This window comes from Peptoniphilus koenoeneniae, assembly GCF_030812875.1.
Classification (GTDB): domain Bacteria; phylum Bacillota; class Clostridia; order Tissierellales; family Peptoniphilaceae; genus Peptoniphilus_B; species Peptoniphilus_B koenoeneniae.
In genome coordinates, this window is record NZ_JAUSTN010000001.1 from 57,672 (window position 1) to 115,342 (window position 57,671).

Sequence of the window (57,671 nt, forward strand, 5' to 3'; positions counted from 1 at the left end):
TACCTTTAATTGAAAAAGAAATTTTAAAATCAGATCTTGGATTAAATCCTTCAAATGATGGTAAAATCATAAGACTTGTTATACCCCAACTTACGGAAGAAAGAAGAAAAGACCTTGTTAGGGTTGTTAAAAAGAATGGCGAAGATTCTAAAATAGCTGTAAGAAATATTAGAAGATTGGCTGTAGACGAAGTTAAAAAACTTGAAAAAAATAAAGAAATTTCAGAAGATGATTTGAGAGATTACGAAAAGCAAATTCAAGATTTAACAGACAAATATATTGAAGAAATTGATGAAATAGCTAAGCTTAAAGAAAATGAACTTATGGAGATATAATTAAAGGCCGAAAGGCCTTTTTTTAGGAGGTTTTATGACTTCAAATTTAGAAAAAATCGACCTTTTAAAAGTTCCTAAACATATAGGCATAATAATGGATGGAAACGGAAGATGGGCAAAAAAAAGATTTATGCCAAGACCTATGGGCCATAGGGAAGGGGCAAAAAGAGTTATAGATATTGTTGAAGCGGCTTACAATATAAATGTCAAAAGTTTAAGTTTATATGCTTTTTCAACTGAAAATTGGAAAAGACCTGAAGATGAGATAAATGCTTTAGAAGATTTACTTATAAAATATATAAAAAGCCAATTAGACAGGATTGTTAAAAATGGAGTTAGAATTAATCTTTGTGGAGATTATAAAGCTTTTCCAATTCCTGTTCAAAAAGAAATAGAACGTGCATTGAAGGAAACTGAGCAAAATGATAAAATGATATTAAATATTGCCTTGAATTATGGATCTCATATGGAAATAATAAATGCCTGTAAAAACATTTCTCAAGATGTTTTAAGGGACAAAATTTCTGTTTCAAGTATTGAAGAAAGATTATTTGAAAAATATTTATACACCAATGATCAGGCACCTATCGACCTACTAATAAGGCCAGGTGGAGAAAAAAGAATTTCTAATTTTATGTTATATCAACTTGCTTATGCTGAATTTTATTTTACAGATATTTTGTGGCCGGACTTTACAAAAGAAAAATTTTATGAAGCTATAGTTGAATATCAAAACAGAAATCGCAGATATGGAGGACTTTAGTTGTCGCAACTTTCTAAAAGGACATTAACAGCAGTATTTGGGATTATAGCCTTATATTTTGTCTTAACAAGAGGAGGAATAATCTTAAGAAGTGCTATTTTTATTTTATCAATAATAGGTGTTTTTGAACTTAAAAACGCCTTTAAAAATATTGGCATAAATTTAATAATGCCAAGCATAATTTTACCTACAATTTTATTGTTTTTACTTAGAATTTCAGATATGTATTTTAAAGAAATAAACTTGAATTATTCAGCATCTATATTTTTATCCCTTATAATTGCATTTATATTTGTTTTTAGGGAAAAAAATACAAGTCAAGATGCCATATATTCAATTTTTTCTTTTTTTTACCTTCCATTTATTTTTAATTTAATAAATGATTTGGAAGGAACTTATTATATTTATTTAGTCTTTGTAATTGCCTTTGCAACGGACACTTTTGCCTATATTGTAGGTGTTACTATGGGCAGACATAAATTAATTGAAAGAGTAAGTCCAAATAAGAGTGTGGAAGGGGCTATAGGAGGACTCTTGGGAAGCCTTTTATCTTCATTAGCCCTACTTACCTTTTTGGGAATAAGTTTTAATGTTTACATGATTTTATTTTTAATACTTGCTTCAATAGTATCTCAAATTGGTGATTTAATTGCCTCTAAAATAAAAAGAGACTGCAAAATAAAGGACTATGGAAAAATATTTCCAGGTCACGGAGGAGTATTGGACAGATTTGACAGCATATTAGTTGTTATTTTTATGGTTCATATTCTTTTTTCAATTGTAAAATAAAGGAGGAAACATGGCAACGATATTAGGTTCAATAATAGTTTTTCTTTTGGTTGTATTACTGCATGAAGGAGGACATTTTATGGCGGCAAAAGCTTCCGACATAAAAGTTAACGAGTTTGCAGTGGGCATGGGTCCCAAAATATTTCAAAAGAAAAAAGGAGAAACTTTATACACTTTAAGAGCGATTCCTATGGGAGGATATTGTGCAATGGAAGGCGAAGATTCCCATAGCCAAGATTCCAGATCTTTTGGAAGTGCCCCTGTTTATAAGAGAATGATAGTTGTAGTTGCAGGTGCTTTTATGAATTTTGTCTTAGCTATTGTAATTTTTACAATAACAAGTTTATTTTTAGGAGTTCAAACCACGCAAGTTGCAAGTCTTATGGATAATATGCCTGCAAAATCTGCAGGAATTATGCCGGGAGATAGGATTGTAAGCATAGACAACAAAGAAACGAAAACTTTTGCGGAGATAATCGACGCTATAAATGATTCAAAAAATGATCAGGTGGAAGTTAAAGTCCTTAGTGATGGTATAGATAAAGAATTTAAAGTTAATACTTTTAAAGACAAAGAAGGAAGAAAGTTAATAGGTTTTACGCCAATTATTAAAAGAAGTTTATTAACTTCTATTTCTGCAGGTTTTAAAACTACTTTTCAAGTGGTTGAGGGTGTTTTCAAGGCACTTGCTATGTTAATTACAGGAAAAGCTGGACTTAATAATTTATCAGGACCCATTGGAGTTATAAAAACTATAGGAAAAAGCACTAAACAAGGTATTATATCCCTTTTATTTATAACGGGACTTATAAGTGCAAACTTAGGAGTTATAAATTTGCTTCCAATACCGGCTCTTGACGGAGGAAAGTTTGTTTTATTACTTGTAGAAGCCATAAGAAAAAAACCGGTAAATGAAAAATTTGAAACTTTTATAAATTTAGCAGGTTTTGTATTTTTAATCGGTCTTATGATTTTTATTACAGTATTTGTAGATTTAAGAAGGTAAAAAATGTTTGAAAGAAAAAAGACGAGATTGATTCACGTAGGCAATGTTCCGATTGGAAATAAAAGCCCTATATCAATTCAATCAATGACAAATACAGATACTAAAAATGTAGAAGAAACTGTAAAACAAATACTTGAACTTGAAGAGGCAGGTTGTGACATAATAAGATTTGCAATTAATGACCTTGAAGATGCTCAAGCAATACCTAAAATAAAAGAAAAAATACACATTCCAACAATAGCGGATATTCAATATGACTATAAACTTGCTCTTTTAGCGGCGAAATTTGGAATTGACGGAATGAGAATAAATCCAGGTAATATAGGAGAAAAGTGGAAGGTAAAAGAAGTTGTTGAATCCTGTAAGGATAAAGGAATTTCTATAAGAGTAGGAGTAAATTCAGGTTCTATAAAACAAAAATTTTTAGACGACTTTAAAGGAGTTAATGAAAATTCAATTTGTTACAGTGCCCTTGAAGAAGTTAATGAATTGGAAAGTTTGGGTTTTAAAGATATAAAAGTTTCTTTAAAAGCATCAAATGTAAAACTTATGATTGATTCTTACAGAAAATTTTCAAAACTTATTGATACTCCGCTACATTTAGGAGTAACAGAGGCGGGACCACCCAAGACAGGGTCGATAAAATCTGCAATTGGCATAGGAACTTTACTTGCAGAAGGAATAGGGGACACAATTCGTGTTTCGTTAACCTCAGATCCTATAGAAGAAGTTTATCTTGCAAAAGAAATTTTAAAATCTTTAGATCTTAGAAGAGACGGAATAGAAATAATTTCTTGCCCAACTTGTGGAAGAACTAAAATAGATTTAATTTCTCTTGTAAATGAAGCTGAAAAAAATTTTGGCAAAATAAATAAAAATATAAAAGTTGCCTTAATGGGTTGCAGAGTAAATGGACCGGGAGAGGCAAGAGAAGCAGATTTAGGAATTGCCGGAGGAAATGGAAAGGGAGTAATTTTTAAAAAAGGTCAAATTGTAAGAACAGTTGATGAAAATAAATTATTAGAAGCCCTTTTAGAAGAAATAGAAAAATTAAATTGAAATAAAATATATGCAGTGTCTTTTGATATAATATAGATAAAGACGCTGTATTTTTTTATGAAAATTTAGAATAAGGAGAAACTGTGGTTAATTTAAAAAATATTTTAAATAAATTAAATTTAAAATTAAATATAGATGCTGAAGAAATAAAGTTAGGATCAATTAAATTTAATGAAGAAAAAATGGATTTAAACCTTGTTTTTTTTACAGGCTATGAATTGGATGAGAAAATAAAAAATGAAATAAGGGAAGCCTTAAAAGATTACTTAAAAGAAATACTAGTAAATGTTTATTTTGAAGTAAAAGAAATAAAAGAAATTGAAGATAAGGTATTTTCATTTTTAATTAAGAATTGCCCATCAATTCAAAGTTGGTTAAAAAAAGAAGATTTGAAAATTGATGAAGATTTAAAAACAATAAATTTAGAGGCTCCGGATAAAATTACTTATAAAGCTATCTTAAATAATGATGCTTTAAAAAGGCTTAATGATGAAGTTTTAAAAGATAATTATAAATTTCAATTAACTTTTAATGAAGAATTTAAAGAAGCTGAAGACTTATTAAATGATTATTATAAAGAATTGGAAAATATGGAAAAAGAGGCTTGCAAAAGTGTACAAGCAGCAAACCAAAATCTATCATTTAAAAAAACTGATAAGGAAATAATAAATACTTACGGCAAAAAAACATCTGGTGAAGAAGTTTCAATTAATGATTTGTCATCTGAATTTACAAATGTAAAAATAAAAGGTTATATTTTCAAATTAGACAGTAAGGAAACAAAAAGTGGAAAAATTTTAGCAATGATTTATCTTACGGATTATTCCAATTCCATTGAATGTAAAGTATTTATTTCAAATAAAAAAGCTCAATCATTTTTTAATAGTTTTAAAGTAAATGATTATGTGGAAGTTTGTGGTAAATTTACTTTTGATAGCTTTTCAAAAACTGATGTAATAATGGTAAATTATATAAAAAAGCTTGAAAAGATTGAAAAGGAAGATAAATATAATAAAAAACGTGTTGAACTAAGACTTCATTCAAAAATGACCACTATGAGCGGAGTAACGGAATTTTCAAAATTTGCAAAAAAAGCTCAAGAATGGGGTCATCCTGCCATTGCCATAACAGATTTAACAGACGTTCAGGCCTTTCCAGAAGCAAGCGAGTTTGCAGAAAAAAACAATATAAAAATTTTATATGGATTAGATGGAAGAATGATAGAAGATGAAGGAAATATAGTTGATTATTACGAAAATCATGATTTTAACAATTCTTATGTTGTCTTTGACATTGAAACTACAGGTCTTTCGCCTTATAGGGATAAGATAACTGAAATAGGAGCTGTAAAAGTTGTAGATGGAGAAATTGTTGACAGATTTTCTCAGCTAATAAACCCTGAAAGAGAGATTCCTTTGACGGTTCAAAATTTAACAGGCCTTAGTAATGCTATGCTTGCTGATGAGCCCACAATAGATAAGGTAATTTATGATTTTAAAAATTTTATTGAAGGATCAACTTTAGTAGCTCATAATGCTCAATTTGATATTTCTTTTATAAGAAGAGAGATGAATGATAAAAATTTAAATTTTGATTATCCTGTTTTAGATACCTTATTTCTTTCAAGAGCGCTTTTAAAAGGCCAAAAAAGATTTAATCTATCTGCGATATCAAAAGTCCTCGGAGTTAGCCTTATAGGGGCGCACAGGGCCGTAAATGATGCTGAAGCAACAGCTCATGTGTTTATAAAATTATTAAGTCTTGCAGGAAATCCTAAAAGTTTTGAGGAAATAAATCTATTATTTAAAGATATAAAAAAAGGAGTTTTATTTCCTACATCAATGACAATTCTTATTAAAGATAAAGTAGGACTTAAAAATTTATATAAACTTGTAAGTCAATCTCATTTAAACTACTTTTCCAAAGAAGCGAAAATTCCAAAATCTCTTCTTAAATCTATGAGGCAAGGACTTTTATACGGTAGCGGAAATTCAGAATCTGATTTATGGCAGGCAATTTATTTTAAAAAGCCGCAAGAAGAAATTTTAAAAATAGCAGAATTTTATGATTACTTGGAAATTCAACCTATAGATAACAATATTAACTACATTGTTCAGGATAAACTTACAAAGGATGATTTAATAAATATAAATAAAGAAATTGTCCGAATAGGTAAAAAATTAAATAAAATTGTGGTTGCAGACAGCGATTCTTATTATTTAGATCAACATGAAGACTTAATCAGAAGAATTGTTTTAAATGGCAAACAAGGTCCAACCAGGGAAGAAGAAAAAATTCCTCAAAAGCTATATTTTAGAACAAGCGATGAGATGATGGAGGAATTTAATTACTTGGGTGAGGAAAAAGAAAAAATAGTTATAGATAACACCATAGAAATAGCAAACATGTGCCAAGAAATAAAACCTCTTCCTGATGGAAAATTTCCACCATATATAGAGGGCTCTGAACATGATTTAAGAGAAATGACTTATAAAAAAGCTCACGAAATCTATGGAGATAATTTACCAAAAATTGTTGAAGAAAGATTGGAAAAGGAACTTAGTTCAATAATCGGGAACGGATATGCAGTTTTATATATCATTGCTCAAAAACTTGTAACAAAGTCAAATAAAGATGGTTACCTTGTAGGATCAAGGGGATCGGTTGGTTCGTCCTTTGCAGCTACAATGGCAGGGATTACAGAAGTAAATCCTCTTCCGCCTCATTATGTGTGTCCTAAGTGTAAACATTCAGAATTTGTAGATGAAAAATCAGTTGGGTCCGGGATAGATTTACCGGTGAAAAATTGCCCTCTTTGTGGAGAAGAAATGAGAAGAGATGGCCATAATATTCCCTTTGAAGTTTTTTTAGGTTTTGAAGGAGATAAGGAGCCTGATATAGACCTTAACTTTGCCGGTGAGTATCAACCAGTAGCTCATAAATACACAGAAGAATTATTTGGAGAGGGGTATGTTTTTAGGGCAGGAACAATAGGAACAATTGCAGAAAAAACAGCCTACGGTTATATAAATGATTTTTATGAAAATAAGATGATAAGACAAGCGGAAAAAGATAGGCTTGCTGGTTCAATTGTAGGAATAAAAAGAACCACAGGTCAGCATCCCGGCGGAGTTATGATTGTTCCAAAGACAAGTGATATTTTTGATTTTTCACCAATTCAGCATCCTGCAGACAAGGCTAGCACAAATGTTATAACAACACATTTTGACTATAATTTTCTCCATGGAAAAATTTTAAAACTTGATATATTAGGTCATGATGGCCCAACTATTATTAAAATGCTTGAAGATTTAACAAAAGTTAACTCTTCAACTATTGAGCTTAATGATGAAAGGACAATGAAGTTGTTTTCTTCAACTGAAGGCTTGGGAATAGATGAAAAAATTTGTTCAACTCCTACGGGAACCTTAGGCATACCTGAATTTGGAACGGATTTTGTAAAGCGCATGCTCATAAAAACAAAACCAAAAACTTTTTCAGAGCTTGTAAGAATTTCTGGACTGTCCCATGGAACTGACGTGTGGACAAATAATGCAGAAATATTAGTGGACGAAAAAAGAGCAGAGCTAAGTCAAGTTATTTCAACTCGTGAGGATATTATGATTTATTTAATTCAAGCGGGAGCAGAAAATAAAATGGCATTTTTTACTATGGAAAAAGTTCGTAAGGGAAAGGGACTGACAGAAGAGCAAATGGAAATAATGAAAAAACTTCCTCTTCCTGATTGGTATATCGATGCTTGTTTAAAAATTAAGTATATGTTTCCTAAGGCCCATGCGGTTGCTTATGTTATGTTATCTTTTAGAGTTGCCTGGTATAAATTAAATTACCCCTTGGCTTTTTATACAACTTATTTTACTAATAAATTATCGGATTTTTCTTTAGAATACATTTTAGCAGGGCAAAAATCTATAAAGGAAAGAATTCAAGAAATATCCAACGATCCTAAGCCTACACAAAAGGACAAGGACCAAAAAACGGTTTTGGAACTTGCTCTTGAAATGATTTCAAGAGGTTATAATTTCTTGGGAGTTGATATTTATAAATCAGATGCCAAAAAATTTAAAATTGAAGGAAATAATATAAGGGTCCCTTTAATGTCTTTGCCAGGGCTTGGAGAAAACATTGCAAATGAAATTGTTAAATCTAGTGAAAATTATAAATATATTTCAGTAGAGGACTTTATTGAAAAGACTAAGGCCACAAAATCAATTGTTGAAATGCTAAAAAATCAAGGCTGCTTTGATAATATGGATACTACAAATCAAATTTCAATATTTAATTTTTTATAATCACCATTTCATAAGCCTAAGAGGCAAAAACTTGTTAAATTTCATATTTATGTTATAATTTATTATGAACGATAATAAACATCCTAAGAGTGGGCCATCCCACTCTTTGTTTTTTGATAGGAGGGCATATGGACAAAAAAATCTTAAAAGAAAAAATATGGCCTATGGCAGAAAATGCTGCAAGAGAACTTGGTTATGAAATAGTTGATATTGAATACAAGGTCGGCTCTAAACATGATTTACTTTCAATTTATATTTATAAAAAAGAAGGGATTGATTTAGAAGACTGCAGTAACATGACAAGAAAGATAGACAAAGAAATAGAAGATCTGGACTTAATAAATAAGCCCTACTATCTTGAGATTTCTTCTCCCGGTCTTGATAGACCAATTAAAACCAGGGATGATTATAGAAGAAATTTAGATAATTTAGTTGAAGCAAAATTGTACGCTCCTTTAGATGGTAAAAAAATTTATGAAGGAAGTCTAAAGGATTATGATGGGGAATTCGTATATTTAGAAAACGATGGAAACATTATAAAATTACCCATTAAATCAATTTCACACATGGAACAGAAAATAGTTTTTTAGAGAGGAATTATGAACGAAGAATTTATATTGGCATTAAATCAACTTGAAAATGAAAAAGGAGTTAAAAAAGACATCATATTTGATGCACTTGAATCTGCTTTGCTTACAAGTTACAAAAAAAATTTCGGAACAAACCAAAATGTAGAAGTAAAGATAAATAGAGAAGATGGTCATATAGATGTATTTGCAAACAGAGAAGTTGTTGAAGAAGTAGAAGACGAACTTCTTCAAATTTCAATAGATGATGCAAAAAAAATAAATCACAGATATGAACTTGGGGATATTTATAAGGAAACGATAAACCCTAAAGATTTTGGAAGAATCGCAGCTCAAACAGCAAAGCAAGTTGTAATTCAAAAAATTAAGGATGCAGAAAGAGATATTATCTATGATGAATTTTTAGATAGGGAAAATGAATTAATAACAGGTCTTATCCAAAGATCATCTAAGGGATATGTTTATGTTGAACTTGGAAACACTGAGGGAATATTGCCTCCAGGAGAACAGATAAAGGGAGAAGATTACTCTCACGGAAACAGGTATAAAATGCTTTTGCTTGAAGTTAAAAAAACAAGCAAAGGACCTCAAATAATACTTTCCAGATCTCATCCAAATTTAATAAAAAGGCTTTTTGAAATAGAAGTTCCAGAAATTCATGACGGTATTGTTGAAATTTATTCAATAGCAAGAGAAGCAGGCTCAAGAACAAAAATTGCAGTTTTTTCTAAAAATGAAGAAGTTGATGCTTTAGGTGCTTGTGTTGGATATAAAGGTCAAAGGGTAAAGGCTATTGTTGATGACTTACATGATGAAAAAATAGACATAGTAATATGGGAAAAAGAAATTGATCATTTTATTGCAAATTCATTAAGCCCTTCAAGTGTAGAGAAAGTATTTGTTGACGATAAAGAAAAATCAGCTTTAGTAGTTGTGCCGGATTATCAACTTTCTCTTGCTATAGGAAAAGAAGGACAAAATGCAAGACTTGCTGCAAAACTTACAAATTGGAAAATTGATATTAAAAGTGAATCACAGTTTGAAGAATATCTTGAAGAAAATAATATGACAGAAGATGACTTATATGAAAAACTGGGATATGAAAGCGAAGAAGATTATGAAATGAGAAAGGGCAATGAAGTTGAAGAAAATGAAGAATCAAATGATGAATTGTCAGACTTTCAAGGAGAATAGTCTTATATGAAAAAAGAAAGAAAGATTCCTATGCGTAAGTGCATAGGATGCGGACAGCAAAAACCTAAAAAAGATTTAATAAGAGTAGTGAAGACTAAAGAAAATGAGGTTTTTGTAGATAGAACGGGAAAAGCAAATGGTAGAGGTGCTTATATTTGTGATAATTTGGAATGTCTTAATGGGGCTATAAAAACAAGAGCACTTAATAGAGCTTTTGAGATGGAAATAAAAAATGAGCAATATGAAGACTTGAAGAATTCCATAAGTAAGTAAAAGCACCAGGGAGGTGTTGTATGGCAAACATTAGAGTACATGCTCTTGCTAAAGAAATTGGGGTTAGCAGTAAAGAACTTTTAGAAAAACTTAACAATTTAAATATAGAAGTCAAAAATCATTTTTCAACCTTAACTGATGCAGAAGAAAAAAAAATTAGAGATTCTTATAATAAAAAAAATCAAAAAAACTCACCTACAAATAATAAGGTTAAGGAAAATAAAACTAACAAAAAGCAAAATTTTAATAAAAAGACAGAGGGTAATACTATAGAAGCTAAAGATCAGAAGAGTTCAAGAGAACCTAAAAAAAGATTTGATCCCAACAAGAATAGATTTAATAATAGGGACACTAAAGATAGAAAAGACAATATAGATAGCGGCAGAAACAATAAAAATACAAGTCAAAAAAACTTTAAAAAAGATAGAAATAATAAAGCAGATTATTCTGAAAATAAATTTAATAATAAAAGAAATGACAATAATAAAGACCAAAATAGAGAAAAAAATCATAACTTCAAAACTAAAGAGAGGTCTTTTAAAGATTCAAATAGAGAAAATGGAGACTACAAGCAAGATAGAAAGGTTAAAAGTCGTTCGTTTAATAAAATGAGCGAGGTTTTAACTGAAAAAGATGCAAAAAAACAAGAATACTCAAAGAAAAAAAGCTCCAAAAATAAAAATTATAAAAATAATAAAGTTGATAGATTTGAGCTTCAAGAAGAGTATAAGCAAAGAGATTTATCAAAGAAAGCTCCTAAGAAAAAAGTAAAAAAACAATTAAAAAAAGAAGTTGAAGTTGAGGAAAATGTTGTAATCCAAGTTCAAGCACCTCTTATGGTAAAAGATTTTGCCAAGGCACTGGATGTAAGTGTTTCAACTATTATTACAAAACTTATAGGCTTGGGAATTATGGCAAGTCAAAATGAGTCAATAGATTCTGATGTTTGCGAACTTTTAGCTGATGATTTAGGAATCGAAATTGAGATTTCAGCTCCTGGAGTTGAAGAATCAATTGAAGAAAGTTTTGAACTTGATTTTGAAGATCCTGAAAAATCTTTGAAGGCAAGACCTCCTGTTGTAACTGTAATGGGTCACGTTGACCATGGTAAGACTTCAATACTTGATGCTATAAAAGAGTCACATGTAACTTCAACTGAAGCAGGTGGGATTACACAACACATAGGTGCTCATACAGTTACATCTAAGGGAAAGAAAATAACATTTTTAGATACACCGGGCCACGAAGCATTTACCGCTATGCGTTTAAGAGGAGCACAAATTACAGATGTGGCTATCCTCGTAGTAGCAGCTGATGATGGAGTTATGCCTCAAACAATTGAAGCTATTTCCCATGCCAGATCAGCCCACGTTCCTATAATTGTAGCTATTAATAAAATTGACAAGGAAAGTGCAAATATAGACAGGGTAAAACAAGAGTTAAGTGAGCAAAACCTTATTGCTGAAGATTGGGGCGGAGATACAATTATGGTTCCTGTTTCAGCTCGAACAAAAGAAGGAATTGACGATTTACTTGAAATGATTTTACTTGTAGCTGAAATGGGAGAATTAAAAGCAAATCCTAACAGAATGGCAATAGGAACAATAATCGAGGCAAAACTTGATAAGGGTAAGGGACCTATGGCAACTGTTCTTGTACAAAAAGGTACTTTAAAGGCAAATGACTTTGTTGTTTCAGGTATTGCTAGCGGCAGAATAAGAGCAATGAATGATGACAAGGGTAAAAGGATAAAAAAAGCAGGCCCAAGCATGCCAGCTGTGATTTTAGGTTTATCTGATGTGCCTAATGCAGGAGATCTTATTTATGCAGTGAAAGACGATAAGACTGCCAAGACAATTGCAGATAAAAATAAAGAAATTTTAAGGGAAAATAAATTAAATAACGCTAATAAAGTTTCTCTTGAAAACTTGTTTGATAAAATTAAAGAAGGAGAGATGAAGGAACTTGATTTAATTGTCAAGGGAGATGTAAAGGGCTCAGTTGAAGCTTTGTGTCAATCTCTTCTTAAAATTTCAAATGACGAAGTAAAAATTTCAATAGTTCACTCAGGAGTTGGAGGAATTAATGAATCCGATATAACTCTTGCATCAGCATCAAATGCTATTGTAATAGGCTTTAACGTAAGACCTAATATTAATGCAATTGAACTTGCAAAAGCTGAAGAAGTTGATGTAAGAACTTATAGAGTTATTTACGATATTATAAATGATATTGAAGCAGCTGCAAAAGGAATGCTTGAACCTGAATTTGTTGAAGAAGTACAAGGAAGGTGTCAAGTAAGACAAACCTTTAAACTTCCAAATAACAATATTGTTGCAGGAGTTTATGTTTTATCCGGAAAGATTACAAGAAATTCTACAATAAGAGTTTTAAGAGATGATAAAGTAATATTTGAAGGCGGAATTTCTTCCTTAAAAAGATTTAAAGATGACGTTAAAGAACTTCAAACCGGTTTTGAAGGCGGAATGGTTCTTGACGGATTTAACGATATTAAAGAAGAAGATTCTTTTGAAGCTTTCATTATGAAGGAAGTAGAAAGAAAATGAACAATAGAAGATTAAGTCAGATTTCTGAAGAAATGAGAAGAGTCATTTCAGATATAGTGCAAAATAAAATAAAAGATCCAAGGATACCTGAAATTATAAGTATTTCCCATACTGAAGTTACAAGAGATTTGTCTTATGCAAAAGTTTATGTTCAAATAATGGGTGATGAAAAAATTAAAGAAGATGCAATTGAAGGTTTAAATTCGGCAAAGGGATTTATAAAAAAAGAAATTTCCAAAAGTCTTAAACTTCGTGCAATGCCTGATTTAATTTTTATAAACGATGAATCCCTTGATATAAACATGAAAATGGAAGAACTTATAAAAGAGGTAAACCATGGACAAGTTCAATAAGTTTATTAGTGAGGCGAGGACTGTAGTCCTCGCTTCTCATTTAAATCCTGATGGTGACAATCTGGGTTCTCTATTAGGTATGTATTCTTTTTTTAAAGATAAAAAAGAAGTTTACGCAATAGAAGATGATATTTTACCAGAAAATTTAAAATTTTTACCAAATATAAAATTTTTGAAAAAATCAGATGAAATTAAAATTAAACCAGATCTATTTATAACTCTTGACTGTGGAGATGAAGACAGAATAGGAGAAAGTGCTAAAAAAATATTTAAAAGTGCTAAAAAAACTGTAAATATTGATCATCATAGGACAAATACAAATTTTGCAGATTTAAATATAGTGGACCCTAAAGCACCTGCAACAGGGGAAATTTTATATGAATTATTATCTCAAATGGGAAGTTTGGATATTGATACGGCAACTTGCCTATTTACAGCCATATCTTCGGATACAGGAAGTTTTAAGTATGATTCCGTAAGAGAAAGGACCTTTGAAGTAGCTGGAAAGCTTTTAAGTTTAGGAATAGATTTAAACCAAATAACTATAAATTTATTTCAATCAAGAAGTGTTGAAAAGACATCACTTTTAGTTTTAAGTGTAAAAAATATTTTGTATTTACAAAACGGAAAAGCTGCCATTGTTAAGGTAACTGATGAAGATATGTTAAATACTGGAGCAAAAAAATCAGATGCTGATGGAATTGTCGAATTTGTAAGAGATATAGAAGGGGTCGAATTGGCTGTGCTTTTAAAAGAAAAGGGAAAAGACACAAGGATTTCAACTCGTTCAAAAAAATATATAGATTGCACAAAAATAGTAGGACACTTTGAAGGCGGTGGACATATAAGAGCTGCAGGAGGAACAATTAGATTTCCAATCATAGAGGCTGAAAAAGAAGTTATAAAAGTAATAGATGAGGAATTTAAATGCTTGGAATTTTAGTTATAAACAAAAGCAAGGGAATGACGTCCCATGACGTTGTATATCATTTACGAAACAAACTTAAAATAAAAAAAATAGGACATACAGGCACCCTTGATCCAATGGCTGAGGGTGTTCTTCCTATGTGTATTAATAAAGCAACTAAAGTTGCAAGCTATATCTCAAATGATTCTAAAGAATATATTGCAGGCTTAGAATTTGGATATGAAACTGATACCCAGGATTCAACGGGGAAAATTTTAAATAAAACTCAAAATATTCCAAGGATAGAGGAAATAAAAAAAGTTTTAAAAGAATTTCAAGGGAAAATATTGCAGACTCCTCCAATGTTTTCGGCAATTAAAATCAATGGTCAAAAACTATATAATTTGGCAAGAAAAGGTCAAGTTATTGAAAGGCCTAAAAGACAAGTTGAAATTTATAACTTGGAACTTATTGATGAAAAAAATTTAAAACTTAAAGTTTCATGTTCAAGTGGCACTTATATTAGGACCTTAGTTCATGACATAGGAATAAGTCTTAATTCTTTTTGTGTAATGACAAGCTTAGTCAGGACCAGGGTAGGAAGATTTACCATCAATGAAGCTATAACTTTAGAAGAGCTAAAAAATTTAAGTCTTGAAGAAATAAATTCAAAGCTTTATTCTATGGAAGAAGCTTTATATTATTTGCCTAAATATAATATAAAAGATTCTTTTTATGATAAACTCTTAAATGGCATTAAATATTATGATGAAAATGCAGATTCTTCTATGAAAAGGATATACTGTAAAAACCAATTTATAGGAATTGGAAATTTTATTGACGGAAGGTTAAAAATTAGAATATTAATATGAAAATTTTAAAAATAGACATGAATTTTAAAGCTGAAGAAAATTCTATAATTGCTCTTGGAAATTTTGACGGAGTTCACACAGGACATCAAAAATTAATAAAACAAGCAATTAAAAGGGCAAAAGAAAAAAATATTAAGGCAAGTATTTTAATTTTTAAAGAAAATACTGAAAAAACCATTAATGGTGAAAATTCAAATAAAAAATTACTAACATCAAACCCTTATAAATATGAAATTTTACAAAGTTTGGGAATTGATCTAATATACGAAATTGAATTTGATGAAGCTTTTATGAAACTTGATCCTCTAGTTTTTCTTAATGACTTTTTGTATAAAAATCTTAAAGTTATGGGTATTGTAGTTGGTTATGATTACAGGTTTGGATATAAAGCAAAGGGAGATTTAGAAAGTTTAAAAAGTTTTGCTCATGAAAAAAATATAAGTCTTGATATCATTGAAGCTTATAAGAAAAATGGGAAAATAGTATCTTCCACCCTTATAAGAAGTCTTGTTGAAAATGGTTCTGTAGAAGAAGCAGGAGACCTTTTAGGTAGGCCATTTGCAATAATAGGCAAAGTAAGTCATGGAAAAAACTTAGGAAAGAAAATGGGATTTCCAACTGCAAATATAATTCCCAAAAAGCAATATATACTTCCCAAGTATGGAGTTTATGATACAGATGTAATTATAGACAATAAAAGATATAAGGCAGCAACAAGTGTTGGAAATAACCCCACATTTAAAAATGAAGGGGTAAAAATAGAAGCAAATATTTTAGATTTTAACCAAGATATTTACGGAAAAGTTATACGGGTTGATTTTATTAAAAGATTGAGAGATATGCTTATATTTGATAATGTTGAAGAACTTTTTGAACAAATAAAAAAAGACGTAGATATAATTAGAAATAGAAAAACAATAGACAAATAGAAGCTTAATATGATAAACTAAATATGTACCTTGTCAAGGTTTGACGTTCCTCGGCGCTTACTTTGATAAAGGCAGATTAAATTAATGGAGGAATAAAATGTTAAACAAAGAAGAAAAATTAGAAATTATTGAAAGTTATAAAACTCATGAAGGAGATACAGGTTCTCCTGAAGTACAAATAGCTATTCTTACTAAGAGAATTAATGAATTAAATGAACATTTAAAAGAACATAAGAAAGACCATCATTCAAGAAGGGGACTTCTAAAAATGGTAGGTAAGAGAAGAAATCTTCTTAGATATCTAAAAGATAAAGACATTGAAAGATATCGTACTTTAGTTGAAAAATTAGATATTAGAGGTTAACGAGCGGGGTTAAAGCCCGCTCTTTTTTATAAAAAAGGAGGATGTATGGAACAAATTTTCAAAGCGGAAATTGCCGGAAGAACAATGAAGGTAACAATAGGAAAATTTGCAGAACAAGCAAATGGAGCCTGTCTTGTGGAATATGGCGATACTGCTATTCTTGTAACTGCAACTTCTTCAAAATTACCAAGGGAAGGAATTGATTTTTTTCCTTTAAGTGTTGATTATGAAGAAAAAATGTATGCAGTGGGAAAAATGCCGGGAGGTTTTATTAAAAGAGAAGGAAAACCAAGCGAAAAGGCTATATTGACTGCAAGACTTATTGACAGACCTATTAGGCCCTTATTTCCGGAAGGCTTTAGAAATGATGTACAAATAGTTGCAACTGCACTTTCTGTAGATCAAGATTGCCAGCCTGATATTGTTGCTATGGTTGGTTCAAGTATTGCCCTTTCCATATCGGATATTCCATTTGACGGTCCAACTGGATCTGTTTTTGTTGGAATGATAGACGGAAAATATATTATAAATCCAAATGAAGAAGAAAGAAATAAATCAAAAATTTCTCTTTCTTTATCAGGAACAGAAACTGCAATCATGATGGTTGAAGCAGGATCTGATATTGTAAGTGAAGAAGAAATGCTTGGAGCAATTTTGGCTGGACATGAAGAAATTAAGAAAATATGTAAGTTCGTTTCTGAAATCACTGAAGAAGTTGGAAAAGAAAAGATGGATTACGAAGTCTTTATTCCAAATGAAGAGTTGAAGGAAAAAGTTACTGCATATGGCAGAAATTTAATTATTGATGCAATAAATGAAAAAGATAAATTATTAAGAATAGAAAAAACTGAAGCAGCTAAGGAAGATATAAGACAACACTTTGAAGCTGAAATGGAAGAATTTTCAAAAGATATTGAATCAATAATGGAAGGAATAGAAGTAGCAGAAGTAAGACGTCAAATAATTGAAGAAGAAAAGCGTCCTGATGGAAGGGCTCTTGATGAAATAAGAGAACTTTCAGCGGAAGTTGGACTTTTAAAAAGAACCCATGGTTCAGGACTTTTTAAAAGAGGACAAACTCAAGTGTTATCTTTAACAACTTTGGCGGGTTTATCTGAAGTTCAAGTTATTGATGGTTTAGGGGACGATACACCTAAGAGATATATTCACCATTATAATTTTCCTCCATATTCAGTAGGGGACACAAAACCTATGAGAGGACCTGGAAGACGTGAAATTGGTCATGGAGCCTTGGCTGAAAGAGCTCTTATACCGGTTTTACCTTCAGAAGAAGAATTTCCTTATGCTATAAGAGTTGTATCTGAAGTTTTAAGCTCTAATGGTTCATCTTCACAAGCAAGTGTTTGTGGTTCAACTCTTTCTCTAATGGATGCAGGTGTTCCTATTAAAGCTCCTGTTGCAGGAATTGCTATGGGACTAATTGAAGAAAATGGAATTACAAAAATCTTAACTGATATTCAAGGTTTAGAAGATCACTTTGGAGACATGGACTTTAAAGTTGCTGGAACAAGTGAAGGTATAACTGCACTACAAATGGATATAAAGGTTGAAGGTATAAGAAAAGAAATTCTTGAAGATGCTCTTGGAAGAGCTAAAAAAGCAAGACTAACAATTCTTGAAACTATAAAATCTGCTATTGATAAGCCAAGAGATCACTTATCTCCATATGCACCTATTATTTATACAATGACTATTGATCCTGACAAAATAGGTGAAGTTATTGGTGCAGGCGGAAAGGTTATAAATAAAATTATTGAACAAACCGGAGTTAAAATTGATATTGATGATGATGGTAAAATCAGCGTAATTTCAAATGATCATGAAAAAGCTCAGGAAGCAATTGATATAATCGAAGGAATAGTTAAAGAAGTTGAAATAGGGGATATTTATAACGGTAAAATTAAAAAAATTATGAAGTTTGGTGCCTTTGTGGAACTTAAAAAAGGAACTGAAGGCTTACTTCACATTTCAGAAATGCAACATGAAAGAACTGAAAAAGTTGAAGATTTATTCAAGGTAAATGACAAAGTAATTGTTAAAGTTATAGATATTGATGATGATGGAAAAATCTCTCTTTCCAGAAAGGCTTTGTTACCAAAACCTGATAAAAAGAAAGATGATAAATCAAAAGAAAAAGAATCGGAACAAGAATAATTAAAATAGGCATGAACCAAGTTCATGCTTTTTTTATGGAGGAAAAATGAAAGTTAAAATTATAAACAAAAGTAAAAATGAGCTTCCAAAATATGAAACTAAGGGCTCAAGCGGCATGGATCTTCGTGCAAATTTAGATGAGAGTCTTATTATTAAACCTTTAGATAGGGTATTGGTTCCAACGGGGATTTTTCTTGAAATACCTGAAGGGTATGAAGGTCAAGTTAGAGCTCGTTCAGGGCTTGCTTTAAAAAAAGGTCTTTCACTGCCTAACGGAATAGGAACAATTGATTCAGATTATAGGGGAGAATTAAAAGTTATTTTAATTAATCTTGGGAAAGAAGACATAGTAATTGAAAATGGAGATAGAATAGCTCAACTTGTATTTATAAAATATGAAAGAGCTCAAATAGAACTCGTTGATGAACTATCCTCTACAGACCGTTCTCAAGGGGGGTTCGGGCATACAGGAGTATAATACAAACATTTGTTTATCTTACAAAGTATGTTATAATTTAACAAGAGGTGGAAGATGAATAAAACACGCAAAAGAAAGACTAAAAAGACTAATAATTTACCAAGTTCAGAGTTAATAGGAATTATTTTAATTCTGCTTGGTTTAATTTCATTTATAAGTATTTTTTCAGATAAAATGGGCATTATAGGGGATTTGCTTTACAAGGCTTTTTCTTATTTTAGCGGAGGAGCAAACTTTATTTTGTCCTTGCTTATTATTTTTGTCGGATTCACTTTAGTAATAGAAAATTTAAAAGAAAATGCAAAAAAATATATTTTTTCATCACTTATTCTTTTAATATGCGTGCTTATTTTATTTGATGTAAATAAAGGTCAAAATTTAACTTTAATTGAGAGAATAAATCTTTCTTCTGAATATGCTACTGTTGGAAAAGGCGGTGGAATAATCGGAGCGACTTTTGGCTTTTTTATGTATAAACTATTTGGTACACTTGGATCTTATGTTTTGACAAGTTTAATTATACTTGGAACTTTATTTTGGACTTTTTCTTTTAATTTGTCTCATATTAAGAAAACTTTTAATTTTATTTCAAATAAATTTCAAAATTTTGTTACAAAATTAAAAATTCAAAGAGAGCATAATTTAGTAAAAAAAGAAGCTAAAAAAGTAAAAAATGAAAAGTCTTATGAAAAAAATAAAGTTGATTTAAAAGATAAGGAAAGTAATGTTATCCTTGAAGATTTTACGGAAGTTAAAATAAATGACTTTAATGACAGTAATAACAATCCAGAAAAAATTTCCAATTTAGAAAACAATAAAATTGATAAAATAGAAAAAATTAGCGAAGATCCTGTAAATAAAGATATTTTTAAAGATAATAAGGCTAAGGAAAATCAATTAGATGAAGATTCTATTGATGATGAGGCGGATTTTGAATTAATAGAAGAAGAAAAAGAATATGTATTTCCTCCTTTAGAACTTTTGAACTTTTCCTCAGATAAAAATAGAGAAAACAACGATGAAATTTTGAAAAATAAAAAAATTATTGAAGAAACAATGGCAAATTTTGGGATTGAATCAAAAATTACAGCTATTAACAAGGGACCGACTATAACTTGTTATGAATTGGAACCTTCTCCAGGAGTAAGGCTTAGCAAAATTGTTTCTTTAAGTGATAATTTAGCTCTTAGTTTAGCAAGCTCCGATATAAGAATAGAGGCACCTATACCGGGTAAATCCGTTGTGGGAATAGAAGTTCCAAACAAAAAGAAAGCTTCAGTTACTTTAAGAGAGATGATTGATTCTAATGAATTTAAAAATTTAGAAAGTCAATTACCTTTAACCTTAGGTAAAGATGTTTCTGGCAAAAATATTATCTCATCGATAGATAAAATGCCACATTTGCTTATTGCAGGAGCCACCGGAAGCGGTAAATCTGTTTGTATAAATGGAATTATAACAAGTATAATCTATAAATCTTCACCTAAAGATGTAAGACTTGTATTAATTGACCCAAAAGTTGTAGAACTTTCAATATACAATGGAATACCACATCTTTTAATACCTGTAGTAACAAATCCTAAAAAAGCTGCTTATGCTTTAAATTGGGCGGTTGACGAAATGGAAAAAAGATACAAAGCTTTTGCTGAAAATGCAGTTCGTGATATTCAAGGCTATAATAAAAAAATGCTTGCAAATGATGGAGAAGCTTTACCAAAAATTGTTGTAATTGTAGATGAATTAGCTGACCTTATGATGGTAGCTTCAAGCGAAGTTGAAGATTATATTGCAAGGCTTGCACAAATGGCAAGGGCAGCAGGCATATATTTAATAATAGCAACCCAAAGACCATCTGTTGACGTAATTACAGGAACAATAAAGGCAAATATCCCATCAAGAATAGCTTTTTCAGTTTCCTCATCAGTTGATTCAAGAACCATACTTGATATGGGCGGTGCTGAAAAACTTTTAGGAAAAGGTGATATGTTATTCTATCCAGGATTTTATTCCAAACCAAAGAGAATTCAAGGTGCTTTTATATCAGATGAAGAAGTTGAACGTGTAATAGATTTCGTTAGGGTTAATTCAGAGGAATTAGAAGAAGACAGAAATAAAGTTATAGAAGAGATACAAAAGAAAAAAGAGATAGAAAAAGATAGAGATCCATTATTTTTAAGCGCCGTAAATTATGTTTTAACAGATGAACAGGCATCAATATCATTTTTACAAAGAAAACTTAAAGTAGGATATTCAAGAGCGGCAAGAATAGTAGATCAAATGGAAGAAAGCGGAATAATAGGCCCTCATGAAGGTTCAAAACCAAGGACAATAATTATGACTAATGAGGAAATAGAAGAATTTTTAAAAAAATATGAAAAATAGTTGGGAGATTTGATGAAAAAAATAAATTTTGTAACTTTAGGTTGTTCAAAAAATGAAGTTGATACTTCAATAATGAATTCAATTTTGGATACAAAAAAATATAAAGCAACTAATAACCCTATTGATGCGGATGTTATAGTTGTAAATACTTGTGGTTTTATTGATTCTGCAAAGGAAGAATCAATAGATACTATTTTAGAAGCATGCCAAATGAAAAAAAATTCAGATAAGAAAGTACTTTTAGCAGGTTGTCTTGCTCAGAGATATAAAGATGAACTTTTAGAAAACATTCCGGAAATTGACGGCATCATAGGAACAGGAAACATTAATCTTATAAATGAAGCTTTAGACGATTTATATAAAGACCAAAGACCTGTTTTCACAGGAAATCTAAATGTTGAGTATACCGAAGGGGCATATAAGGATCCAAAAGAAGTAAAAGTTACAGAATATGTTAAAATCTCTGAAGGTTGCAATAATTTTTGTACCTATTGCATTATTCCTAAGTTGAGGGGAAAAAATAGGTCAAGAAAAATTGAAAACATATATAAAGAAGTGGAATATCTTGTTAAAAACGGGACAAGAGAAATTATTTTAATAGCCCAAAATACAACGGATTATGGAATAGATTTATACAATGCTTATAAATTAACAAATCTAATAAAAGAAATATCAAAGATTAAAGAATTAAAATGGATTAGAGTTTTATATTTATATCCGGATAATTTTAAAGAGGATTTAATTGAAGAATTTAAAAACAATAAAAAACTTGTAAAATATGCAGATATTCCTCTTCAACACATTAGTAACAGAATTTTAAAATTAATGAATAGAAGAACCAATCAGGAAGATATAGAAAGCCTAATTAAAAAACTAAGAAATAGAATTCCAGGTATGGTAATAAGGACAACTTTCATTGTGGGTTTTCCATCTGAAACTGATGAAGATTTTGAAATTTTAAAAAGCTTTATTGAAGAATCAAAATTTGACAAAGTTGGGGTTTTTACCTATTCAAGAGAAGAGGGAACTCCTGCTTATTCTATGAAAAATCAAGTTGACGAGGAGATAAAAAGAAAAAGACTTGAAGAAATCATGGAAATTCAAGCTGATATTTCAGCAAATTCTCTATCTGAAAAAGTAGGAGAAGTTTTTGAGGTTTTAGTTGAGGAAAAAATTGATGAGACAACTTATAGTGGAAGAACTTATATGGATGCGCCTGAGATAGATGGTGTAACTTATATAAGTTCTGATAAGGAGCTCAATATTAATTCTTTTGTTGATGTTAAAATTACTGATTCAATAGAATACGATTTAATAGGGGAATGTTATGAATCTACCAAATAAATTAACTTTTTTAAGAATTTTACTTGTGCCTGTTTTTGTTATTTTAATGTATCTGGGACAAGAATTTAGAGTGATTGCAACAATTGTATTTTGTATAGCTTCATTTACAGATTTTTTAGATGGATACTTGGCAAGAAAAAACAATTTGGTAACTAACTTTGGAAAGTTTGCCGATCCTCTTGCTGATAAAATTTTAGTATGTTCTGCTATAATTATCTTTTGCGAAATGGGAGATATTCCTGCATGGGCAGTAATAATTATTATTGCAAGAGAATTTGCAATAACTGGATTTAGAATCATTGCAGCATCTATGAACATAACAATCGCAGCAGGAAGTCTTGGAAAAATAAAAACTGCAACTCAACTTGTTGCTGTAATATTAATGTTAATAGGACTACCTATTTTATATAAAACAGGTTTAATTTTATTTTATATTTCACTGTTTTTCACAATTATTTCTGCAGTTGACTATATGGTAAAAAATAAAGAGGTATTGGATCTTGAAAACATGTAATTTTGTAAATGGTGAGATAATAGCAGTTGGAGATGAAATATTAAGGGGTGATACTCTTGATACAAATTCAAACTATCTTTTAAAAAAACTTTTTAGTTTAGGAGTTAGAGTTTCATACCTAAGTGCAGTTGGAGATAATAGAGAGGATATTTCAAATGCTTTGAAGAAGGCTATGGAAAGATCTGAGTATATTTTTTTATCAGGAGGCTTAGGGCCCACTGAAGACGATATAACTAAAGAGACTCTTGCTGAAGTTTTAGGTTTAAAAATTAAAGCTGACGAAAAACTCATAGAACATTTAAAAAAATATTATGAAAGTTTAGGAAGAAAACTTTATTATTCAGCCTTAAAACAAACTTATGTTATTGAAGGATCAAAAATATTAAATAATTCTGTAGGACTTGCTCCTGGAGAACTTATTGAAACAGATAATAATAAAATTTTTATACTTCCAGGTCCTCCAAAAGAATTTAAAGCAATAGTTGAAGAAAATTTTAGCAATTATATAAATACAAAATTTTTCATAGAAAAAAGAAGTTTAAATTGCATCTTACTTGGAGAGGCTTCTACAGAAAAGCATATAAGAAAATTAAACTTAACAGATGAAAATTGTCAGATTAATACCTATGCAAAATCAAGTCATACGGAAGTAGATATTATTTGCTATGGAAAAAATCAAAATGAATTAAAAGAAAAAGCTGATAACATATATTTAAAATTAAGAAAAGAATTTAAGGGATATTATTTTTCCGATGATGAAAATCCCTCTCAAGCTTTAGTTAGAATGTTAAAAGAAAATGATTATACAATTTCTTTTGCTGAGTCTATGACAGGGGGACTATTGGTTAGTCAAATAACATCTGTATCGGGGGCATCGAAAGTACTTAAAGAATCTTTTATTACTTATTCAGATGATGCTAAAATAAAAATATTAGGTGTAAGTGCTGAAAGCATAAAAAATTATAAGGTTGTAAGTCCACAAGTTGCTAAAGAAATGGCTTATGGATTAAAAAATATAAGCCACTCAGACATATGTGTATCAGTTACAGGAGAGGCCGGGCCCAATCCAAGTGTTGGGAAGGTTGGAGAAGTTTATATAGGGATAATATATAAAGATAAATTTTACGATTATTGTTTAAATCTTTTAGGAAATAGAAAAGAAATACAAAGAAATAGCGTAGATCAAATTTTAGCTTATTTAATAAAAATATTAGGAGGGTCAGATGCAAATTAATATTGAAGATAAGGACAAACAAAAAGCTCTTGAAAATGCAGTTACAAGAATTGAAAAACAATTTGGTAAAGGAGCAATAATGCTTCTTGGAGATAATGCAAAATTGGATATAGAAGCTATACCAACAGGAGCACTCTCTTTAGACATGGCTTTAGGAATAGGTGGAGTTCCAAAAGGAAGAATAATTGAAATTTATGGGCCTGAAAGTTCAGGAAAAACAACTCTTGCTCTTCACATAATTGCTGAAGCACAAAAGCAAGGTGGAATTGCAGCTTTCATAGATGCAGAACATGCTCTTGATCCTCAATATGCAAGAGCCCTTGGCGTTGATGATCAAAACTTAATAATATCTCAACCAGATTCAGGAGAACAAGCTTTGGAAATAGCTGAAACATTAATTAGGAGTAATGCTGTATCAGTTATTGTAATTGACTCTGTAGCAGCCCTAACTCCAAAAGCTGAAATTGATGGAGAAATGGGAGATGCTACTGTAGGAAGACATGCAAGACTTATGTCTCAAGCTCTAAGAAAGTTTACAGGAGCAATAAATAAGTCAAATACAGCCGTAATTTTTATAAACCAACTTCGTGAAAAAATAGGAATAACTTTCGGCAATCCGGAAACCACTACAGGTGGACGTGCATTGAGGTTTTATGCAAGTGTAAGATTAGATATAAGAAGACTTGAAACTCTAAAATTAGGAGATGAAATGATAGGCAACAGAGTTAGAGTAAAAGTGGCTAAAAATAAAGTTGCACCTCCATTTAAGCAAGCAGAATTTGACATAATGTATGGAAAGGGAATTTCAAAAGAAGGAATAATACTTGATATGGCAACTGATATGGGATTAATCAATAAAGCAGGATCATGGTTTAGTATTGATGACATAAAACTTGGACAAGGAAGAGAAAATGCTAAGGATTATATTTTAAAAAATCCTGAACTTGCAAAAAAACTTGAAGAAAAGATACGAGCTACCTTAAAAACGGATAAAGAAGAAGATAAAGAAGAAGAAGAAGATAAAGAAAAAGAAGAGTACAATGATAGAGAATTTTAGGTGATTTTGTGAAATTTTTGTATTTTACAGATACTCATTACAGAGGAACTAATCCAGTCAACAGATTGGATGACTTTCCTCTGACTCTTGAAAATAAAACAAGAGAAATTTTTCAAATAGCAAAAGAAGAAAATGTGGATTACATCTTACATGGGGGAGATTTATTTGACAGACCGGACACATCTATATCTGTTGCCTCAACTTTTGCTAAAATATTTATGGAAAGTCCATGCCCTATATATATTATAAGTGGAAATCATGATATATATGGTCATAATCCTGAAACTGTAAATAGAACTATGCTTGGTTTTTTATGTGATTTAGGAATAATGAATCTCTTGGATAATAAAAGGATTTTGTTAAGAGGAGATGTCAATGTTCAAATTAGCGGTTCTCCTTACAAATACGGAATTGATGAAAAAGATAACATAAAAAGCTATATGGTGGATGAAGTAGATAATGAAGCCGATTATTCAATTCACTTGGTTCATGGATTTTTAATGGAAAAACCATTTATTGAAGGAATAAATTTCACTTTGATTTCAGATATATTTGATACTAAAGCAGATATAACTTTGTGCGGACACTATCATTTAGGGTTTAAAACAGTAGTTCATGATGGAAAATATTTTATTAATCCTGGATCTATTATTAGAATAAGCAATTCAGTTCTTGAAATGAAAAGGAAACCTAAAATATTAATAATTGAATTAAAAGATAAAATTTCAATTAAGGAAATATACTTAAAATCGGCACAATCAGGAGAACTTGTTTTAGATAGAAGTCAAATAGAAAACTCAAAATCTAAGAGATCTAAGGCAATTGAATTTGAGGACATTATTAACACAGGAACATCTTTAAGTTTTGAAAAAAGAGATGTTTTTAAAATTATTAATGATATTGCAAACAAAGAAAATATACCGAAAGATGTTAAAGATGAAACTTTAAGAAGAGTTACAGAGGCTCAGATGGGAGTTAAAAATTGATCTATATAACAAAAGTTATTTTAAAAAATTTTCAATCTCATGAATATAGTGAACTTGAATTTACCCAAGGGCTTAATGTAATACTTGGACAGTCAGATAGTGGCAAAACTGCCATAATCAGAGGAATAAAATGGGCCCTGTATAATGAGCCTAAGGGAGATTTTTTTGTAAGAGAAGGGGAAAAAGAAACATCAGTTGAAATATTTTTTAGCAATAATGTAATTTTAAAGAGAATTCGATTATCGACAAAAAATATTTATGAACTTACAGATTCTTTTGGAAGATTGCAAAGATTCGAAAGTTTTGGAAACACAGTTCCTCCTCAAATTTACGAAGAAATTCAAATAAGATCGTATACAAATTTTACATATTCAAAATCTATGCTTAATATAGCTGAGCAATTGGATGGTCCATTTTTGATTCAAGATTCTCCTTATGAAAGAGCAAAAGCAATAGGAAAGCTAAACGATGTTGATATATTGGATACTGCTTACTCTGATTTAAAAAGTGATCTTTTAAGCTTAAATTCTGAACTTAAAAACAAAATAAACTTAAGAGATGAAGCACAAGCGGAATTAGATTCTCTTAATTTTTTAGAAGATTATGAAAAGAGACTGGAAAATTTAAAAAAAATAAAAGAAATATTTTTGAAAAATAATGATTTTTTATTTAAGCTTAGAGATTATAAATGCCAGGCAGAAAACATAGAGGGTGAATTAAAAAAAGAAAGAGACATAATAAATAAATTTAAAAAATTAGAAGATGCAAATACTATATTTACAGAAGCCCTAAATAAAAAGGCGAAATTAAAAGAACTTATTAATTTAAAGAATGATTTTATATATAATTCTAAAGAAATAGAAAAAAACAAAGAAATATTAAAAAAATTAGAAAACTTAGAATTTATAAAAGATACAAATGACAAATCTAAGAAAATAAATCAATTGTTTTTAAATTTATTAAGTTTGAAAAATCGAATTTTAAACTTAGAAAGAACAATTGATCTAACAAAAGAAAAAATAAAGAGCCTTGAAAATCTTGAAAAAATTAAAATTATTTTAAATGATTTAGAAAATAAAAATAAAGGCTTTAATGATTTTCTGGAAATAAAAAAAAGGTTGAATGTCCTTAATGAAAAATTTAAAATAGCAGATAAATTTTTAAAGGGTTACGAAAACTTAGATGAATCTTTTAACTTATTTAAAAAATTAGAAAAGAGTCTGTACAATTATAATAAGCTTATTCAAATTAATGAAAATTTATCAAAAATTGGAATAGATATTGGAATTGAAAAGCTAAAAATAGATTTTATAAGTCAGGATTACCAAAAAAATTTAGAAGAGTACAGAAAAATTTATAACAAATTAGATTTCTGTCCCTTTTGTTTTTCAAAAATTGATGAGAATACAAAAAAACATATAGAAAATCATTTGCGGGGTGAAATATGAGTTACGAAAACAAAGAATACAATAACTATGAAAAAGAAATAGAAACATTAAAAAACAAAATAAATAAAGCAAGCCAAATAAAATCAACAGCAGTTGGAAGATTGGAAGCATTAGAAGGAAATAAAGAAGAACTTATAAAAAAATTGAAAGAGCTTAATGTAGATCCTGAAAATCTTGACAATGAAATTTTAAAGCTTCAAAAAGAAATTGAAAATTTAATAAGTGAGGCAAATTCTCTTTTGCCCGAGGATTTATAATGGAAGATATAGTTGAGAAAATTGACAGCTTCGACAAAAATGTTTCAAAATTAAGATTTCAATATGACTTGACAAAAAAAAGATACGATTCAATAGAAAATGAAATAAAAAGCAAATTGGAATACAAAGAAGTTTTAAACAAAGTTGGAGTTTTGCTTAAAAAATCTTCAGAATTTGCAAGAAACGAAGCAAAAACACAATTAGAAAATATGGTTACCAATTTTTTAGTTTATGTTTTTGAAGAAAATATAAGGTTTGAAATAGAATTATCTGAAAGCAGAGATAATGTAAGCGCAGAATTTTATGTTGTAAATGAATACGAAGGTTATACAGTCAGAACGAAACCTGAAAATTCAAGGGGTGGAGGAGTAGTTGATATAATTTCAATTGCTCTTAGAATAGCATTTATGTTTTTAACTAAACCACCTATAGAAGGACCTATTATTTTTGATGAACCAGGAAAGCATGTTAGCAATGATTATAATTTTAATCTTGGAGAGTTTTTAAAAAAATCTTCAGAAGCTATGGAAAGACAAATAATTATGGTAACTCATAATCAATATTTAGCTAACATTGGAGACAATTCTTTTACAGTAAATATAAAAAATGGAAAATCATTAGTAGAAAAAACCATCTTATAGAATACCGAATTTTTCGTGTAGGAAACACTTAAAGTTTGGTATTTTTTTATTAAAATAAAAAATTTGATGATTTTGAAAATGTTTTATTAAAAATTCAAAAAAATTTTTATTTTTAAATTATTTAAAACAAAATTAAATAAAACTGTTTTTATTTATAATATTGGGTATATAAAATTTAGAGTAGTTTAAATGGGCGAGAAGACTATTAAAATACAAAAATAAATTTAAATAATTATTAAATTTATTGACAGTAGTTTAAATGGGCGAGAAGACTATTAAAATACAAAAATAAATTTAAATAATTATTAAATTTATTGACAGTAGTAAAATTAAAAGATACAATTACAGTATAGTATTTAGATTTATTTGAGTACTTATTAATAGATAATGGAAAACCTTTCCTATTCTATAAAATTTTTGGGGGGTGAGTGTTCTGAGTATCTTTAAGAGAAAAAAATCTAACAAGCCAAACAAATCCGATGTAAGAGATTTTAAGGGTGATGTTAAAGAAAAAGATTTAAAAGATGAAGAAAAAGAAGTAATCAAGAAAGAAACTGACCAAAAAGAAATTGACAACAATAGTAGTGCAACAGTTGCCAATGATGTGCAAGAAGAAAGCAAAAAAGTTGCCGAAGAAAAAAATATTTCTGTAAGCAATAAAAATGAAGGGGGCAAGTCTATGTTATTTAAAACAACAGATGAACATGAATCTTTGCGTAAAGCTGTTAGAGAATTTGCTGAAGCTGAGGTTCAACCCATTGCATTTTCACTTGATCAAAACAATGAATATCCTGATGAAATAGTTAAAAAAATTGGTGAAAATGGTTGGATGGGTATTCCTTATTCTAAGGAATACGGTGGAGCAGGCAAAGATGTTATATCTTATGCAATAGCTGTAGAAGAACTTTCAAGAGTTGATGGTGGTGTTGGAGTTATTTTATCAGCACACACATCTTTAGGAAGCTATCCTATAGAAGCTTTTGGTACCGAAGAACAAAAGAAAAAATACTTAGTTCCTCTTGCTAAAGGTGAACATGTAGGAGCCTTCGGCTTAACAGAACCTGAGGCAGGATCAGATGCAGGTGGAACAGAAACAACTGCAGAACTAAACGGTGATTATTATATCTTAAATGGTAATAAAATATTTATAACCAATGCACCTAAAGCAGACACTTATGTAGTATTTGCTGTTACAACTCCAGGTATAGGAACTCATGGAATTTCAGCTTTTATAGTTGAAAAAGGATTTGAAGGATTCACTTTTGGGGATCACTATGACAAATTAGGCATAAGATCATCTTCAACTGCAGAGCTTATTTTTAACAATGTTAAAGTTCCTAAAGAAAATTTACTTGGACAAGAAGGACAAGGATTTAGAATTGCTATGCAAACTCTTGACGGAGGCCGTATAGGTATAGCAGCTCAAGCTTTGGGAATTGCTCAAGGAGCATATGAAGCAGCAGTAAAATACGCTAAAGAAAGAATTCAATTTGGAAAACCAATTGCCCAACAACAAGCCATTTCATTTAAACTTGCAGACATGGCAACAAAAATTCGTGCAGCAAGATTTTTAGTATATTCAGCAGCTGAAATGAAAACAAACCATGAAAACTATGGTATGGAATCTGCAATGGCTAAAATGTATGCATCTGACTGTGCACTTGAAGTTGTAAATGATGCACTTCAAATCCATGGCGGAAATGGATTCCTAAAAGGAATGGATGTTGAAAGATTCTATAGAGATGCTAAAATAACTACAATTTATGAAGGAACAAATGAAATTCAAAGAGTTGTTATTGCAGCAAATATAGTAGGAAAAATAAAGAGAAAGAAAAATAAAGTTGCAGCAGTATTAGGGGAAAAGAAGGGACCAATAACAGGAGAAAGAAAGAAACAAATGTTTGATTCTGATGATCCTAAGAAAAATGTAAAGGATCTTGTAGCTGCTCTTAAAAAAGATGGCTATGATTTCACAGTAGGAATTCCTGTAGATACTCCTATAAGTGAATCTGAAAGGGTCGTTTCTGTAGGTAAAGGTATTGGCGATAAAGAAAATATGGAAGTTGCTAAAAAACTTGCACAAGCTGCAGGAGCTTCCTTAGGTTCTTCAAGACCTGTTGCTGAAACACTTAAATATCTACCTCTTGAAAGATATGTAGGTATGTCAGGACAAAAATTCAGAGGAAATCTATACTTTGCCCTTGGAATTTCAGGAGCAACTCAACATCTAAAAGGTATCAAAGATGCTTCAACAATTGTTGCAATCAACAAGAATCCTGGTGCTACAATATTTAAGAACGCTGACTATGGAATAGTTGGTGATATTAATGAATATATGCCTCTTCTTATTGAAGAATTCGGAACTGAAGAAAAGAAACCGGCACCTCCAATGAAGAAAGTTAGAAGATCTAAACCGAGAAAACTTGCACCTAACTATAAAGTAATGGTATGTCCGGGTTGTGGATATGAATATGATCCTGATCTTGGAGATTCGGAAGGTGAAATTGATCCAGGTACAGATTTTGAAAGATTGCCTGATACTTGGGAATGCCCTGAATGTCAAACAGAAAAGAAAGATTTCATTGAAATGGAATTTCCGAGTGATAGAAAGTAATTAGGAGGTAAAAGATGTTATATAATATTAGAAAAGTAACTGATGATCTTTACTATGTTGGTGGAAATGATCACAGAACACATCTATTTGAAAATATTCATCCAATTCCGGAAGGAGTTTCATATAACTCATATCTGTTAAAGGATGAAAAAAATGTTTTGATTGATACAGTTGACTGGTCAATTGTAAAAGATTTCTTGGAAAGAATAAAAGTAGTATTAAATGGCGAACCCCTTGATTATCTTTTAATTCATCACTTGGAACTTGACCACGCAGGAGCAATTGAAGAAGTAATTTTAAGATATCCAGATGTTAAAGTTATATGTTCAGAACAAGGCTTTGAATTTATGAGCCAAACAGGATATGAAATAAAAGAAGAAAATAAAATAATTGTTAAAGAAGGAGACACTTTTAGTTTCGGTAAACACACTTTTGCCTTTGTTGAAGCTCCAATGGTTCACTGGCCTGAAGTTATAATGTCTTTAGACGTAACCAACGGATGTCTGTTCTCAGCTGATGCTTTTGGTACATTTGGAGCACTTGACGGGAAATTATTTAATGACGAAGTAAACTTCGACAGAGATTATTTAGACCACATGAGAAGATATCTAACAAATATTGTAGGAAAATATGGAGCTTTTGTTCAAGATGTATTGAAAAAAGCAGCCCCACTTCTTCCGCAAGTTAAATTTATCTGCCCTCTTCATGGACCAGTTTGGAGAAATGATTTCGGATATATTATCGGAAAGTATGATACTTGGAGTAAATATGAACCTGAAGAATATGGTGTATTAATTGTTTACGGTTCAATGTATGGAAACACTGAAAGAGCAGCACAAGAACTTGCATCAGACCTTTGTGAAAAAGGTATGACAAATGTTGTTGTAAGAGATGTGTCAAGTACTCATGTTTCATATTTAATTTCAGATGCTTTTAAATACTCACACATTGTTCTTGCTTCAGTAACTTATAACTTAGGTATTTATCCTCCAATGAAAGACTTCTTAAATGATATGGAAGCTCTTAACCTACAAAACAGAACAATAGGTATCCTTGAAAATGGTACTTGGGCTTGTACAGTAGGCGATAAAATGGAAGATTTCTTAGATGAAAATATGAAGCTTATGGACGTTCTAAATGAAAGAGTAACTATTAATACTTCACTTAACTCAGCAAATAGAAGTGATATGGACGGATTAACAGATGCTTTAATTGAATCTATAAAAAACTTAAAAGAATTAAAAGCAAAAAAAGCTGATAAATAAAAATGTTCCCCTAAGCTTATAAGCTTAGGGGATTTTTGTATAAAAAAGCGAAAAGATATTTAAAAAAGATTTATATTTTACATAATATATGGATAAAAATTCATATTACTTGATAAGTAAAAACTTTTTTTCTTAAAATAGTGTATTTTCTCGTACTTCGTGGTATTATTAATGATAGAAATGTTTTCATTATGGAGGTAACTATGAACAAGAAGATTAAAAACTACATAATATACGGAATTTTTATTTTGTTATTATTTTTATCAACTCTTGCAAAATCTTTCTCTTCTGAAGTCTTTTGGCCAAGTGCAAAAAATATGCCTGTACCATTTGACGGAATTTTGTTTAACGATCCTCAAGATATTCAAAATTTGACTGTAACAAGAGCTATTGCAAATGAAAATAATAGAAATTATGTTAAATATGATATTTCATTTGATTATATAGGCGATTTTGGTAATTTTAGAATTTTAGGCAATCCTATAGGTCAAACTTTCTTTCCGGAAGGTATAAGCCCTGTATTCAGTGATGTAGAATTAAAAGGCGACTACGATAAAATTAATAGTTCTCTTTTCACAGAAAATTTAAAGTTAAAGGATTTATACAAAAAAGTTAAAAATTATAATTTTATGGCAACTTCTAAGATAAGAGTACCTTTAAAGAAAGAAGTTACCCAATATAACTTTACTGTAAAAAGTGAGCCTAAACATTTAAACTATGGTAAAAAAGGAACAATTTCAGAAAATTCAGTATTTATAACAAATGCCAGAGTAGATAGTTTTAAAGATACTACAAAACCAAAAGATGGAATAAAAAATGAAAGCAAAAATTTCAATCAATCAGGCTATTACGTAAACTCTCTTGAAATAATTAATGAAAAAGCAGTTTCATCAATATCTACAGCAAATACAATAAACAGCATTGTCTTTGTTCTTTCTATAATTTGTATGCTTCTTTTACTTTGGCTCAACAGTAAAAAATCTCAAATACCTTACATGATTTTAATGATGCTGTCAGTTATAACGGTGCATAGATTTTTAGATAGAGGAGCAAGCGTCTTTGGAATGCTGATTATTTGGACTATACTTGCTTATATAGGAGCTGTTATTTCAAATATTTATGGTAGAGATGAAATTACGGTTATGAAAAAAGATTTAAAACGTTCCTTAGCGTGGACAATAATCTTCTTTGTTATAGTTTTAATTATATTTATAATTCCAAGAGCAATTTAATAAAAAATTAACAACTCGTGAAAAGCGAGTTGTTTTTTTGTGAAAATATTTTCGTAATATTAGATTATTTTTTAAATCTTTTTTAAATACTAAAACCTATTAAATTGCGATCTATAGAGCTTTTAGTTTAAATTGAAAAATGCTATATTCTATAATATAATTAATTTACAAGTAAGAAACAGTTTATTCTTACAAAGGAGGTAACAATGAAAAGAAGATCACTTATTGCTTTATTGTTAGTTTTTGCAATGGCTCTTGTAGGTTGTGGAAATTCTGCACCTAAAGATGGTAATGACAAAAAAGCAAATGGTAACAAACAAGGAACTGAAGCAACAAAATCAGACTTAAAAATAGGATTTGTAACTGATGAAGGTGGAGTTAACGACCAATCATTTAACCAAGGAGTTAAAGAAGGTCTTGACAAAGCTAAAGAAGATTTTGGAGTAGATATAGCATACTCTGAATCAAAAGATTCAAATGACTATAAGCCGAATTTTGAAACTATGTTAGACGATGGAAAAGATTTAATCGTTGGTGCAGGCTATAAAATGGGAGATACAATAATTGAAGAAGCTAAAGCAAATCCCGATGTTAAATTTGCAATAGTTGATGTTGATCCAACAGTTGATGCCGATGGAAATAAAATCGAAGCACCATCTAACCTTGTAGGTATAATGTTTAGAGCTCAAGAACCATCTTTCTTAGTTGGTTACATTGCAGGACACACTACAAAAACTGACAAAGTTGGTTTTGTTGGTGGAGTTGAAAGTAACATAATCTGGGGATTTGACTATGGTTTTAGAGCAGGTGTTGATTATGCAGCAAAAGAACTTGGCAAAAAAATTGACGTTATGGTTCAATATGCAGCAAGTTTTGCAGACTCACAAAAAGGAAAAGCAATTGCAACTACTATGTTCCAAAATGGTGCTGATATAGTATTCCATGCAGCTGGCGGAACAGGAGACGGAGTTATTGAAGCAGCAAAAGAAATGGGAGAAGGAAAATGGGCAATAGGTGTTGACAGAGATCAAATTGATGCAGCTCCTGACAATGTATTAACTTCTGCTATGAAAAATGCAAATGTTGCAGTTTATAATATAGTTAAAGACCTAGCTGAAGGAAAAGAATTCCCAGGCGGAACAACTATTAATCTTGGTTTATCTGATAATGGAGCTGTTGGTATTGCTCCAAGTTCAGACAAGCACGTACCTGCAGAATTAATCGAAAAAACAAAAGCTATTGAAGAAAAAATAATTTCAGGTGAAATTACTGTTCCTTATAATGAAGAAACTTATAAAGAATATTCTGCAAAGTAAATTTATAAAAACACCCTTGCTTATGCAGGGGTATTTTTTTATATAAATATAAGCTTTCATAGGTTATAATATAAAAGAGAGGAGGCGAATCCTTTGAATGAGTCTAATGGCTTAGCTGTTGAAATGAGGAATATAACAAAAAAATTTGGAAATTTCACAGCAAATTATAATATTAATTTAGAAATAAAAAAAGGTGAAATTCATGCACTTCTTGGAGAAAACGGTGCAGGAAAATCTACTTTAATGAATATTTTATATGGAATGTATACAGCAACAGCTGGAGAAATTTTTGTAAATGGAAAAAAAGAAGAAATAAAAAATCCTAATGATGCAATAAAACTTGGACTTGGAATGGTTCACCAACATTTCATGTTAGTTGAGCCCTTTACCGTTGTTGAAAATATTATCCTTGGAATTGAACCAACAAAGGGAATTAAATTAGATTACAAAGCTGCGAAAAAACAGGTTGTAGACATATCAAATAAATATGGACTATCTATAAATCCTGATGAAAAAATTGAAAATATTAGTGTAGGAATGCAACAAAGGGTTGAAATATTAAAAGCTCTCTATAGAGGAGCAGATATTTTAATTTTTGATGAACCTACTGCTGTTTTAACTCCTCAAGAAATAGAGGAATTTGTAGATATTATTAAGGGACTTTCAAAGCAGGGAAAAACGATTATACTTATAACTCACAAATTAAAAGAAATTAAAGCCATGGCTGACAGATGCACGATTATAAGGCGTGGCAAAAAAATAGAAACTGTAAATGTGAGTGAAGTGTCTGAAGAAGAACTGGCTGATATGATGGTTGGTAGACAAGTTTTATTAACTGTGGATAAAAAAGAAATGGAGCCAGGAGATTTAATACTTAATGTGGACAATCTTGTTGTGAAAAGTTCAAGAAATATTGAAAAATTAAAAGGACTGAGTTTAAATTTGTTTCAAGGAGAAATACTTGGGATTGCTGGAATAGACGGAAATGGTCAAAGTGAACTTTTAGAAGCCTTAACAGGCCTTAGAAAGATTGAATCAGGAAAAGTTTTAATTGACGGCAAAGATATAACAAACCACACGCCTAAACAAATACAAGAGGCCGGAATGTACAATATTCCTGAAGATAGACAAAGACGTGGATTGGTTCTGGAGTTCAGCGTTGCTGACAATTTAATTTTAGAAGATTTTGCCGAAAAAGAATTTTCAAAAAATGGGATTTTTAACAGAAAAAATATATATGACCACGCTAATGATCTTGCGGAAAAATTTGATATAAGACCAAGAGATCCAAACTATTTAGCGGGCTCTTTATCAGGTGGTAATCAACAAAAAGTTATTATAGCAAGAGAAATTTCAAATGATCCTGAGGTTTTAATAGCAGCTCAGCCTACAAGAGGCCTTGATGTAGGTGCTATTGAATATGTTCACAAATATTTAGTTGCTCAAAGAGATGAAGGCAAAGCTGTTCTTTTAATTTCTTTTGAGCTGGATGAAATTATGAGCTTATCAGATAGAATTGCCGTAATATATGGTGGAAAAATAGTTAATACCTTTAAAGCCGGAACCGTTGATGAAAAACAAATAGGTCTTTTAATGGCAGGGGGAGGGCAAGATGAAAGCAAAAACTAAGATATTTTATACTGTTGTTTCCATATTATTAGGCTTTCTTTTTGGAGCAATTATTTTACTTATAAACGGAACAAATCCACTGGAAGCATATAAGGTTGTAATTCTTGGAGCAGTTGGCAAGCCACAATATATATCTTGGACAATAATAAAAGCTGTCCCAATAATATTAACAGGGATATCAGTAGCCTTTGCTTTTAGAACAGGCTTATTTAACATCGGTGCTGAAGGTCAATATATTATAGGTTCCATAGGGGCAGTTTTAGCAGGATATTTAGTTAAACTACCACCAATTATACATCCAATATTTTGCCTAATTGTTGGTTTTGTCTTTGGAGCCGTTTGGGGTGGCTTAGTTGGAATACTTAAAGCAAGATTTAACGTAAATGAAGTTATTTCTTCAATAATGTTAAACTGGATAGCTTTTTATTTTTCAAATTATATTTTAAGTTTTCCTTTTTTGAGAAAACCTCAAAGTGATTTATCATATTCAATTTTAGATTCAGCAAAAATAACAGTTTTAGGAAAGTGGAAGGCAAGTGAAGCTGGTATAAAATTTTTAAGCAAAAATCCTGGACTTAAGCAGTTTTTAAGACCACCATTAAATTGGGGAATTTTAATTGCTATAATTGTTGCAATTATTATTTGGTACATTTTAAACAGAACAACTTTAGGTTACCAGTTAAAAGCAGTGGGATTCAGCCCTGATGCCGCTGAATACGGTGGAATAAATGTAAAAAGAAATATGGCAACTTCTATGATTATTTCAGGAGCAATCTCTGGTCTGGCAGGTGCAGTCACCGTTTTAGGAGTTTCATTTAATATTTCATTAATGGCCGCTCAACAAGGATACGGATTTGATGGAATGGCAGTTTCTTTAATTGCAAGCAATAATCCTTTAGCATGCATTCCAGCAGGTTTACTCTTTGCAGGTCTTCAATATGGAGGAGGAAAATTAACGAGTGCTTTAGATACTCCTTCTGAGGTAATAAGTATTTTAATAGGTGTAATAGTTTTATTTATATCTATGCCAAAGCTACTTGAAATGATAGGAAAATTTTTCAAAAAAAACAAAAATGAAAAATTAGATGGAGAGGAGATAAAAAAATGATAGATATAGCCAATATTATAAGTATTACTCTTCTTTATTCAGCTCCTTTAATATATGCTGCCCTTGGAGGAGTTTTAAGTGAAAATTCAGGTGTAGTAAACATAGGTCTTGAAGGTATGATGACCATAGGAGCCTTAATAGGGGCTACAGTTGGATATTATTTAGGAAATCCTTGGATTGCATTTTTATGCGGAGGCATTGCCGGTTTATTACTATCATTACTTCATGCCATAGCAACCATACATTTTGCAGCAGACCATGTTGTTTCAGGTATAGCAATTAACTTAATAGGCCCTGGAATGTCATTGTTTTTATCAAGAAGATTTTTTGATGGAGCTGCTTTAACAAAGCCAATTCCCTTTGAAAATAAATTGCCTAAAGTATTTGGAAGTTTGTTTAAAAGTTTACCTAAAAATGAATTTACAAAATCAATGTCAATCATTTTTAACCAATATATTATTGTTTACATTGCTTTTGCTTTAGTATTTTTAACTTGGTTCATACTATATAAAACAAAACTAGGACTTAGAATAAGAGCAGTAGGAGAACATCCAAGAGCAGCAGAATCATTAGGAGTAAACGCCTATAAAATAAAATATATTTGCGTATTAGCTTCAGGATTTTTAGCTGGCTTAGGAGGAGCGTCTATGTCTCTTGCCATAGTGTCAAATTACAGAGATACACTTATTGCGGGTCAAGGATTTATAGCTCTTGCAGCCATGATATTTGGAGGATGGAAACCTCAAGGAGCAATGCTTGCTTGTTTATTATTTGGAGCAGCTCAAGGTTTTACTGTATTCTTAGGTTCTAAAGGATTTAAAGTAGATTCCAATTTACTTGCAATGTTGCCTTATGTTATAACTCTTATAGTTTTAGTAGCTTTTGTTAAAAGCGTAAAGGCCCCAAGTGCAGATGGAAAACCATATGAAAGAAATAATTAAAAAAGAGGAGATAGGGCTCCTCTTTTTTTTGCCTTAATAGGCATTCTTGACTTATCTTTATTAAACGTATACAATATTTAGTAGAAGTTTTAGAAACTTGAAAACTTAATATGGAGGTGCTAAGCTATTGCCGGAAATAATAAAAATTCTTTTAAGCGCTATTATTTCTTTGGGATTAGGCTACTTTGTAAGAAAGTATATTGCTGAAAATAAAGTAGGAAAAGCTGAGGAAATTGCAAATAAAATCGTAATTGATGCCGAGCATACTGCCGAATCAAAGAAAAAAGAACTTTTAGTTGAAGCAAAAGAAGAAATTCACAAAATGAGAGCAGAAGTGGAATCCGAAAATAAGCTTAGACGAGCAGAACTTTCACAATTAGAAACAAGAGTATTGGCAAGAGAAGAATCTATTGAAAAGAAATCTAATTCACTTGAAAAGAAGGAAGAAAAACTTAATCGTAAACTTGAAGAAGCTAAAGCTAAAAATGAAGAAGCGGAAAGTTTAATTGAAAAAAGAAATTTGGAACTTCAAAGAGTTTCAGGACTAAGTGTTGAAGAGGGTAAGAGAATCTTACTTTCAGAACTTGAAAAAGATGTAGTTCATGAATCCGCACAAATTATTAGAGAAAATGAACTTAGAATTAAAGATGAATCTCAAAAATATGCACGAGATATTATAGTACAAGCTATACAAAGATGTGCAGCAGATACTGTTGCAGAGAACACTGTTTCAGTTGTTTCTTTGCCAAATGATGAAATGAAAGGTAGAATAATCGGTAGAGAAGGAAGAAATATAAGAGCTATAGAATCATTAACAGGAGTTGATTTAATTATTGATGATACACCTGAAGCTGTAGTTTTGTCTTGCTTTGATCCTATTAGAAGAGAAGTTGCAAGAATTGCAATTGAAAAGCTCGTCTCAGATGGAAGAATTCACCCAACTAGAATTGAAGAGACAGTAGAACGTGCTAAGAAAGAAATTGAAGTAACAATTAAGGAATCCGGAGAACAAGCAGCATACGATGCAGGAGTACATGGATTACACCCTGAACTTATAAAGTATTTAGGAAGACTAAAGTATAGAACAAGTTATGGGCAAAATGTATTAAAGCATTCAGTTGAAGTTGCACAGATAGCCGGAATAATTGCTTCTGAACTTGGAGCAGACGTTAAAATTGCTAAACGTGGCGGTTTACTTCACGATCTTGGTAAAAGTATAGACCATGAAGTTGAGGGACCACATGTTGACTTGGGGGTTGACCTTGCAAGAAGGTATAAAGAACCTGAATCTGTAGTCCATACTATTGAAGCTCATCATAATGATGTTGAACCAAGTACATTGGAAGCTGTTATAGTTCAAGCAGCAGATGCAATATCAGCAGCAAGACCAGGTGCAAGAAGAGAAACAGTTGAATCTTATATAAAACGTCTTGAAAAGCTTGAAGAAATAGCAAATGAATATGAAGGTATTGAAAAATCATATGCTGTTCAAGCTGGAAGAGAAATTAGGATAATTGTTAAACCAGAGATGATTTCTGAATCCGAAATTATTGTTACTGCAAGAAATATAGCAAAACAAGTTGAAGCTGAACTTGATTTTCCTGGACAAATAAAAGTTAATGTCATAAGAGAAACAAGAGCAGTTGAATATGCAAAATAATATCTAAACCTGCCAATGGCAGGTTTTTTTAATAGGAGAAAATATGATTTCCACATTATTAGATGATTTTATAGGATATCTTGGATCTACAAGATCTTTATCGAAAAAAACTATGGAAGGATATTATTATGATATCCGAACTTTTTTAAGATTTATGAAAATAAGAAGAGGTTTAGCTAATGAAGAAAATTTTGACTCTATCGATATAGATGATATAGATGCAGAATTTTTAGAAAATATAAAAAAGACAGATTTATATGCTTTTAACGCTTATCTTGAAAGAAGACGTGACAACTCAAACAGAACTAAATACAGAAAATTGTCTGCAATAAGAACTTTTTTTAATTATCTTTCAGTTAAAATAAATGTAATAGATCACAATCCCATAGAAGATATAGATATGCCTAAATTGGAAAAGACTTTGCCGGTAGCTTTGACATTGGATGAAGCAATAAAATTTTTAAATACAATTAAACATAGTGAACAATCGGAATTTTTTAAAAATAGAGATTACGCCATAGCCACTTTATTTTTAAATTGCGGGATGAGATTATCTGAGCTTGCTTCTATAAATTTAGAGGATATAAGGGATGATAAAAGTTTAAAAATTATGGGAAAGGGGAAAAAAGAAAGAACTGTTTACTTAAATGATGCCTGCATAAAAGCCTTAGATGATTATTTAAAGTTAAGACCTGATGTAGAAGATAAGGCACTTTTTTTAAGCAGATTGAACAAGAGAATCGGAAATAGGGGAATACAAAATATGATTGAAAAACATATTTTGGAGGCAGGACTTGACCCTAATAAATATACAGTCCACAAACTAAGACATACAGCTGCAACTCTTATGTATAGGTATGGTAATGCAGATTTGAGGTCCTTACAGGAAGTTCTCGGGCATGTTTCTGTAACAACAACTCAAATTTATACCCATGTAAGTGATGAACAAATAAGAACAACCGTTGAAAATAACCCTTTAGGAAAAATTGACAATGAAATTAAATGAATTTTTAAAATCAAACAACAAAAAACAATTAATTGGAAACACTTCAGTTTTTGCAGATTCAATAATTGAAGAGTTTACAATAAAAAATGGAGGAAGTTTTTTAATAAGTCCAATTGATATAAAAAAACTTGTAAAAGAACTCTCCATAGAAGAAATAATTAAATCAGGTGAAAAATATTCAAATGAAATTGAATCAGTGCTTTTTATTTATGATCTGCTAAAAAATACAGAACTTGAATTTTTTAAAGAAAATCAAATTTCTCTAAGCCTTGCACAAGAATTTTATAATTTAATCCAAGAATTAAAACTTACAAATTATAAAGAAGAAGCCTTTAACAACAATAGGCTTAGAGATTTTTTAAAAATTTTTAAACTTTATAACGAAAAGCATAAGGGAATAGATTATGGAGATTCAATTAAAATAGCTTTAAATTTTAAAGATGATCAAATAGAAAGAGCTATTATAGAAAATACCGATTTAAGATATTACGAGGAAAAACTTCTTAATTTATTAAATGTAAAGACAATTGAGCTTGATAAATATGAATTTAATAAGAAAAAAACTGAAATTTATAAGTGCTTTTCTCAGAGAGATGAAGTTTTAAACCTTTTAGAAATAATAATAAAAGAAAAAATAAATCCGAAAGATATAGAAATTGTATACACTGATGCATCCTACATAGAAATATTAAAATCATTTTTATTTACAAATCTTCCTATAAAATTCAATAAAGAAAAAGAAGTAGAACTTATTGAAATTCTCGAAAATATATTTTCTTTTGTAGATAGTAATTTTTCTCCTAAATTTTATAAAAAAATAAAAAATATTTGTAGAATTTATGAAGATGTAAATATAGATTTTATAGGGGATAAAAATAACTATTTAAATTTAAGTGATTTTGCAAAAGATCTTGTAGATATACTTCCGGCTAAAAAAGAAGAAAAAATAAATTTTAGGGATTTTTTAAATAACCTATTAACTTTTTCAAAAAAATATTTAAATCTTAGAGAAGAGGTTGTAGACCTAATAAAAAATATTTCAAGCTTTTCTAAAGAAAAATACCTGTACTTTTATGAAGCTTTAGAATTTTTAAAATTTCAAATTGAAAATTTAAATATTTCTAAAGCCACTGAATCATTTATAAGAGTTTCAAATATTTATGATGAAAGGATTTTTACAAGAAAATATGCCTTTATTCTGGGAATGGCTAGTGAATTTTTTCCAACAACAATAGGAGAATCACCAGTTATTAGAGATTCAGAATTAGAAAAAATTTCAAAAAAAATTACAACAAAGGAAAAATTAAATTCAGCAAAATACAATTTGGCAAAATATAAAATTAATAATTTTTTCAGCTTAGGAGAAAAAATTTATTTCTCTTATCCTCAAGTGGATGAAAAAAATGAGAAATATACAGAAGCTGTTTTTTTACAAAATTTAAATTTACCAGAAATAGAAAAAAATTATTATAGTTTTGATTCTTTAGAAGAAAAATTTCAGGAATTAAGAGAAAATAATTTTCAAGAAATATTAAAAAATTTTGTATTTTCAGCTACATCTTTAAATGTATTAAATTTAAGCCCAAAATGTTTTTATAATAAATTTATTTTAAATTTAGATGATGACGAAGAGGAAATCTTTGATGAAGATTTAATTTTCCCATTTTACGCAACAGGTTCCATAGTTCATGAAAGCTTAAAAAATATTGTAGATCAAATTAATGAGAAAGGATCACTCTTTGCTCTTGAACAAGTGGAAAATATTTTAAATAAAAATATAGAGCCGTATTTAAAAAAATATCCTCAAAGATTGGAAAAACCCTTTGAAAATTATAAAAATAATTTAAGGGATATGATTAAAAATTATTTAATAGATTTTATAGAAAAAAATCCAAATGAAAAATTTTATAAAACAGAATATAGCTTTGGATTCGGACAAAAAGAGTCTTTATGTAAAGATCCAGTTACTATAGAAATCGGAAAATATAAAATTAAGGTTAAAGGATCAATTGATAGGTTGGATTTATTAGAAGATCAAATGGTTTTAATTGATTATAAAACAGGCAACAGCAAATTAATAAAAGATATGGACAATAAAAACAGACTTATACAGGACTTTATATATAAAAAAGTCTTAGAAAAGTTTTTTTCAAAAGATATTACATGTCAGTATCATTTTATAAAAAATAGGGAAATATATGAGCCTTGTGGAGATTTTGAAGAAACGGAAAAAAACTTAGAATTGCTTTTTGATTTTGTAAATGAATATGGTTTCGTTAAACCAGAAAAAATGGCTGGTTTATCAGGAAAGTATGAGAATCTGAAAAAGGACAAATCAGAAATAGAAAAGGCAATAAGCTTTAGTGAAAATTATTTGGTGCTTTAATGGAAATGAATAAATTATTAGAAATCGAAAATCTTAAAAGAGAAAATTTAATAAAAGAATTTAATAAAAACTTTTTAGTTGAATCAGGAGCTGGCGCGGGAAAAACTTACTTATTAGTTGAAAGAATGACAAATTTAATTGAAAAGGGCATTTTTAAACCTCAAGAAATTGTGGCCATAACCTTTACCAATAAGGCTGCTCAAGAACTTAGATCGAGAATTCAAAGTAAACTTTTAGAGAAAGTAAATCCTAATGAAAATATTAAATATGCGATAGAAAATTTTAATAAAATAAATATTTCTACAATACATTCCTTTGCCAATAAATTAATTCAAGAAATGCCATTTTATGCAAACTTGGGTCTTAATTTTAATGTAAAAGAAGATGAAGATTATGATTCATATCTACTTAGTATTTATAAAAAATTTATAGAAAGAGATCTTAAAACCTATATAAAAGAAAGCCAACTGAAAATATTTGAAAAGGCAGAAAATAAAAAAATAATATTGGGTCAAATTTCAAAATTTATATTAAATCAAAACACTGAATTTCCAAATTATTTTGACGATAATACTAAAATTTATTTTATAGAAGAACTTTTAAAAGATTCTTATGAAATTATAGATAAAATAAATAAATTTATAAAAGATTTAAAAGTTGATACAAGTGTTTACAGGAGTGATTTTCTTAAAAATTTGCAAGAATTAAATCTTTATAAAAACAATAATTCTTACGGAAATTTTTTAAAAAGTATTTTTGACTTTTGGGTTTTTATGCAAAATGAAAAAATAATAGAAAGTCCTTTTACAAAAGTAAAATACAAGGCAAATGATGATATAAAAAATAAAGTTAAGGATTCTACAATAATTCAAGGCGCAATAAGATGTGAATTGAATGAGAAGATAAGACTTTATTTAAATAACCTATATGGAGGCTTTGTCGGCGCCTCTGAGGGCTTTAGTAAATTTATTGATGAGTTTGTATCAGGAGACTATAAAACTTTGTCTAACGACGATTTAGTGCGTTTGGCATTGAAGATAGTTGAGGACTACCAGTCAAGGATGTATTTGCAAAGCAAATATAAGTATTTTTTTGTAGATGAGTTTCAAGATACAGATCCTATACAGACAAAATTTATTCTTGCCTTTTGTTCAAAAGATGAGGGGAATTTAAAGAATAAAAATTTTTCTGATTTTACTTTAAAAGATCAGGCCTTATTTTTAGTAGGAGACCCTAAACAATCAATTTATAGATTTAGGGGGGCAGATTTAAACAACTATGAAAAAGTAAAAAATATTTTCGAGAATCAAACTAACAGCGAATTTATTATCTTAGATAAATCTTTTAGATTTGACGATGAGTTGGCGTCTGAAATATTTGATATTTATAAAAATGATTTTGAAACTCCAACTGGACCCTATAATTTAAAATTAAATAACATTTTAACTAATGGAAAAAATTCAGCTTTAATGGGAATTTATTATCCTACCCTTGATTTTGATTTGGAATTTTTATTAAGTTTAATAACAGACCAAGATTTGAAATTATTTTTAAATAAAATCTATGATGAAGAGAAAAATGATTGTTTTTCAAATTTATTTATAAATTTTTTAATAAGGAGAGAAAGCTTTATAAAAGATAATTTAAAAGAGCTTGAAGATTTTAAAATTCAAAAAAATATAGAGGATATAAATTTAGAAAAATTATTTAAAAATAAAGCTTTTAAAGGTAATAAGGATTCTTTATTTGTAAGTGTCGGATTTTTTATAAATTATTTAGTCGAAACCCAAAATATAAAAGAAAAAGATATTTTAGTTTTAACCAGAACAAATTCTGGGGCTGAGGAAATGAGCGGTATTTTATATGCTTTGGGTTATGACATTGACACAAGCACAAACAGTAAATATTTTAATTTTCCGTCTATAAAAAATGCTTATAATTTTTATAAATTTTTAATAGATCAAAATAATAAAAATTTTCTTAGAATGCTTAGAGGGCTTTTTAAAATAGATGATATAAAAGCTTTTGAAATAAAAAAATATCTTCTTGAAAATAATTTTTTAGACTTGTTGGAAAAGAAAAAATTTTTAGAAGAAAAAGAAATAGAATTTATTTTTTCTTACTTAAATTATAATAAAGTGTCCTTAAGTGCAGCTTTAAGAGCTATGGAATTAGATTTTGAAAGTTTTACAGATGGCACTGTTAGGGAAAAGGAATATGAAACCTTTATAAGTTTTATGGAGAAACTTTTAAATAAAGACCTTTCATTTAAAGATTATAAAAATTACAGTGGAAATATTTTAAAAACTGACAATATTGAGAAGCTTAGAGTTATGAATCTTCACAAGGCTAAGGGTCTTCAAGGAAAATTTGTTATAATTATAGGAGAAAGTGCTTTAAAAGAAGAAAAAAGTGGATATTTTGATAGAGAAAAAAATCAAGGTTATGTTGATTTTTCTTCAAACAATAAGTTAATAAAAAGATATCAAGTCCCCAGCTATGACAATCCAGAAATAGAGCTTCTTGATAGGTCGGAAAGTAAAAAAGAAAATATAAGATTAAATTATGTTGCTGCAACAAGAGCTGAATCAGCTTTATTTGTATTTGATTTGTATGAAGTTTATAAGGAAATTTTTAAATTTGGTAAACCTTATTTATATAAAATTTCTAAGGGGAAAAATAAAGGAATCAACAAAAAATCTGAATTTGTAAAAGATATTTGTTCTTACAAATTTAACTTTACAGAAGAACCCCAAAAAGATAAAAAAATTAAAAATACATTTTATAAAAACGATGAGCTTATTTTACGTCCTCATGGTTCTTGGTACGGCACAATTTTTCACAGACTTATGGAACTTTCTGTGAATGATTATTTGAGAAAAGAAATACCTGATTTTAAAATTAATTTAAGACTTGCCATAGGCGAATTTTTATTTGATAAAGATTTAAATAATGAAAAAGATTTTATAAAATTAAATCTTGAAGCTGATAATTTTAGCGAAAATATAGAAAAAATTTATTCCTATGTGGAAGAAACAATTAAAAAAAGTTACGAAAATATTTTTCCTCAATTAGTTTCTATTTTTAAAGATGCAGATAAAATTTATACGGAAGTACCCTTTACTATTTTTGAAGAAAAATATATAAGAGGCAGAATAGATCTTTTAGTCATTAAGGACAATATATACACAGTTTATGATTATAAAACCGACTTATTAGGAGAAGAAGCCAATTATAAATATGAGGATCAATTAAATTTTTATAAGTCTGCCGTTGAAAAAATTTTTAAGGTAGAAAGAAGAAATATAAAGACAAAAATAATTAATTGTAATTAAGGAGATAAAATGAGGCTTGATAAATATTTAAAAAATTCAAGGATTATAAAAAGAAGAACCGTTGCCAAGGAAGCTTGCGATGGAGGAAGAATCTCAATAAATAATAAAATTGCCAAGGCTTCGGACGATGTTAAAATTGATGATATTTTAGAAGTAAGATTTGGAAATTCAACTTTTAAATGTAAAGTTACTAAAATTTTAGAAAGTGCAAAAAAAGATGATGCGGCTTTAATGTATGAAGTTATTAACTAAATGTAAAATAAGCTTGTTTTTTACAAGTGTAAATGTAATAATTTACTTGTAGGAAGGGATTTATATGAAAAGAAAATTTCCGCCGCTTTTAATGTTAATATTGGTTCTTGTAATTTTATACGGAACTTATTCTGTATCTAATTCTTTAATTACTAGGAATAGAATTAAACAGCAAATGTCAGAAAATGATAAAAAAATTAAAACTTTAAAAGATGACATATCAAAGATTAAAGAAGAAATAGAAAATTCAGATTCGCTTGAATTTATTGAAAAAGTGGCCAGAGAAGAGTATGGAATGGTAAAGCCCAGAGAAGTTATCTATGTAGATAAAGAAAAAGAAAACAATATGGAGGATCCAATTGGGGTTAGAGATAGGTAGTATAGTTGAAGGTACAGTTTCATCTGTTATGAAATTCGGAGCATTTGTTGATATTGGACAAGGACAAAGTGGATTGGTGCATATTTCTGAAGTTTCTGATGAATATGTAAAGGATATAGATAAATTTTTAAAAAAAGGCGACAAAGTCAAGGCTGTTGTTATAGATAACCAAGAAGGAAAAATAGCTTTATCTATAAAAAAACTTAAACCTAAAGTAGTAAAGCCTCAAGAACCAGAGCCAGAAAAAAAATATAAGGATTTATCTTTTGAAGAAAAACTTTCAAAATTTATGAAAGAATCAAACACCAAGTATGAACAAATGCGTTCAAGAGAAAACTCTAAATATGGTAGATCCAAATCAAGAAAATAATAGTGATAGACAAAATCTATCACTTTTTGCATTATGTTTGAAAAATTTAATGAAACTATAAAAACAAACAATTTAATAGAAAAAAATGACACTATTTTAATGGGAGTTTCCGGTGGAGCAGATTCAGTTTACTTATTTTTTGGACTTTTAAGTTTAAAAGAAAAATATAATTTAAATTTAAAATGCGCCCATATAAATCACGGAATCAGAGAAAGTGCAAAAAGAGATGAATTATATGTAAAATCTCTTTGTGATAAATATGATGTTGAATTTAATTTACTGAGCACTAATATGAATGAATATGCTTTAAAAGAAAAGTTATCTAAAGAAGAAGCTGGAAGAAAATTAAGGTATGATTTTTTTAATAAAATAGCAACTTCAAAGGCAAAAATAGCCCTTGCCCATAATTTTGATGATAATATGGAAACTATTTTATTTAGAATTATAAGGGGAACGGGTATAAGCGGCTTAAGGGGAATACCTTATAAAAGAGATAATATTATAAGGCCTCTTTTAGATACTAAAAGACAAACTATAGAGGAAGAGCTTAAAAAACTTGGCATTCCATGGATGCTTGATGAAACAAATTTAATAAATGACTATTCAAGAAATATGTTAAGAAATGAATTAATACCCTTTGTTGAAAAAAATTTTAACACTTCTTTTAAAGAATCTTTAAACAGACTTAGACTTAACTCCACAGAAATATATGATTTTATTTCTAAAGAAACTAAAGCATATACAAATAAAAATTATTTAGAAGTTGAAAAAGTAATAGATTTAGACCAGGGTCTTCTAAATGAAGTTATAAGAACTTTTATTTTAAGAAATAAAAATAATTTAAACTCAATTGACAGGAACCACATTGAAGCCTTTATAAACTTAATGAAATCTGAAAATGGAAAGTCTATAAATCTTCCAGGAATAAATTTATATAAGCATGATGATAAAATTTTTGCTCAAGGTAAAACAATTGATAGAAATGAAAGCTCATTAAATTTAGGAGAAAATTTTACGGATTTCGGTAAATTTGAATTATCAAAAGATAAGTTAAATGGAGAACATGTAATAGTTATTGATTATGAAAGTATAAATGGAAATTTAAAGGTCACTAAAAGGGAAAGTGGAGATAGATTTAATCCAATAGGTTTAAAGGGAAGTAAAAAATTAAAAGATTTCTTTAATGACATAAAAATATCACCCTTTTTAAGGAATGAAATTCCAATTATAAGAGATGAGAAAGATATTGTTTGGGTTGTTCCGTATAGAATGAGCGAAAACAATAAAATAAAAGAAGATACTAAAAATAAGCTTTGGATAAAGTGGGAGGAAAAATGAAAGAATTTTTAGATGAAATTTTGTATTCTGAAGAAGATATAGACAAAAAAGTAAGAGAACTTGGTGCTCAAATAACAAAAGATTATAAAGACAAGGATCTTTTAGTTGTTGGAATTTTAAAGGGTGCAGTTTCCTTTATGTCAGATTTAATAAAGAGAATAGATCTTCCTTTAACTGTTGATTATATGGATGTTACAAGTTATGAAGGGGTGAACACTTCAGGACAGGTAAAAATTTTAAAAGATTTGGATAATTCCATTGAGGGTAAAGATGTTCTTATTGTTGAAGACATTATAGATACAGGAACAACTCTTAACTACATTAAAAATCTTTTTGAAAACAGACTGGCTAATTCAGTTACCATTGCAACTTTATTGAACAAGCCTAAAAGAAGAAAAATTGATGTTTATGTTAAATATATAGGCTATGATATTGAGGATTTGTTTGTGATAGGTTATGGCTTGGATTATAATGAAATCGGAAGAAATTTACCATATATAGGCACATTAAAAAAGGAAATTTATAGTTAGAGGTGATTATTTGAAAAAACGTTTTGGAGGAGCATCATTTTATTTAGCTTTAATAGTAGTCTTAATATTTGCTATAAGATTTTTCAATCCGCCATCAGGAACCATTGAAAATAAAAGTTTTACAAATTTTGTAGAAGATATTAATAAAAACAGTACAAATAAAAACATTAAAGAAATAACAATAGATCAAGATGAAAGAACAGCCCTGGTAACAAAAGAAGATGGGCAGACTTATAAAGTTTATATACCGGGTTACGACAATAGCGGTGAGTTATACTTAAATGATTTATCAGACACAATTAAAAACAAGGGAATAGCTGTCAGCTTTTCAGCACCTAAAGTTACTCCCATATTTGTTGAACTTTTACCGTCAATTATTACCATAGGACTATTTATTTTTATATGGTTTACATTTATTCAACAAGCTCAAGGTGGCTCTAAAATGGGAAGCTTTGGCAAGAGCAAGGCAAGAGTTTTTAAACCTGAAGATGGTAATCCTGTAAGTTTTAAGGATGTAGCAGGCCTTGTTGAAGAAAAAGAAGAACTCTTAGAAATAGTAGATTTCTTAAAAAACCCAAAAAAGTTTGTTGATATGGGAGCAAGAATACCAAAGGGAGTATTACTTGTAGGCCCTCCTGGAACGGGAAAGACTTATTTATCTCGTGCAGTTGCCGGAGAAGCAAGAGTACCTTTCTTTTTAATGAGCGGTTCTGATTTTGTAGAGATGTTTGTAGGTGTAGGAGCAAGTCGTGTAAGAGATTTGTTTGAAACTGCAAAGAAAAATTCACCTTGTATAATATTTATTGATGAAATTGATGCGGTTGGTAGAAAAAGAGGAGCAGGTCTTGGCGGAGGCCATGATGAGAGAGAACAGACCCTAAACCAACTTCTTGTTGAAATGGATGGATTCGGTAAAAATGAAGGCGTAATAGTCATGGCTGCTACTAATAGGGCAGATATTCTCGACCAAGCACTTTTAAGACCGGGAAGATTTGACAGGACTGTTTATGTTGGAAAACCTGACATAAAAGGAAGAGAAGATGTTTTAAAGGTTCATTCAAAAAATAAAAAACTTGCTACAGATGTAAATTTAAAAACTATAGCAAAGACAACTCCAGGCTTTACTCCTGCTGATCTTGAAAATCTTATGAATGAAGCTGCACTTCTTGCAGCAAGAAGAAATGAAGATAAAATTTGCATGGAAGATATTGAAGAAGCAACAATTAAGGTTCAAGCAGGGCCAGCTAAAAAATCAAGAGTAATTTCCGATAAAGAAAGAAAACTAACTGCAGTTCATGAATCAGGTCACGCAGTTGTAGCAAGACTTTTGCCAAACCATGATCCTGTCCACATGATTACTATTATTCCAAGAGGAATGGCAGGAGGCTTTACCGCCTATATTCCTGAAGATGATGTAAACTTCATGACAAAATCTGAAATGGAAGATAATTTAGTCTCTCTATTGGGTGGTCGTGTTGCAGAATCTCTTGTCCTTGATGACATATCTACAGGAGCTTCCAACGACATTGAAAGAGCAACTCAACTGGCAAGGGATATGGTAACAAGATACGGAATGAGTGAAAGAATAGGTACAATAACTTATGGCAGCGATGAAGATGAAATATTTGTAGGAAGAGATTTAGCAAGGAGTAAAAATTATTCTGAAAAAACTGCTTCTGAAATAGATGAAGAAATCGGAAGGCTTATAAATAATGCTTACGGAAAGGCAAAAAAACTTTTAAGTGAAAATATTGAAATTTTAATTAAAGTTTCAGATGTTTTATTAGAAAAAGAAACAATTGACAAAAATGAATTTGAAAGAATTTTTACAGGCAAACAAGAAGATTCTTTAGAAGACGGTAAAAATAATGAAGATTTAATAAAAAGCACCGATCTTTCAGAAGAAGCAAAAAAAATAATAGAAAAAAATAATGATTAATTATTTAAAAAAGCTCAACTATTTTTGTTGAGCTTTATTTTTTTGGCTTTTAATTTTTCTTTTTTAGAATGAATAAATAATTTAATAAGTCTTGCTACAACAGTAGAAGCAACAATTCCTATAGCAAGAGAAACAACAAGATAAGTTGTTTGAGTTGCATATTTATTTAAGTTGTCATAATCTTTCAGTGTAAAATAGTACATAGAATAATACATGCCTGCACCGGGCACAAGAGGCAAAAGAGCAGGTAAAATTGTTACTGTTGCAGGAATTTTCAATTTTATAGAAAAAATTTCTCCACTCATGCCTATAAAAAATGAAGAAAAGAAACCTGCAGCAAGGTAACTGTCAGTAATTGAATAAACATATCTATAAATTACCCATGATATTCCAGCGATAATACCTGTTTGAAAAATAGTATTTCTTGGAGCATTAAAATAATATGCAAATGCAAATACTGAACAAGTTGAAACAAAAAATTCAAAAAAATAATTCATAAATCACCTAACAAATTTAATAATAAGTCCTACTCCAGTGGCAATGGCAAAAGCTTGAAAAAATGCTTTTGTTATACCTATAATACCTGACATAAAATCGTTGCTCATTATATCACGGGCAGCATTGGTAATTGGAAATCCTGGTACTAAAATCATTATCGCACCTATTATGGAATAGTCTATATTGTTATTAAGACCCATTTTGTTTAAAAGTACACAAATTAAAGCACTTAGAAAAGCACCTATAAAATTTTCAATAAAAAAGGTTAGTTTATATTTAGCTACATGACTTAAAATATAACCTACACATAAACCGGATATAAATGCAGCGATAAAATCTTTAAAAGCTCCACCAAAAAGAAGAGCAAAAAATCCACATGCAAAAGCTGCGGAGCATCCATAAATCCAACTTTCCGGAGGCTTTAATTCATCAATTTCATTTAAAAGCTTAATGCCGTCTGCAATTTCAAGATTTTTATTTACAAATTTTCTTGAAAAATCATTAACTCTGCTTATTTTATCCAAGTTATAACTTGAAGGAGATACTTTTTTAAAAATATTATAACTTTCTCCTCTATATTCAATAGATAGGAAAATCCCTGTAGGAAAGCAGTAACTGTCACAGCGAACTATTTCGTCACAAGACCTGCATAATCTTTCAACAGTATCTTCAGCCCTGTAAATTTCAGCTCCGTTTTTAACTAAAATTTGACCTGCCAAAACTGCCATATTCATAAGCTGTCTAACATCTCTTTCATTTCTTAAGATTTCCATATTTTTACCACCAAATTAATTATACATTAGTCATTTTATCACATCAATGAATGAATTGAATCAAAATTTAAGGAATGATATAATATTTCAAAGAATAGGAGGTAATTATGGAAAAACCTATTGTTTCAATTATTGGAAAACCTAATGTTGGCAAATCAACACTTTTTAATAAAATTGTAGGAAGAAAAATTTCTATTACAGAGGATACACCAGGAGTAACAAGGGATAGAATATATAGCGATGCATCTTGGCAGGGAAGAAAATTTCTTCTTGTTGATACCGGAGGATTGGATCTGAAAGATGAAGATATTTTTATGTCAGGAATTAAGGAACAAGCGGATATAGCTCTTGATATGTCAGATGTAATAATATTTTTATTAGACGGTGTTGAAGGAGTCTCATCAAATGATTTGGAGATAGCGTCCTATCTCAGAAGATCTAAAAAAAATATTATATTGGCTGTCAATAAATTTGATTCAAAAGTAGCTAAAAATAACTATTATGACTTTTTTGAACTTGGTCTTGGAAGTCCAATTACAATTTCTGCAGAGCAAGGAAGTGGAGTTGGAGATCTGTTAGATGAAGTTGTAAAAGATTTTAAATTAGATTTAAGTGAAGAAGATGATGACTCAATAAGGGTAACTCTTATAGGTAAACCCAATGTGGGGAAATCTTCTCTTGTAAATCATATATTAGGAGAAGAAAGAGTCCTTGTAACTAATATACCTGGAACTACAAGGGATTCTATAGACTCTCATTTCAAATATAAAGACAATGAATTAATACTTGTGGATACGGCAGGATTAAGAAAGAAGAAAAAAATTTCAGAATCTGTTGAAAGATATTCAGTTATAAGAACTTTAACGGCAATTGAACGTTCCAGCGTTTGTGTTTTATTAATTGACGCCACTGAAGGTGTATCTGAACAAGATGCAAAAATTGTGGGATATGCCCATGACAATAATAAAGCTATAATAATTGCAGTAAACAAGTGGGATGCAATTGAAAAAGATAACAAAAGTGTAAAGACCTTTGAAAAAGCCATAAGAGAAAGACTTCCTTTTATTAATTATGCACCAATATTATTTATTTCCGCCTTAACAGGTCAAAGAGTAAATAATCTATTGGACATGATACTTTTAGTTAACAATAATTATAATCACAGAATTAAAACTGGAGTTTTAAATGATATTTTAAATAGAGCTGTTTTAATGAATCAACCACCATCTGATAAAGGTAAAAGGGGAAAATTATATTATGGAGCTCAAGTTGGAGTAAGACCTCCTAAATTTTTGCTTAGTATAAATGATAGAGAGTTATTTCATTTTTCTTATCTTAGGTATATTGAAAACCAAATTAGAGAAGCTTATTCCTTTGATGGCGTTCCAATAATTATTGAGCTTAAAAATAGAGGAGAAAATGGATGATATTTCTTGTTTTAGTCCTTTCTTATCTTATAGGTTCAATATCTGGTTCTTTTATACTGGGAAAATTATTTTTACACAAAGATGTAAGAAATTATGGTAGTGGAAATGCCGGTACAACAAATGCAATGAGGGTTTTCGGTAAAAAAATTGGAAGCTTAACTTTTATAATTGATATGCTAAAAGGCATATTGGTTGTATTATTGTTGAAAAAATTTTTTCCTGAATATTTATTTTTAGGAGTTTTATTTTGTATATTAGGCCATGACTTTCCCTTTTATATGAAATTTAAGGGAGGAAAAGGGGTTGCAACAAGCCTTGGTTCCTTTATATTTATAAATATAAAACTTACTTTTATACCTGGCATGATTATGCTAATTACCTTGCTTTCTACAAAGATTATGAGTTTAAGTTCAATTTTATTTTTATCTGCTCTATTAGTTTCTTATATAGGATTTGGTTCTTATTCTATTTATGAAAAGATAATAATTGCAATAGTTTGCCTACTTGGTATAGTAAGGCATAAAAGTAATATAAAAAGGCTTATAGAGGGAAAGGAATTAAAACTTGGAGGAAAAAATGAAAAATAAGATTTCTGTTATTGGAGGCGGAAGCTGGGGAACTGCAATTACATATCTTTTATCTAACAAGGGTTTCGATACTAGTATGTATTTAAGAGATGAAGCAGTTTTAAATAATTTAATAAAAACGAAAGAAAATAAAAAATATTTACCAGGAGTAATATTAAATAAAGCTAAATTTACAAATAAAATTGAAATTGTTAAAGATTGTGATTACATTGTACTTGCAACTCCAAGTTCAGCCATTGTTTCCGTTTTAGATGATTTAAAAAAATATATTAATGACAATGCAGTTATAGTAAACTTAGCAAAGGGCTTTGAACCTAAATCTCAAAGAAGAATATCGGAAGTTTCAAAAGAAATTTTACCTAAAAATGATTTTGTAGTTTTATCCGGCCCTTCTCATGCAGAAGAAGTAGGAAAAGACATACCAACAGCTGTGGTATGTGCTTCAATTTCCCATGAAGCTGCTAAAAAAGTTCAAGATATATTTTCTAATGATAAATTCAGAGTTTATACAAATAATGACTTAATAGGAGTTGAAATTGGAGGAGCTTTAAAAAATATTATTGCTTTAGGAGCAGGTATGAGTGACGGATTAGGTTATGGAGATAATACTAAGGCGGCCCTTATGACAAGAGGAATATATGAAATGAGTAAACTGGGCATTGTTTTAGGAGCAAACCCGCACACTTTTACAGGCTTATCGGGAATAGGTGATTTAATTGTAACTTGTACATCAATGCATTCAAGAAATAGGCGTGCAGGTATTTTAATAGGCAAGGGAAAATCTAAAGACGAAGCTTCAAAAGAAATTGGACAAGTTGTAGAAGGTATAAAAACAACTAAGTCCGCTTATGAATTAAGTCTTATTCACAAGGTAGATATGCCTATTGTCAGAAAGTTATATAAAGTTTTATATGAAGGAATGAATCCTGAAGAAGCTGTTAAAACTTTAATGGCGAGGGAGAAAAAAGCAGAAATTGAACAAATTTTTTTTGAATAGAAATTTTTTTGTATGTTATAATTGACATAGTTTAGGAGAAAAATTGAAAAAAAGAAAAAAAAGAAATCTATCTTCAAAAATTATTTTATTTATTTCCGTATTTTTGGTTTTATTTTTCGTTTATAGATCTCTAAGAGGAAGGGCATATACAAAACATACAACTGTTTTTCCTATAATGACAGTGTATAAACAAGATATAGAGGCAAAAGCCTATATAATTTTTGATGAAGAAGTATTTAAAGCTAGTGGAAACGGAATAGCTGTTTATAATGCCAGTGAGGGTCAAAAAATTCCGGCAGGCTACGAAGTTGTAAGCATAAATTTAATGGATGATGTATCACAATTAAAAGATGAGCTTATTAAACTAAATGCTGCAATTCAAGATAGAAAATCAGACTCGCCACAAGATACTTCAAAAAATTTAAGCAATGAAGATATAAATGCTATTGGAAGAATTCAAGATAATATTAAAAATAGACATTACTCAGGAGCTATTTTAGAAATTAATAATTTAGATTTAAACAACAAGCATCATGTAAACATTTCTGAACTTTCAAAGTATAGAAATATACCCTTGGAAGATTTGGAAAACCAAAAACAAACTTTACTTGAACAAATATCTAAAAGTAATATTCAATATACATCAAAAGAATCTGCCCTTGTTTCTTATCAAATAGACGGTTTGGAAGAAAAATACAAATATAATGATGACACTTCAAAATTTACCTATGATTACTTGATGAAAAATGTAAGAACTAAAAGTTTTGAAACAAAAAATCAAGTGAAAAAAGATGAAATTTTATTTAAGCTTATAAATAATTTCAGATATAAGATCTGTCTTGCTGTAAGTTCAAATAAGGGTCTTGAATCTATAAAAATCGGAGACACCATTAATGTAGATTTAGATGGAACAATAATTTCTGGATTTGTAGAAGATATAAATACAGAAAAAACCAAAGGAAGTGTTTATATAATAGATTCTACAGAATATTTGGAAAAAATTTACGATAAAAGAATTCACGATGCAAAGATTGATGTAAATAAGGAAAAATCTTATAAAATACCATCCAAGTCAATAGTTACAAGAGGAAAATTAAAGGGTGTTTATGTTGAAGAAATACATGGCCTTGTAAGGTTTCTTCCTGTGGAAATTTTATCTGTATTGGGAGAAGATACATTTGTTTCAAGAGGAAATAGAGAATCAAAAATTGAAGTAGATGATAAATTAGAAAAAACTATAAATATAAATGATGCCATTGTTG

The 57,671-nt window shown here is 29.7% G+C and carries 49 protein-coding genes (2 of these 49 cut by a window edge); 47 read left to right on the forward strand and 2 right to left on the reverse strand.

The annotated features are described in order from the left end of the window. The 43 genes from frr to ftsH form a co-directional block, all read left to right on the forward strand. Window positions 1-335 carry the 3' portion of a ribosome recycling factor gene (frr, locus tag J2S72_RS00330; RefSeq protein ID WP_023054830.1) on the forward strand. Its footprint begins 223 nt before the window's first position, so only the last 335 of its 558 coding nucleotides appear in the window; its start codon lies off the left edge, out of view; the stop codon is at window positions 333-335. A gap of 34 nt (window positions 336-369) precedes the next feature. After that, window positions 370-1,098 (forward strand): undecaprenyl pyrophosphate synthase, encoded by a 729-nt coding sequence (gene uppS, locus J2S72_RS00335; RefSeq protein ID WP_307494815.1) that lies wholly within the window; start codon window positions 370-372, stop codon window positions 1,096-1,098. Continuing rightward, the gene (locus J2S72_RS00340) at window positions 1,099-1,887 is read left to right on the forward strand and encodes a phosphatidate cytidylyltransferase (protein ID WP_023056415.1); all 789 of its coding nucleotides are present in this window, start codon (window positions 1,099-1,101) and stop codon (window positions 1,885-1,887) included. Between the two features lie 10 nt (window positions 1,888-1,897). Continuing rightward, the gene (gene rseP / locus J2S72_RS00345) at window positions 1,898-2,893 is read left to right on the forward strand and encodes an RIP metalloprotease RseP (RefSeq protein ID WP_023056356.1); all 996 of its coding nucleotides are present in this window, start codon (window positions 1,898-1,900) and stop codon (window positions 2,891-2,893) included. 3 nt (window positions 2,894-2,896) lie between these two features. Continuing rightward, a complete protein-coding gene (gene ispG, locus J2S72_RS00350) occupies window positions 2,897-3,952 on the forward strand; it encodes a flavodoxin-dependent (E)-4-hydroxy-3-methylbut-2-enyl-diphosphate synthase (RefSeq protein ID WP_023056319.1) in 1,056 nt (351 codons plus the stop codon). An 83-nt stretch (window positions 3,953-4,035) separates the two neighbouring features. After that, a complete protein-coding gene (locus J2S72_RS00355) occupies window positions 4,036-8,265 on the forward strand; it encodes a PolC-type DNA polymerase III (RefSeq protein ID WP_023056387.1) in 4,230 nt (1,409 codons plus the stop codon). Between the two features lie 128 nt (window positions 8,266-8,393). After that, window positions 8,394-8,855: a ribosome maturation factor RimP gene (rimP, locus tag J2S72_RS00360; protein ID WP_023056405.1), complete on the forward strand. Its 462-nt coding sequence runs from the start codon at window positions 8,394-8,396 to the stop codon at window positions 8,853-8,855. Window positions 8,856-8,864: 9 nt separating this feature from the next. Then, window positions 8,865-10,046, forward strand: a complete 1,182-nt coding sequence (gene nusA / locus J2S72_RS00365; RefSeq protein WP_023056348.1) for a transcription termination factor NusA — start codon at window positions 8,865-8,867, stop codon at window positions 10,044-10,046. A 6-nt stretch (window positions 10,047-10,052) separates the two neighbouring features. Then, the gene (gene rnpM / locus J2S72_RS00370) at window positions 10,053-10,319 is read left to right on the forward strand and encodes an RNase P modulator RnpM (RefSeq protein ID WP_023056353.1); all 267 of its coding nucleotides are present in this window, start codon (window positions 10,053-10,055) and stop codon (window positions 10,317-10,319) included. A 20-nt stretch (window positions 10,320-10,339) separates the two neighbouring features. Next, entirely contained in the window at window positions 10,340-12,886 is a 2,547-nt protein-coding gene (gene infB / locus J2S72_RS00375) for a translation initiation factor IF-2 (RefSeq protein WP_307494816.1), read from the forward strand. Beyond that, window positions 12,883-13,239 carry a 30S ribosome-binding factor RbfA gene (rbfA, locus tag J2S72_RS00380; RefSeq protein ID WP_023056341.1) on the forward strand — a complete coding sequence of 119 codons (357 nt, stop codon included), beginning with the start codon at window positions 12,883-12,885 and terminating at the stop codon, window positions 13,237-13,239. Before infB ends, rbfA begins: the two co-directional genes overlap by 4 nt. Further along, window positions 13,223-14,182, forward strand: coding sequence for a DHH family phosphoesterase (locus tag J2S72_RS00385; RefSeq protein ID WP_023056360.1), 960 nt, complete (start codon window positions 13,223-13,225; stop codon window positions 14,180-14,182). Before rbfA ends, J2S72_RS00385 begins: the two co-directional genes overlap by 17 nt. Further along, window positions 14,167-15,018 carry a tRNA pseudouridine(55) synthase TruB gene (truB, locus tag J2S72_RS00390; protein ID WP_023056413.1) on the forward strand — a complete coding sequence of 284 codons (852 nt, stop codon included), beginning with the start codon at window positions 14,167-14,169 and terminating at the stop codon, window positions 15,016-15,018. The genes J2S72_RS00385 and truB overlap by 16 nt, the downstream gene beginning before the upstream one ends. Further along, the gene (locus tag J2S72_RS00395) at window positions 15,015-15,947 is read left to right on the forward strand and encodes a bifunctional riboflavin kinase/FAD synthetase (RefSeq protein ID WP_023056349.1); all 933 of its coding nucleotides are present in this window, start codon (window positions 15,015-15,017) and stop codon (window positions 15,945-15,947) included. The genes truB and J2S72_RS00395 overlap by 4 nt, the downstream gene beginning before the upstream one ends. Before the next feature lie 97 nt (window positions 15,948-16,044). Next, window positions 16,045-16,311: a 30S ribosomal protein S15 gene (gene rpsO / locus J2S72_RS00400; protein WP_023056423.1), complete on the forward strand. Its 267-nt coding sequence runs from the start codon at window positions 16,045-16,047 to the stop codon at window positions 16,309-16,311. A gap of 45 nt (window positions 16,312-16,356) precedes the next feature. Then, window positions 16,357-18,486: a polyribonucleotide nucleotidyltransferase gene (locus J2S72_RS00405; RefSeq protein ID WP_023056371.1), complete on the forward strand. Its 2,130-nt coding sequence runs from the start codon at window positions 16,357-16,359 to the stop codon at window positions 18,484-18,486. Window positions 18,487-18,532: 46 nt separating this feature from the next. Continuing rightward, window positions 18,533-18,964 carry a dUTP diphosphatase gene (dut, locus tag J2S72_RS00410; RefSeq protein WP_023056401.1) on the forward strand — a complete coding sequence of 144 codons (432 nt, stop codon included), beginning with the start codon at window positions 18,533-18,535 and terminating at the stop codon, window positions 18,962-18,964. A 54-nt stretch (window positions 18,965-19,018) separates the two neighbouring features. Next, a complete protein-coding gene (locus tag J2S72_RS00415; RefSeq protein ID WP_023056363.1) occupies window positions 19,019-21,346 on the forward strand; it encodes a DNA translocase FtsK in 2,328 nt (775 codons plus the stop codon). Between the two features lie 12 nt (window positions 21,347-21,358). Beyond that, the gene (gene rimO, locus J2S72_RS00420; protein ID WP_023056411.1) at window positions 21,359-22,690 is read left to right on the forward strand and encodes a 30S ribosomal protein S12 methylthiotransferase RimO; all 1,332 of its coding nucleotides are present in this window, start codon (window positions 21,359-21,361) and stop codon (window positions 22,688-22,690) included. Beyond that, window positions 22,674-23,204, forward strand: coding sequence for a CDP-diacylglycerol--glycerol-3-phosphate 3-phosphatidyltransferase (pgsA, locus tag J2S72_RS00425; protein ID WP_023056427.1), 531 nt, complete (start codon window positions 22,674-22,676; stop codon window positions 23,202-23,204). Before rimO ends, pgsA begins: the two co-directional genes overlap by 17 nt. Further along, window positions 23,191-24,438, forward strand: coding sequence for a CinA family nicotinamide mononucleotide deamidase-related protein (locus J2S72_RS00430; protein WP_023056308.1), 1,248 nt, complete (start codon window positions 23,191-23,193; stop codon window positions 24,436-24,438). Before pgsA ends, J2S72_RS00430 begins: the two co-directional genes overlap by 14 nt. Continuing rightward, entirely contained in the window at window positions 24,428-25,495 is a 1,068-nt protein-coding gene (recA, locus tag J2S72_RS00435; protein ID WP_307494817.1) for a recombinase RecA, read from the forward strand. The genes J2S72_RS00430 and recA overlap by 11 nt, the downstream gene beginning before the upstream one ends. 8 nt (window positions 25,496-25,503) lie before the next feature. Next, entirely contained in the window at window positions 25,504-26,481 is a 978-nt protein-coding gene (locus J2S72_RS00440) for a metallophosphoesterase family protein (protein WP_023056366.1), read from the forward strand. Then, on the forward strand, window positions 26,478-27,929 hold the full coding sequence (locus J2S72_RS00445) for an AAA family ATPase (protein WP_023056315.1): 1,452 nt from the start codon (window positions 26,478-26,480) through the stop codon (window positions 27,927-27,929). The genes J2S72_RS00440 and J2S72_RS00445 overlap by 4 nt, the downstream gene beginning before the upstream one ends. Beyond that, entirely contained in the window at window positions 27,926-28,186 is a 261-nt protein-coding gene (locus tag J2S72_RS00450; RefSeq protein WP_023056343.1) for a hypothetical protein, read from the forward strand. Before J2S72_RS00445 ends, J2S72_RS00450 begins: the two co-directional genes overlap by 4 nt. Then, window positions 28,186-28,827 carry a hypothetical protein gene (locus J2S72_RS00455; RefSeq protein ID WP_023056354.1) on the forward strand — a complete coding sequence of 214 codons (642 nt, stop codon included), beginning with the start codon at window positions 28,186-28,188 and terminating at the stop codon, window positions 28,825-28,827. Before J2S72_RS00450 ends, J2S72_RS00455 begins: the two co-directional genes overlap by 1 nt. A 679-nt stretch (window positions 28,828-29,506) precedes the next feature. Then, complete coding sequence (locus tag J2S72_RS00460; protein WP_081696626.1) at window positions 29,507-31,441, forward strand: acyl-CoA dehydrogenase family protein; 1,935 nt, start codon at window positions 29,507-29,509, stop codon at window positions 31,439-31,441. Between the two features lie 14 nt (window positions 31,442-31,455). Beyond that, window positions 31,456-32,706 (forward strand): FprA family A-type flavoprotein, encoded by a 1,251-nt coding sequence (locus tag J2S72_RS00465; protein WP_023056342.1) that lies wholly within the window; start codon window positions 31,456-31,458, stop codon window positions 32,704-32,706. Between the two features lie 203 nt (window positions 32,707-32,909). Then, entirely contained in the window at window positions 32,910-33,938 is a 1,029-nt protein-coding gene (locus J2S72_RS00470; RefSeq protein WP_307494818.1) for a hypothetical protein, read from the forward strand. Window positions 33,939-34,144: 206 nt separating this feature from the next. After that, complete coding sequence (locus J2S72_RS00475; protein WP_307494819.1) at window positions 34,145-35,254, forward strand: BMP family lipoprotein; 1,110 nt, start codon at window positions 34,145-34,147, stop codon at window positions 35,252-35,254. Window positions 35,255-35,377: 123 nt separating this feature from the next. Continuing rightward, entirely contained in the window at window positions 35,378-36,883 is a 1,506-nt protein-coding gene (locus J2S72_RS00480) for an ABC transporter ATP-binding protein (protein WP_036739982.1), read from the forward strand. Then, on the forward strand, window positions 36,867-37,991 hold the full coding sequence (locus tag J2S72_RS00485) for an ABC transporter permease (protein ID WP_023056344.1): 1,125 nt from the start codon (window positions 36,867-36,869) through the stop codon (window positions 37,989-37,991). Before J2S72_RS00480 ends, J2S72_RS00485 begins: the two co-directional genes overlap by 17 nt. After that, window positions 37,988-38,932, forward strand: a complete 945-nt coding sequence (locus J2S72_RS00490; RefSeq protein ID WP_023056322.1) for an ABC transporter permease — start codon at window positions 37,988-37,990, stop codon at window positions 38,930-38,932. The genes J2S72_RS00485 and J2S72_RS00490 overlap by 4 nt, the downstream gene beginning before the upstream one ends. A gap of 127 nt (window positions 38,933-39,059) precedes the next feature. Beyond that, the gene (rny, locus tag J2S72_RS00495) at window positions 39,060-40,592 is read left to right on the forward strand and encodes a ribonuclease Y (protein ID WP_023056306.1); all 1,533 of its coding nucleotides are present in this window, start codon (window positions 39,060-39,062) and stop codon (window positions 40,590-40,592) included. A 43-nt stretch (window positions 40,593-40,635) separates the two neighbouring features. Next, on the forward strand, window positions 40,636-41,598 hold the full coding sequence (locus J2S72_RS00500) for a tyrosine recombinase XerC (protein ID WP_307494820.1): 963 nt from the start codon (window positions 40,636-40,638) through the stop codon (window positions 41,596-41,598). Beyond that, window positions 41,585-43,984, forward strand: a complete 2,400-nt coding sequence (locus tag J2S72_RS00505) for a PD-(D/E)XK nuclease family protein (protein WP_307494821.1) — start codon at window positions 41,585-41,587, stop codon at window positions 43,982-43,984. Before J2S72_RS00500 ends, J2S72_RS00505 begins: the two co-directional genes overlap by 14 nt. Before the next feature lie 5 nt (window positions 43,985-43,989). Continuing rightward, window positions 43,990-47,319, forward strand: coding sequence for a UvrD-helicase domain-containing protein (locus tag J2S72_RS00510; RefSeq protein WP_162146349.1), 3,330 nt, complete (start codon window positions 43,990-43,992; stop codon window positions 47,317-47,319). 9 nt (window positions 47,320-47,328) lie between these two features. After that, on the forward strand, window positions 47,329-47,571 hold the full coding sequence (locus J2S72_RS00515; protein WP_023056429.1) for an RNA-binding S4 domain-containing protein: 243 nt from the start codon (window positions 47,329-47,331) through the stop codon (window positions 47,569-47,571). A gap of 64 nt (window positions 47,572-47,635) precedes the next feature. Continuing rightward, complete coding sequence (locus J2S72_RS00520) at window positions 47,636-47,950, forward strand: FtsB family cell division protein (protein WP_023056327.1); 315 nt, start codon at window positions 47,636-47,638, stop codon at window positions 47,948-47,950. Continuing rightward, entirely contained in the window at window positions 47,931-48,320 is a 390-nt protein-coding gene (locus J2S72_RS00525; protein ID WP_023056323.1) for a S1 RNA-binding domain-containing protein, read from the forward strand. The genes J2S72_RS00520 and J2S72_RS00525 overlap by 20 nt, the downstream gene beginning before the upstream one ends. A 33-nt stretch (window positions 48,321-48,353) precedes the next feature. Next, window positions 48,354-49,658 carry a tRNA lysidine(34) synthetase TilS gene (tilS, locus tag J2S72_RS00530; protein WP_023056335.1) on the forward strand — a complete coding sequence of 435 codons (1,305 nt, stop codon included), beginning with the start codon at window positions 48,354-48,356 and terminating at the stop codon, window positions 49,656-49,658. Next, window positions 49,655-50,188 carry a hypoxanthine phosphoribosyltransferase gene (gene hpt / locus J2S72_RS00535; RefSeq protein ID WP_023056406.1) on the forward strand — a complete coding sequence of 178 codons (534 nt, stop codon included), beginning with the start codon at window positions 49,655-49,657 and terminating at the stop codon, window positions 50,186-50,188. The genes tilS and hpt overlap by 4 nt, the downstream gene beginning before the upstream one ends. Before the next feature lie 10 nt (window positions 50,189-50,198). Then, entirely contained in the window at window positions 50,199-52,127 is a 1,929-nt protein-coding gene (gene ftsH, locus J2S72_RS00540; RefSeq protein WP_023056385.1) for an ATP-dependent zinc metalloprotease FtsH, read from the forward strand. A gap of 14 nt (window positions 52,128-52,141) precedes the next feature. On the opposite strand, the gene J2S72_RS00545 is transcribed toward ftsH, so the two are convergent. Both J2S72_RS00545 and J2S72_RS00550 read right to left on the reverse strand, forming a co-directional pair. Beyond that, window positions 52,142-52,624 carry a threonine/serine exporter family protein gene (locus tag J2S72_RS00545; protein ID WP_307494822.1) on the reverse strand — a complete coding sequence of 161 codons (483 nt, stop codon included), beginning with the start codon at window positions 52,622-52,624 and terminating at the stop codon, window positions 52,142-52,144. 3 nt (window positions 52,625-52,627) lie between these two features. After that, complete coding sequence (locus J2S72_RS00550; protein WP_023056320.1) at window positions 52,628-53,398, reverse strand: threonine/serine exporter family protein; 771 nt, start codon at window positions 53,396-53,398, stop codon at window positions 52,628-52,630. A gap of 107 nt (window positions 53,399-53,505) precedes the next feature. Between J2S72_RS00550 and der the strand changes: the two genes are divergently transcribed. The 4 genes in view from der to J2S72_RS00570 are tightly spaced (at most 43 nt apart) and all read left to right on the forward strand, a layout consistent with a single transcriptional unit that may run on beyond the window. Then, window positions 53,506-54,825: a ribosome biogenesis GTPase Der gene (gene der, locus J2S72_RS00555; protein ID WP_023056334.1), complete on the forward strand. Its 1,320-nt coding sequence runs from the start codon at window positions 53,506-53,508 to the stop codon at window positions 54,823-54,825. Next, window positions 54,822-55,412, forward strand: a complete 591-nt coding sequence (gene plsY / locus J2S72_RS00560) for a glycerol-3-phosphate 1-O-acyltransferase PlsY (protein WP_023056314.1) — start codon at window positions 54,822-54,824, stop codon at window positions 55,410-55,412. The genes der and plsY overlap by 4 nt, the downstream gene beginning before the upstream one ends. Beyond that, a complete protein-coding gene (locus J2S72_RS00565; protein ID WP_023056311.1) occupies window positions 55,402-56,409 on the forward strand; it encodes an NAD(P)H-dependent glycerol-3-phosphate dehydrogenase in 1,008 nt (335 codons plus the stop codon). Before plsY ends, J2S72_RS00565 begins: the two co-directional genes overlap by 11 nt. Window positions 56,410-56,452: 43 nt before the next feature. Further along, a protein-coding gene (locus J2S72_RS00570; protein ID WP_307494823.1) for a biotin/lipoyl attachment domain-containing protein crosses the window boundary here: on the forward strand, window positions 56,453-57,671 show its 5' portion. It continues 41 nt past the right edge of the window; only the first 1,219 of its 1,260 coding nucleotides appear in the window; it begins with the start codon at window positions 56,453-56,455; its stop codon lies beyond the right edge, outside the window.

Excerpts from the sequence above, each read along its gene's own strand:
- uppS (WP_307494815.1), top strand. The coding sequence starts at position 370 with ATGACTTCAAATTTAGAAAAAATCGACCTTTTAAAAGTTCCTAAACAT.
- rseP (WP_023056356.1), top strand. The coding sequence starts at position 1,898 with ATGGCAACGATATTAGGTTCAATAATAGTTTTTCTTTTGGTTGTATTA.
- ispG (WP_023056319.1), top strand. The coding sequence starts at position 2,897 with ATGTTTGAAAGAAAAAAGACGAGATTGATTCACGTAGGCAATGTTCCG.
- rimP (WP_023056405.1), top strand. The coding sequence starts at position 8,394 with ATGGACAAAAAAATCTTAAAAGAAAAAATATGGCCTATGGCAGAAAAT.
- nusA (WP_023056348.1), top strand. The coding sequence starts at position 8,865 with ATGAACGAAGAATTTATATTGGCATTAAATCAACTTGAAAATGAAAAA.
- rnpM (WP_023056353.1), top strand. The coding sequence starts at position 10,053 with ATGAAAAAAGAAAGAAAGATTCCTATGCGTAAGTGCATAGGATGCGGA.
- infB (WP_307494816.1), top strand. The coding sequence starts at position 10,340 with ATGGCAAACATTAGAGTACATGCTCTTGCTAAAGAAATTGGGGTTAGC.
- rbfA (WP_023056341.1), top strand. The coding sequence starts at position 12,883 with ATGAACAATAGAAGATTAAGTCAGATTTCTGAAGAAATGAGAAGAGTC.
- J2S72_RS00385 (WP_023056360.1), top strand. The coding sequence starts at position 13,223 with ATGGACAAGTTCAATAAGTTTATTAGTGAGGCGAGGACTGTAGTCCTC.
- truB (WP_023056413.1), top strand. The coding sequence starts at position 14,167 with ATGCTTGGAATTTTAGTTATAAACAAAAGCAAGGGAATGACGTCCCAT.
- J2S72_RS00395 (WP_023056349.1), top strand. The coding sequence starts at position 15,015 with ATGAAAATTTTAAAAATAGACATGAATTTTAAAGCTGAAGAAAATTCT.
- rpsO (WP_023056423.1), top strand. The coding sequence starts at position 16,045 with ATGTTAAACAAAGAAGAAAAATTAGAAATTATTGAAAGTTATAAAACT.
- J2S72_RS00405 (WP_023056371.1), top strand. The coding sequence starts at position 16,357 with ATGGAACAAATTTTCAAAGCGGAAATTGCCGGAAGAACAATGAAGGTA.
- dut (WP_023056401.1), top strand. The coding sequence starts at position 18,533 with ATGAAAGTTAAAATTATAAACAAAAGTAAAAATGAGCTTCCAAAATAT.
- J2S72_RS00415 (WP_023056363.1), top strand. The coding sequence starts at position 19,019 with ATGAATAAAACACGCAAAAGAAAGACTAAAAAGACTAATAATTTACCA.
- rimO (WP_023056411.1), top strand. The coding sequence starts at position 21,359 with ATGAAAAAAATAAATTTTGTAACTTTAGGTTGTTCAAAAAATGAAGTT.
- pgsA (WP_023056427.1), top strand. The coding sequence starts at position 22,674 with ATGAATCTACCAAATAAATTAACTTTTTTAAGAATTTTACTTGTGCCT.
- recA (WP_307494817.1), top strand. The coding sequence starts at position 24,428 with ATGCAAATTAATATTGAAGATAAGGACAAACAAAAAGCTCTTGAAAAT.
- J2S72_RS00450 (WP_023056343.1), top strand. The coding sequence starts at position 27,926 with ATGAGTTACGAAAACAAAGAATACAATAACTATGAAAAAGAAATAGAA.
- J2S72_RS00455 (WP_023056354.1), top strand. The coding sequence starts at position 28,186 with ATGGAAGATATAGTTGAGAAAATTGACAGCTTCGACAAAAATGTTTCA.
- J2S72_RS00460 (WP_081696626.1), top strand. The coding sequence starts at position 29,507 with ATGTTATTTAAAACAACAGATGAACATGAATCTTTGCGTAAAGCTGTT.
- J2S72_RS00465 (WP_023056342.1), top strand. The coding sequence starts at position 31,456 with ATGTTATATAATATTAGAAAAGTAACTGATGATCTTTACTATGTTGGT.
- J2S72_RS00470 (WP_307494818.1), top strand. The coding sequence starts at position 32,910 with ATGAACAAGAAGATTAAAAACTACATAATATACGGAATTTTTATTTTG.
- J2S72_RS00475 (WP_307494819.1), top strand. The coding sequence starts at position 34,145 with ATGAAAAGAAGATCACTTATTGCTTTATTGTTAGTTTTTGCAATGGCT.
- J2S72_RS00480 (WP_036739982.1), top strand. The coding sequence starts at position 35,378 with ATGAGGAATATAACAAAAAAATTTGGAAATTTCACAGCAAATTATAAT.
- J2S72_RS00485 (WP_023056344.1), top strand. The coding sequence starts at position 36,867 with ATGAAAGCAAAAACTAAGATATTTTATACTGTTGTTTCCATATTATTA.
- J2S72_RS00490 (WP_023056322.1), top strand. The coding sequence starts at position 37,988 with ATGATAGATATAGCCAATATTATAAGTATTACTCTTCTTTATTCAGCT.
- J2S72_RS00500 (WP_307494820.1), top strand. The coding sequence starts at position 40,636 with ATGATTTCCACATTATTAGATGATTTTATAGGATATCTTGGATCTACA.
- J2S72_RS00505 (WP_307494821.1), top strand. The coding sequence starts at position 41,585 with ATGAAATTAAATGAATTTTTAAAATCAAACAACAAAAAACAATTAATT.
- J2S72_RS00510 (WP_162146349.1), top strand. The coding sequence starts at position 43,990 with ATGAATAAATTATTAGAAATCGAAAATCTTAAAAGAGAAAATTTAATA.
- J2S72_RS00515 (WP_023056429.1), top strand. The coding sequence starts at position 47,329 with ATGAGGCTTGATAAATATTTAAAAAATTCAAGGATTATAAAAAGAAGA.
- J2S72_RS00520 (WP_023056327.1), top strand. The coding sequence starts at position 47,636 with ATGAAAAGAAAATTTCCGCCGCTTTTAATGTTAATATTGGTTCTTGTA.
- tilS (WP_023056335.1), top strand. The coding sequence starts at position 48,354 with ATGTTTGAAAAATTTAATGAAACTATAAAAACAAACAATTTAATAGAA.
- hpt (WP_023056406.1), top strand. The coding sequence starts at position 49,655 with ATGAAAGAATTTTTAGATGAAATTTTGTATTCTGAAGAAGATATAGAC.
- J2S72_RS00545 (WP_307494822.1), bottom strand. The coding sequence starts at position 52,624 with ATGAATTATTTTTTTGAATTTTTTGTTTCAACTTGTTCAGTATTTGCA.
- J2S72_RS00550 (WP_023056320.1), bottom strand. The coding sequence starts at position 53,398 with ATGGAAATCTTAAGAAATGAAAGAGATGTTAGACAGCTTATGAATATG.
- der (WP_023056334.1), top strand. The coding sequence starts at position 53,506 with ATGGAAAAACCTATTGTTTCAATTATTGGAAAACCTAATGTTGGCAAA.
- plsY (WP_023056314.1), top strand. The coding sequence starts at position 54,822 with ATGATATTTCTTGTTTTAGTCCTTTCTTATCTTATAGGTTCAATATCT.
- J2S72_RS00565 (WP_023056311.1), top strand. The coding sequence starts at position 55,402 with ATGAAAAATAAGATTTCTGTTATTGGAGGCGGAAGCTGGGGAACTGCA.